Source organism: Niallia yueguangensis (genome assembly GCF_052663115.1).
This window is the reverse complement of the sequence record NZ_JBQTCX010000019.1, coordinates 1-57,671: the sequence shown is the minus strand read 5'-3', so window position 1 is coordinate 57,671 and position 57,671 is coordinate 1. Positions and strand designations below refer to the sequence as shown.

Annotated in this window: 62 protein-coding genes and 1 pseudogene (1 of these 63 running past the window's edge); 45 read left to right on the top strand and 18 right to left on the bottom strand. The window is 34.7% G+C overall.

Going from position 1 to position 57,671, the window contains the following annotated elements; translation table 11 throughout:
* The 19 genes and pseudogenes from ACTYA4_RS16335 to ACTYA4_RS16245 form a co-directional block, all read left to right on the top strand.
* Positions 1–247: the 3' portion of a hypothetical protein gene (locus tag ACTYA4_RS16335; protein WP_445505743.1), read on the top strand. It extends 65 nt beyond the left edge of the window; the window shows 247 of its 312 coding nt (coding positions 66–312); its start codon lies off the left edge, out of view; its stop codon occupies positions 245–247.
* Positions 248–309: 62 nt separating this feature from the next.
* A complete protein-coding gene (locus tag ACTYA4_RS16330; RefSeq protein ID WP_445505742.1) occupies positions 310–498 on the top strand; it encodes a hypothetical protein in 189 nt (62 codons plus the stop codon).
* A gap of 48 nt (positions 499–546) precedes the next feature.
* Entirely contained in the window at positions 547–816 is a 270-nt protein-coding gene (locus tag ACTYA4_RS16325; RefSeq protein WP_445505741.1) for a hypothetical protein, read from the top strand.
* 69 nt (positions 817–885) lie between these two features.
* Positions 886–3,207, top strand: coding sequence for a phage/plasmid primase, P4 family (locus tag ACTYA4_RS16320; protein ID WP_445505740.1), 2,322 nt, complete (start codon positions 886–888; stop codon positions 3,205–3,207).
* Complete coding sequence (locus ACTYA4_RS16315) at positions 3,207–3,524, top strand: hypothetical protein (protein ID WP_445505739.1); 318 nt, start codon at positions 3,207–3,209, stop codon at positions 3,522–3,524. The genes ACTYA4_RS16320 and ACTYA4_RS16315 overlap by 1 nt, the downstream gene beginning before the upstream one ends.
* A gap of 73 nt (positions 3,525–3,597) precedes the next feature.
* Positions 3,598–4,227 (top strand): zonular occludens toxin domain-containing protein, encoded by a 630-nt coding sequence (locus tag ACTYA4_RS16310; protein WP_445505738.1) that lies wholly within the window; start codon positions 3,598–3,600, stop codon positions 4,225–4,227.
* On the top strand, positions 4,224–4,586 hold the full coding sequence (locus ACTYA4_RS16305) for a hypothetical protein (protein WP_445505737.1): 363 nt from the start codon (positions 4,224–4,226) through the stop codon (positions 4,584–4,586). Before ACTYA4_RS16310 ends, ACTYA4_RS16305 begins: the two co-directional genes overlap by 4 nt.
* The gene (locus ACTYA4_RS16300) at positions 4,586–5,257 is read left to right on the top strand and encodes a lytic transglycosylase domain-containing protein (protein ID WP_445505736.1); all 672 of its coding nucleotides are present in this window, start codon (positions 4,586–4,588) and stop codon (positions 5,255–5,257) included. Before ACTYA4_RS16305 ends, ACTYA4_RS16300 begins: the two co-directional genes overlap by 1 nt.
* An 11-nt stretch (positions 5,258–5,268) precedes the next feature.
* A complete protein-coding gene (locus ACTYA4_RS16295) occupies positions 5,269–5,679 on the top strand; it encodes a hypothetical protein (RefSeq protein ID WP_445505735.1) in 411 nt (136 codons plus the stop codon).
* Positions 5,663–5,923, top strand: coding sequence for a hypothetical protein (locus ACTYA4_RS16290; RefSeq protein WP_445505734.1), 261 nt, complete (start codon positions 5,663–5,665; stop codon positions 5,921–5,923). The genes ACTYA4_RS16295 and ACTYA4_RS16290 overlap by 17 nt, the downstream gene beginning before the upstream one ends.
* 141 nt (positions 5,924–6,064) lie before the next feature.
* A complete protein-coding gene (locus tag ACTYA4_RS16285) occupies positions 6,065–6,616 on the top strand; it encodes a recombinase family protein (RefSeq protein WP_445505733.1) in 552 nt (183 codons plus the stop codon).
* A gap of 78 nt (positions 6,617–6,694) precedes the next feature.
* Positions 6,695–7,597 (top strand): hypothetical protein, encoded by a 903-nt coding sequence (locus tag ACTYA4_RS16280; RefSeq protein WP_445505732.1) that lies wholly within the window; start codon positions 6,695–6,697, stop codon positions 7,595–7,597.
* Positions 7,598–7,623: 26 nt separating this feature from the next.
* Positions 7,624–7,782: pseudogene (locus tag ACTYA4_RS16275) on the top strand (sporulation protein YhbH); the annotation flags it as partial.
* Positions 7,783–8,167: 385 nt separating this feature from the next.
* Positions 8,168–8,545: a hypothetical protein gene (locus ACTYA4_RS16270; RefSeq protein ID WP_443483520.1), complete on the top strand. Its 378-nt coding sequence runs from the start codon at positions 8,168–8,170 to the stop codon at positions 8,543–8,545.
* A 274-nt stretch (positions 8,546–8,819) separates the two neighbouring features.
* Positions 8,820–8,972, top strand: a complete 153-nt coding sequence (locus ACTYA4_RS16265; protein WP_445505731.1) for a hypothetical protein — start codon at positions 8,820–8,822, stop codon at positions 8,970–8,972.
* An 8-nt stretch (positions 8,973–8,980) separates the two neighbouring features.
* A complete protein-coding gene (locus tag ACTYA4_RS16260) occupies positions 8,981–10,090 on the top strand; it encodes an RNA-guided endonuclease InsQ/TnpB family protein (protein WP_445505730.1) in 1,110 nt (369 codons plus the stop codon).
* Positions 10,091–10,443: 353 nt separating this feature from the next.
* The gene (locus ACTYA4_RS16255; RefSeq protein ID WP_443483684.1) at positions 10,444–10,839 is read left to right on the top strand and encodes a YbaN family protein; all 396 of its coding nucleotides are present in this window, start codon (positions 10,444–10,446) and stop codon (positions 10,837–10,839) included.
* A 73-nt stretch (positions 10,840–10,912) separates the two neighbouring features.
* Complete coding sequence (locus ACTYA4_RS16250) at positions 10,913–11,806, top strand: phosphotransferase (RefSeq protein WP_443483683.1); 894 nt, start codon at positions 10,913–10,915, stop codon at positions 11,804–11,806.
* A 356-nt stretch (positions 11,807–12,162) separates the two neighbouring features.
* Complete coding sequence (locus ACTYA4_RS16245) at positions 12,163–12,606, top strand: DUF6376 family protein (protein WP_443483682.1); 444 nt, start codon at positions 12,163–12,165, stop codon at positions 12,604–12,606.
* Between the two features lie 299 nt (positions 12,607–12,905).
* Here ACTYA4_RS16245 and ACTYA4_RS16240 read toward each other — a convergent pair whose 3' ends face one another.
* Together ACTYA4_RS16240 and ACTYA4_RS16235 are read right to left on the bottom strand one after the other, a co-directional pair.
* Positions 12,906–13,331: a DUF4395 domain-containing protein gene (locus tag ACTYA4_RS16240; RefSeq protein ID WP_443483681.1), complete on the bottom strand. Its 426-nt coding sequence runs from the start codon at positions 13,329–13,331 to the stop codon at positions 12,906–12,908.
* A gap of 149 nt (positions 13,332–13,480) precedes the next feature.
* A complete protein-coding gene (locus tag ACTYA4_RS16235) occupies positions 13,481–13,867 on the bottom strand; it encodes a helix-turn-helix domain-containing protein (protein WP_443483680.1) in 387 nt (128 codons plus the stop codon).
* Positions 13,868–14,117: 250 nt separating this feature from the next.
* Between ACTYA4_RS16235 and ACTYA4_RS16230 the strand changes: the two genes are divergently transcribed.
* The 4 genes from ACTYA4_RS16230 to ACTYA4_RS16215 all read left to right on the top strand — a co-directional run bounded on the left by ACTYA4_RS16230 (position 14,118) and on the right by ACTYA4_RS16215 (position 20,104).
* Complete coding sequence (locus tag ACTYA4_RS16230) at positions 14,118–14,330, top strand: helix-turn-helix transcriptional regulator (protein ID WP_443483679.1); 213 nt, start codon at positions 14,118–14,120, stop codon at positions 14,328–14,330.
* Between the two features lie 388 nt (positions 14,331–14,718).
* A complete protein-coding gene (locus ACTYA4_RS16225) occupies positions 14,719–16,338 on the top strand; it encodes a GGDEF domain-containing response regulator (protein ID WP_445505729.1) in 1,620 nt (539 codons plus the stop codon).
* 528 nt (positions 16,339–16,866) lie between these two features.
* On the top strand, positions 16,867–17,232 hold the full coding sequence (locus tag ACTYA4_RS16220) for a response regulator (protein WP_443482832.1): 366 nt from the start codon (positions 16,867–16,869) through the stop codon (positions 17,230–17,232).
* Positions 17,225–20,104: an ATP-binding protein gene (locus tag ACTYA4_RS16215; RefSeq protein ID WP_445505728.1), complete on the top strand. Its 2,880-nt coding sequence runs from the start codon at positions 17,225–17,227 to the stop codon at positions 20,102–20,104. Before ACTYA4_RS16220 ends, ACTYA4_RS16215 begins: the two co-directional genes overlap by 8 nt.
* 638 nt (positions 20,105–20,742) lie before the next feature.
* Here ACTYA4_RS16215 and ACTYA4_RS16210 read toward each other — a convergent pair.
* Positions 20,743–21,306: a YitT family protein gene (locus ACTYA4_RS16210; RefSeq protein ID WP_445505727.1), complete on the bottom strand. Its 564-nt coding sequence runs from the start codon at positions 21,304–21,306 to the stop codon at positions 20,743–20,745.
* 346 nt (positions 21,307–21,652) lie between these two features.
* Between ACTYA4_RS16210 and ACTYA4_RS16205 the strand changes: the two genes are divergently transcribed.
* Positions 21,653–23,311, top strand: coding sequence for a M20/M25/M40 family metallo-hydrolase (locus ACTYA4_RS16205; protein WP_445505726.1), 1,659 nt, complete (start codon positions 21,653–21,655; stop codon positions 23,309–23,311).
* A 259-nt stretch (positions 23,312–23,570) separates the two neighbouring features.
* Here the strand turns inward: ACTYA4_RS16205 and ACTYA4_RS16200 are convergent, their stop codons facing one another.
* Together ACTYA4_RS16200 and ACTYA4_RS16195 are read right to left on the bottom strand one after the other, a co-directional pair.
* Positions 23,571–24,569, bottom strand: coding sequence for an inorganic phosphate transporter (locus ACTYA4_RS16200; protein ID WP_445505725.1), 999 nt, complete (start codon positions 24,567–24,569; stop codon positions 23,571–23,573).
* Positions 24,570–24,580: 11 nt separating this feature from the next.
* Entirely contained in the window at positions 24,581–25,198 is a 618-nt protein-coding gene (locus tag ACTYA4_RS16195; protein WP_443482837.1) for a DUF47 domain-containing protein, read from the bottom strand.
* Between the two features lie 566 nt (positions 25,199–25,764).
* Between ACTYA4_RS16195 and ACTYA4_RS16190 the strand changes: the two genes are divergently transcribed.
* The 5 genes from ACTYA4_RS16190 to ACTYA4_RS16170 all read left to right on the top strand — a co-directional run bounded on the left by ACTYA4_RS16190 (position 25,765) and on the right by ACTYA4_RS16170 (position 29,300).
* Entirely contained in the window at positions 25,765–26,268 is a 504-nt protein-coding gene (locus ACTYA4_RS16190; RefSeq protein ID WP_445505724.1) for a GNAT family N-acetyltransferase, read from the top strand.
* A gap of 14 nt (positions 26,269–26,282) precedes the next feature.
* Positions 26,283–27,131, top strand: a complete 849-nt coding sequence (locus ACTYA4_RS16185; RefSeq protein ID WP_445505755.1) for an SDR family oxidoreductase — start codon at positions 26,283–26,285, stop codon at positions 27,129–27,131.
* Between the two features lie 347 nt (positions 27,132–27,478).
* Entirely contained in the window at positions 27,479–28,309 is an 831-nt protein-coding gene (locus ACTYA4_RS16180; RefSeq protein ID WP_445505723.1) for an aldo/keto reductase, read from the top strand.
* A gap of 130 nt (positions 28,310–28,439) precedes the next feature.
* Entirely contained in the window at positions 28,440–28,844 is a 405-nt protein-coding gene (locus ACTYA4_RS16175) for a DoxX family protein (protein WP_443482899.1), read from the top strand.
* Positions 28,845–29,054: 210 nt separating this feature from the next.
* Entirely contained in the window at positions 29,055–29,300 is a 246-nt protein-coding gene (locus ACTYA4_RS16170) for a GlsB/YeaQ/YmgE family stress response membrane protein (RefSeq protein ID WP_443482839.1), read from the top strand.
* A gap of 232 nt (positions 29,301–29,532) precedes the next feature.
* Here ACTYA4_RS16170 and ACTYA4_RS16165 read toward each other — a convergent pair whose 3' ends face one another.
* Positions 29,533–30,453 (bottom strand): RluA family pseudouridine synthase, encoded by a 921-nt coding sequence (locus tag ACTYA4_RS16165; RefSeq protein WP_445505722.1) that lies wholly within the window; start codon positions 30,451–30,453, stop codon positions 29,533–29,535.
* A 149-nt stretch (positions 30,454–30,602) separates the two neighbouring features.
* On the opposite strand from ACTYA4_RS16165, the gene ACTYA4_RS16160 reads away from it, so the two are divergent.
* The gene (locus tag ACTYA4_RS16160) at positions 30,603–31,001 is read left to right on the top strand and encodes a DUF5365 family protein (RefSeq protein ID WP_443482841.1); all 399 of its coding nucleotides are present in this window, start codon (positions 30,603–30,605) and stop codon (positions 30,999–31,001) included.
* A 275-nt stretch (positions 31,002–31,276) separates the two neighbouring features.
* Here ACTYA4_RS16160 and ACTYA4_RS16155 read toward each other — a convergent pair whose 3' ends face one another.
* Together ACTYA4_RS16155 and ACTYA4_RS16150 are read right to left on the bottom strand one after the other, a co-directional pair.
* The gene (locus ACTYA4_RS16155) at positions 31,277–31,747 is read right to left on the bottom strand and encodes a thioredoxin family protein (RefSeq protein ID WP_445505721.1); all 471 of its coding nucleotides are present in this window, start codon (positions 31,745–31,747) and stop codon (positions 31,277–31,279) included.
* Positions 31,744–32,193 carry a disulfide oxidoreductase gene (locus tag ACTYA4_RS16150; RefSeq protein WP_443482843.1) on the bottom strand — a complete coding sequence of 150 codons (450 nt, stop codon included), beginning with the start codon at positions 32,191–32,193 and terminating at the stop codon, positions 31,744–31,746. The genes ACTYA4_RS16155 and ACTYA4_RS16150 overlap by 4 nt, the downstream gene beginning before the upstream one ends.
* A gap of 383 nt (positions 32,194–32,576) precedes the next feature.
* On the opposite strand from ACTYA4_RS16150, the gene ACTYA4_RS16145 reads away from it, so the two are divergent.
* Complete coding sequence (locus ACTYA4_RS16145; protein WP_443482844.1) at positions 32,577–34,115, top strand: GNAT family N-acetyltransferase; 1,539 nt, start codon at positions 32,577–32,579, stop codon at positions 34,113–34,115.
* Between the two features lie 273 nt (positions 34,116–34,388).
* On the opposite strand, the gene ACTYA4_RS16140 is transcribed toward ACTYA4_RS16145, so the two are convergent.
* Positions 34,389–34,634 (bottom strand): YhdB family protein, encoded by a 246-nt coding sequence (locus tag ACTYA4_RS16140; RefSeq protein ID WP_443482845.1) that lies wholly within the window; start codon positions 34,632–34,634, stop codon positions 34,389–34,391.
* 173 nt (positions 34,635–34,807) lie between these two features.
* Between ACTYA4_RS16140 and ACTYA4_RS16135 the strand changes: the two genes are divergently transcribed.
* Positions 34,808–35,830, top strand: a complete 1,023-nt coding sequence (locus ACTYA4_RS16135; protein ID WP_445505720.1) for a M14 family zinc carboxypeptidase — start codon at positions 34,808–34,810, stop codon at positions 35,828–35,830.
* 2 nt (positions 35,831–35,832) lie between these two features.
* Entirely contained in the window at positions 35,833–36,159 is a 327-nt protein-coding gene (locus ACTYA4_RS16130; protein ID WP_443482847.1) for a DUF3889 domain-containing protein, read from the top strand.
* 456 nt (positions 36,160–36,615) lie between these two features.
* On the opposite strand, the gene ACTYA4_RS16125 is transcribed toward ACTYA4_RS16130, so the two are convergent.
* From ACTYA4_RS16125 to ACTYA4_RS16110, 4 genes are all read right to left on the bottom strand, one after another.
* Positions 36,616–37,596: an ABC transporter permease gene (locus tag ACTYA4_RS16125; protein WP_443482848.1), complete on the bottom strand. Its 981-nt coding sequence runs from the start codon at positions 37,594–37,596 to the stop codon at positions 36,616–36,618.
* Positions 37,589–38,500: an ABC transporter ATP-binding protein gene (locus tag ACTYA4_RS16120; protein WP_443482849.1), complete on the bottom strand. Its 912-nt coding sequence runs from the start codon at positions 38,498–38,500 to the stop codon at positions 37,589–37,591. Before ACTYA4_RS16120 ends, ACTYA4_RS16125 begins: the two co-directional genes overlap by 8 nt.
* On the bottom strand, positions 38,497–39,288 hold the full coding sequence (locus ACTYA4_RS16115; RefSeq protein ID WP_443482850.1) for an SGNH/GDSL hydrolase family protein: 792 nt from the start codon (positions 39,286–39,288) through the stop codon (positions 38,497–38,499). The genes ACTYA4_RS16120 and ACTYA4_RS16115 overlap by 4 nt, the downstream gene beginning before the upstream one ends.
* Before the next feature lie 248 nt (positions 39,289–39,536).
* The gene (locus ACTYA4_RS16110) at positions 39,537–40,439 is read right to left on the bottom strand and encodes a YitT family protein (protein ID WP_443482851.1); all 903 of its coding nucleotides are present in this window, start codon (positions 40,437–40,439) and stop codon (positions 39,537–39,539) included.
* A 309-nt stretch (positions 40,440–40,748) separates the two neighbouring features.
* Between ACTYA4_RS16110 and ACTYA4_RS16105 the strand changes: the two genes are divergently transcribed.
* On the top strand, positions 40,749–41,036 hold the full coding sequence (locus tag ACTYA4_RS16105) for a hypothetical protein (protein WP_445505719.1): 288 nt from the start codon (positions 40,749–40,751) through the stop codon (positions 41,034–41,036).
* 82 nt (positions 41,037–41,118) lie between these two features.
* Here the strand turns inward: ACTYA4_RS16105 and corA are convergent, their stop codons facing one another.
* A complete protein-coding gene (gene corA / locus ACTYA4_RS16100; RefSeq protein ID WP_443482853.1) occupies positions 41,119–42,072 on the bottom strand; it encodes a magnesium/cobalt transporter CorA in 954 nt (317 codons plus the stop codon).
* A gap of 529 nt (positions 42,073–42,601) precedes the next feature.
* On the opposite strand from corA, the gene ACTYA4_RS16095 reads away from it, so the two are divergent.
* Both ACTYA4_RS16095 and ACTYA4_RS16090 read left to right on the top strand, forming a co-directional pair.
* Positions 42,602–43,228: a nitroreductase family protein gene (locus tag ACTYA4_RS16095; protein WP_443482854.1), complete on the top strand. Its 627-nt coding sequence runs from the start codon at positions 42,602–42,604 to the stop codon at positions 43,226–43,228.
* A gap of 245 nt (positions 43,229–43,473) precedes the next feature.
* Positions 43,474–44,175 (top strand): winged helix-turn-helix domain-containing protein, encoded by a 702-nt coding sequence (locus ACTYA4_RS16090; protein WP_443482855.1) that lies wholly within the window; start codon positions 43,474–43,476, stop codon positions 44,173–44,175.
* Positions 44,176–44,266: 91 nt separating this feature from the next.
* Here ACTYA4_RS16090 and ACTYA4_RS16085 read toward each other — a convergent pair whose 3' ends face one another.
* A complete protein-coding gene (locus tag ACTYA4_RS16085) occupies positions 44,267–45,649 on the bottom strand; it encodes a hemolysin family protein (RefSeq protein WP_443482856.1) in 1,383 nt (460 codons plus the stop codon).
* A 757-nt stretch (positions 45,650–46,406) separates the two neighbouring features.
* Entirely contained in the window at positions 46,407–46,967 is a 561-nt protein-coding gene (locus ACTYA4_RS16080; RefSeq protein ID WP_445505718.1) for a GNAT family N-acetyltransferase, read from the bottom strand.
* Positions 46,968–47,092: 125 nt separating this feature from the next.
* Between ACTYA4_RS16080 and ACTYA4_RS16075 the strand changes: the two genes are divergently transcribed.
* The 7 genes from ACTYA4_RS16075 (at position 47,093) to ACTYA4_RS16045 (ending at position 55,265) form a co-directional block, all read left to right on the top strand.
* Entirely contained in the window at positions 47,093–47,494 is a 402-nt protein-coding gene (locus tag ACTYA4_RS16075; protein WP_443482858.1) for a FeoA family protein, read from the top strand.
* Positions 47,495–49,492 (top strand): ferrous iron transport protein B, encoded by a 1,998-nt coding sequence (gene feoB / locus ACTYA4_RS16070; protein WP_443482859.1) that lies wholly within the window; start codon positions 47,495–47,497, stop codon positions 49,490–49,492.
* Between the two features lie 15 nt (positions 49,493–49,507).
* Positions 49,508–49,672 (top strand): FeoB-associated Cys-rich membrane protein, encoded by a 165-nt coding sequence (locus ACTYA4_RS16065; RefSeq protein WP_445505717.1) that lies wholly within the window; start codon positions 49,508–49,510, stop codon positions 49,670–49,672.
* A 152-nt stretch (positions 49,673–49,824) separates the two neighbouring features.
* Positions 49,825–50,286 (top strand): helix-turn-helix transcriptional regulator, encoded by a 462-nt coding sequence (locus ACTYA4_RS16060; protein WP_443482861.1) that lies wholly within the window; start codon positions 49,825–49,827, stop codon positions 50,284–50,286.
* A 1,040-nt stretch (positions 50,287–51,326) separates the two neighbouring features.
* Positions 51,327–51,455 (top strand): hypothetical protein, encoded by a 129-nt coding sequence (locus ACTYA4_RS16055; RefSeq protein WP_443482862.1) that lies wholly within the window; start codon positions 51,327–51,329, stop codon positions 51,453–51,455.
* A gap of 37 nt (positions 51,456–51,492) precedes the next feature.
* Positions 51,493–53,256: an ABC transporter ATP-binding protein gene (locus tag ACTYA4_RS16050; RefSeq protein ID WP_443482863.1), complete on the top strand. Its 1,764-nt coding sequence runs from the start codon at positions 51,493–51,495 to the stop codon at positions 53,254–53,256.
* Positions 53,253–55,265, top strand: coding sequence for an ABC transporter ATP-binding protein (locus tag ACTYA4_RS16045; RefSeq protein WP_443482864.1), 2,013 nt, complete (start codon positions 53,253–53,255; stop codon positions 55,263–55,265). The genes ACTYA4_RS16050 and ACTYA4_RS16045 overlap by 4 nt, the downstream gene beginning before the upstream one ends.
* Positions 55,266–55,347: 82 nt before the next feature.
* Here ACTYA4_RS16045 and ACTYA4_RS16040 read toward each other — a convergent pair whose 3' ends face one another.
* Positions 55,348–55,557: an alpha/beta-type small acid-soluble spore protein gene (locus ACTYA4_RS16040; RefSeq protein WP_443482865.1), complete on the bottom strand. Its 210-nt coding sequence runs from the start codon at positions 55,555–55,557 to the stop codon at positions 55,348–55,350.
* Positions 55,558–55,820: 263 nt separating this feature from the next.
* Here ACTYA4_RS16040 and ACTYA4_RS16035 point away from each other — a divergent pair, with 263 nt between their 5' ends.
* Positions 55,821–56,063 (top strand): hypothetical protein, encoded by a 243-nt coding sequence (locus ACTYA4_RS16035; protein WP_443482866.1) that lies wholly within the window; start codon positions 55,821–55,823, stop codon positions 56,061–56,063.
* A 58-nt stretch (positions 56,064–56,121) separates the two neighbouring features.
* Here ACTYA4_RS16035 and msmX read toward each other — a convergent pair whose 3' ends face one another.
* Positions 56,122–57,219, bottom strand: coding sequence for an oligosaccharide ABC transporter ATP-binding protein MsmX (gene msmX, locus ACTYA4_RS16030; RefSeq protein ID WP_443482867.1), 1,098 nt, complete (start codon positions 57,217–57,219; stop codon positions 56,122–56,124).
* 271 nt (positions 57,220–57,490) lie between these two features.
* Here msmX and ACTYA4_RS16025 point away from each other — a divergent pair, with 271 nt between their 5' ends.
* Positions 57,491–57,637: a hypothetical protein gene (locus tag ACTYA4_RS16025; RefSeq protein WP_445505716.1), complete on the top strand. Its 147-nt coding sequence runs from the start codon at positions 57,491–57,493 to the stop codon at positions 57,635–57,637.
* Positions 57,638–57,671 lie beyond the last annotated feature (34 nt).

Below are 57,671 nucleotides of genomic sequence, written 5' to 3'. Positions count from 1 at the left end.
TAAAAATCATCCAAAATTAAAGCAATTTTTTACAACAAAGTATTTTGATATGAATGACGAATCAGTAAGAATGCAAGCTTTGAAACGTAATAGTGCTGCTTGGTCTCATTCCGAAAAAATTATGCTGAATTTAGCGCTGCATCTGTTTAATGAGCGTAACAAGTTCAATCTTACAGATATTGATTATCTGGACAGCAACAACAAGAAATTAGCGTTTGAAGCAATTCGTATTCGATTTTATGGATAAATAATAGGGTTGTCCTTTCTGGTTTGTTGCATATGTATAACTAATCAAAGGGAGGGACTTACATGAAAAAAGAATATGTTTTTGGTAATGCCAAAGTCATTGTTTATTCTCCATTAACACAAATGACAAAAGAAGAACAAAGGTCATTTTTTGAAAGTGAATGGAAGAAAGGGAATCCTATTTTAAAAGATATTGCTCAAGCTGCTTATGATTGCTTATTAGATAAATCATTAGAAGAAAAGCAAGCATAACTTTCCTACTATTAACCATACCATTTATAAGGAGTTGTATTTGTCGAAATGTGCCAACAAAATCCATTTTCTGTCGATGAAGATTATGAAGCTATCGCTTTGGAACTTGAAGAGTTAAATGTGGTAATTGGTAGATTACTAGCGATACAGAAGAAAAAAGAGAAGCAGCATAAGCTTGAGGATCTTGTGAAAGAAATGCAGCAAAAAGGTATAAAGATTGATTTTGCTGAACGAGCTTCCTTTTTTAATACAATAGCGAAAAATGCTGTTGAATGTAGTCGAGAATTAGATAAAAAAAGGCAGCAAGCTTATGGGTAGAAGCTTACTGCCAAACCAAATTATATGTAATGCTATTTTAGCAAATTTTACGATGAAAGGAAAGAGTCGATGCTTGCAGCACAATCGAAAATTAGAGAAACGGTCGAACTCAATCGGCTGTTTCCTTCTTCTTCTATAAAAGTTATTAAGCTATTAGGCTATTCATCTAGTAATAGAGAGCAAGATCAAGCCAAACGTTACAACAAGGCAAAACGTCCATTTACAAATGGATGGCAGCAAATGGACAAGCCTGGTTTATCTAAAAAAGAAGAAAATGCCTGGATTAAGCAAGGAGGTTGGATAGGCTTAGTTATTCCAAGGGGCTATATCGTGGTTGATATAGACGATACACAAGAAGGAGAAATTCTTTTTAAAGCATTGTTAAAGGACCAATTAAGTTTTCATGCGATTAAAACCGTTCGAGGGTATCAGTTCTTCTTTAAAGATAACAAAAGGGTACGAAGGCAAAATGCAACGGTGCTCATGGCATGTGGCTGTGTGGGCGATTACCGTTTAGCAGAAAAAGGGCAGGTTGTTCTTCCATCCAGTAATACAAAAGGAAGAGAGTGGGTCCATTCAGTCGATGGGCCACTTTCAGAAATGCCAATTTACTTTGACCAGTTGAAAAATCTCAATAAAACGGTACGTCCATTTCCAGTTCCTTTAATGGAGGGTGGACGAAACGATAGTTTATACAAACATACTTGCCGATTAGTCGAGTTTGGATATGGCCCAGACGAGATACACGAGATTACGAGTTTTACGAATAAATACTTATTTCAGCAACCTTTAGAACATCGAGAGTATATCACTACATATAAAAGTGCGTTAAATAAGAAACCAAGTGGTAAGACGTATGGGGCCCCACCCAGTCCTCCAGTCCCTCCGGTTGAAGAAGAAAAGCAGCCGTTAAAGCAAGAGCCTAAATTTAACCTAACAGAGATGGGAAATGCAGAAAGATTAGTCCATCGAAATGGGATGAACTTACGGTATTGCATGGAGTTTGAGTCCTGGATGATATGGAATGGACGAACATGGAAAGAAGATTATAAAAGGCAAATAGAGAGAATTGCCATAAAGACCTTCCGTGAAATGTACGGGGAGGCAGCGAAAGAAGAAGACGATAGACGAAGAAATGATCTCGTCAAATGGGCAAAAACAAGCGAAAGAAGCTCTGTTTTTCTAAACAGTATTAATCGAACAGAAGCGATGCTGCCAATATCACAGGATGATTTAAATAAGCATAAATACCTGTTGAATTGTGCCAATGGCTATATTGATTTAAAAACAGGTCAACTTCATAGTCATGACAGAAAGCTATTTATGACGAAAAATACGAATATACCTTATGATCCGAACGCAGAATGTCCAACGTGGATGAAGTTCTTGGAAAGTGTTTTTACGGATAAGGAAGAAGTGCAGCAAGAAGTTATCGACTTTTTGCAAAAATCTATCGGATATGCTCTTACTGGTGATACAAGTGAACAAGTTGTTTTCTTCTTGTGGGGGACAGGCCGTAATGGGAAATCCACCTTTATTAATACAGTGAAGACACTGTTTGGGGATTATGCGAAACAGACGAATAGTGAAACATTTACAACAAAATATAATGATTCGGGCATTAATAATGATGTGGCCCGGTTAGTTGGCAGCCGATTCGTTTCCGCGGTGGAAAGTGAAGATGGCCAACGTTTAAGTGAGTCGCTGATAAAACAATTAACAGGAGGGGAGCCTGTCACAGCGAGGTTTTTACGTAAAGAATTTTTCGAATTTCTCCCCCAATTTAAGATATTTTTCACAACGAATTATAAACCAGTCATCAAGGGTGACGACGAGGGGATCTGGAGACGTATTCGGCTAGTGCCATTTAATGTGACGATTCCAAAAGAAAACATTGATAAACATCTTCCAGAGAAGTTGCAGGCTGAATTACCTGGAATATTGCGTTGGGCAGTGGAAGGCTGCTTAAAATGGCAGAAAGAAGGCCTTGGAGAGCCATCGACCATTAAAGATGCCACAGATGCCTATAAGGATGAAATGGACTTGTTAAGCAATTTCATTAATGATGCTTGTGTCGTTCATCCAGAGGCGAAAATCAAATTGAATGATCTTTATAAAGAGTATCTGGCTTATTGTGAAGAAAATAGCGAAACGCCATTAAAAAAAGTGAAGTTTTCCAATCGACTTGTGATGCGTGGCATTGAAAAAAGAAAAAGTACGGGGAATCAGACCTTCTTATTCGGAATCGGACTTATTTCTAACCATAGTTACTTAGTTACCTCCAGTTACTCAAATTCCCGTAACTCTCCTATAAGGGAGAGTAGAGAGGAAAACAGGAAAACAAGTAACTTAAAAGTAACTAGTAACTATGTTATTGAGGAGGATATTTAATGATAAATAACTTACTTAATATCATGTATGACTTAAATATAGAAATAAAAGAAAAAAACAACAAAATAAAGCTTATTTATCAAAATTGCATCGATGAAAAATTAAAAACACAAATAAAAGAATACAAGATAGAGATTTTACAACAGTTAAAGGACAATGCTGTAGCAAAAGAAATAGGATTTCTTATATATCAACATGGATTGTTTTACGAATATCGCTACGGAAGGGGAGCCTATCTCTTTATAGAACGGCTTCCTAACGGCCGAGCAACCACCTGGAGGGAAAAGTCCATGTGGCATCACCAGACTACTATTTAGATGCTATAGAAGCGCTGATACCGAAGCCACCGAAACCGATTATCATGGCAGAAAAAGGGGCGGTGAAAAAGTAATGGCGCATCATTTCGTGATACAAGGATCGTTGGGGGTCGGTAAGACTTTCTTAGCTTCCACGCTAGCGCACTGGTGGAAAATCAAAGTTGAAAGGAAAGGCGGAAAAATAGAACTGTTCTCCAATTATGAACTAGAGGATAGTTACCCGATGAATCATTATACGGACTGGTATACGGTAGCTGAAGCACAGGGTAGTATTTGTGTTTGGGATGAAGCTTATCTTGCTTTTTCGAATCGTAAATGGAGTAAATACGGACAAGGTATATTAACAGATGTGCTTATGATGACAAGAAAAATGAAATCTGTTCAGTTCTATTGCACACCTTCCATTAACTTTGTCGATTCTAGGGTTAGGCAAATATGCGAGGTGCTTGTAACAGCAAGAAAAGTAGGCGACAAAGGGTTTGCTTATCATTTTCAAGACTTCCAAACAGGGGAATTTATGATGAAACAATTCCTGCCAATGTGGAAGGCGAAAAAGATCATGGAGTGTAAATTATATGACGCCGAGAACATGGTCCAATATTTTCCCGTTCCACAGACTGAACGAGAAGGAGATAAATTTTTTGCAGAGCTGGAAAGAATCCATAATGAAGCAAGGGGAAAAGAAAGGAAGTTGGTTATATGAGTATTTGCTTAAATAATTTTTCATTAATACCTAAGGATTATAAAAAAGCAGATCCACGAGGCTTGCTTTATTTATATCCTAATTCCATAAATATTGTAGCTTATGCACGTAAAATGCAGCTCTTTTCCTATTATCAATCATTAGAAGTGGCAGAATCTCTTGCGAAAAGACAAGGATTTATATTGCTGCCATGGTCTTGCATTCACTGGAAGCGAGCAAAAAAACTGGGTCATGATCGAAAAATAAAAATTGGGAGGAATTCATTTTTTCTAATTAAGGTAGATGAACTGACAAAAAAAGAAGAAATGAAACTTCAATATTATTTAGAAGAAATGAATCATGATGCGAGAATAGGCTAATGGTTAATAAGCTTTTAGTATGGATTCTTACGATTATTCTATTGTTTTTAGGCCAAGGAAAAATCAATGCTGCCACTTTATCAGAATTAGAACAGCAGAAAAAACAAATAGAAGAAGAACGATTTAAAATAAAAACCGAACTGAAAAGAGAAAACAGGGCAGAATTAGTTATAAAAAATAGCAAATTAGTAGTAAAAGAGAATGCTTATAAAAACGCTATAAAGTATTTAACAGGAGATATAAAGGAGATTAATTCGGAATATTCTGCATATAAAATGATGAACATTAATCCTGGAGAGATACCAGAACCGTTTATCCCAATATATCAGGCAGCAGCAGAAAGATATAGAGTGGATTGGACAGTGTTAGCAGCTATTCATTCAATTGAAACACGATTTTCAACCATTAATAGAATGATAAGCAGTGTTGGAGCAATTGGCCATATGCAGTTTATGCCAGCAACATTTGTAGCATATGGAATCGATGGCAACGGCGATGGAAAAATCAGCCCTTGGAGCTTGGAGGATGCTATTTATTCAGCTGCTAATTATCTTGCAGCAAATAATTACTCACAAGATAAAAGAAAAGCCATTTGGCATTATAACCATGCTGATTGGTATGTAAATGATGTTTTAGCAACAGCAGCAGCCTTTTCAATAAAAAATAATTGAGGTGAATATGAATGGAATTAGCTTTAACTGAAGCACATGCGGAAGTTTTGCTTGTACACTTGCACATTATGAGAAATAGTATAAAAAAAGTTTTGAAACGTAATTATGGCGTTTTAAAGAGTCATAGGCTATTAAAGTTGTACGACAAGATGAAAGACGACTTAAAAGACATAATAGAAGGCATGAAGGCGGAAGAAACTTTCCCTTTTTATTTAGAAAAAGAAGAATTGAACATGCTGCACTCTTTTCTTTTGATGTACTTAAAAAAAGTCGAAGAAGAGATAAAGACAAAAGTTATTTACCAAATAGATCAAGTAAAAGTAAAAGAGAATATGAATTTTGCTTTGCTTAAAGAAGTGCAATTAAAAGTGAACAACTTGTACGAAAATTTATTGAGTAAAGAAGGTGGGGAGATTGTATAGCAATAAAGATATTTTAGCTGGCAGGCTCATTGATGATACAACATCATTGCGTTGTTACAATGGACAAATTTTACAAAAAGTACAAGCTTTATATGCTAAGAGAAAAATAAATCACTACGAATACATTCATTTCGTGAATGTCATTACTTGTATGGATTTAAAGTTAGATGATGTAAAAAACAAATTAAATAGTTTGATTGATAATCAAATAATGAATAATAATTCATTTGATTTTAAAATTTAATTTATCAAAAACGAACGTTTATGAAAAGAATTAAGGAAAGTCAAAAATCGGTCTAAAAAGCCGATTTTCTTTTATCAAAACTATTCTCAAAATCAAATTATCAAAATTATAACAAATAACCGTTTTTGAAAGGAGAAAACCATGATTATAGGGTATGCGAGGGTATCTACAACTGATCAAAACCTTAATATGCAAATTGACGCTTTAGAAAAGTATGGGTGTGAACGAGTTTACCAGGAGAAGATGACTGGAACGAAAAAAGAGCGACCGCAGCTGGCAGAGTTAATGACTATTTTAAGACCAGGCGATAAAGTGGTCATTTATAAATTGGATCGGATAAGCAGAAGTACAAAACATCTGATTGAGCTTAGTGAGTTTTTTGAAAAGAAAGGGGTGGAGTTTGTTTCCATTCTGGATTCAATTGATACATCTACACCTATGGGGAGATTTTTTTTTAGGATATTGGCAAGTATAGCTGAGCTTGAGCGTGACATAATTAGTGAAAGAACAAAGGCAGGATTAGCTAGTGCAAGAGCAAGGGGAAGGAATGGAGGGAGACCATCTAAAAAAAGAAGTGAAGTTGATTTAGCCTTAAAAATGTATAATGATAAAAAATATTCAATAAATCAAATTGTAAAGGCTTCTGGGTTAAGTCAATCGACTTTATATAGGTATTTAAAAATAAAAAAGTAATGAAAAAATCTCAACATTAATAAAAACATACCGACAATTAAAATAAGAGAAAAAATTTCCATAGAAGGAGGAACAATATTGAAAAATGTTAATCAAGGAAGAGCTATGCATAAAGCAGTATATTTAGAAAATGGAAGGTATAAAGATATAGAAGCAGTAGATGTAAATCCAAATCAAAAGAAGAAGGTTATATATTATTGTGAAGACTGTAAAATTAGAGTTGTTCATAATAAAGGTAATATAAAAGAAGAATCGAAACCTTTTTTCAGAAGATCTCCAGGTAAATTTCATTTAGACTTTTGTCAATATAAACGTAAAGTAACATTGGCAGAAATAGAAAAAGAAATAGGAACCTTAGATAATCTATATTTTGGAATTAAGCCACCTTTAGTTTTACAACAAAAAGAAGCAAATGAACAAGAAATACTAGAAGTTATTTCAAACAATAATGAAAGTGCTCCTAAAGAAAAATCTCCAATTAAAACTAAAGTTAATCAATTAAAAAAACATCAAAAGAATTTATTAACTGTTGATGATTTATTTCATGAGATTAATGATATACTACAACAAGAATTTCCAGTTAGACAGAAATTAATGAATAGAATAATAGGTAAGATTTATTATCCTTATAAAGGATATAATTTGCTATTAGAAAATTATAAAAATAGTAGTTTAAGAAAGTACTTTTATGTTGCAGGTTTTATACATATAAATCAGTTTATTAATTTAAAAGACGCGAATAAAAACTATGCAATTTTTTCTAAGAATAAAGATCAAAATATTCAAGTGCGAATTTACCCTTATGATAATGAACTTTCTAAGAACCTCCAAAATTTAACATGGGATACAAAAACAAAAGGTAAAACAAGTGAGTTCATTGGAGTAAAAGCAGATGTTAAAGAAGTTATCTATGAAGAAGATTTAACAATTATAAAACTAAATATTTATGAATTTGATTTGAATCATTACAGAAAAACATAAGTGTAATGACTTGGATATATGATAAAGAAGTCAACCAGTACAACCGCCACAGCACACTAATGTCCGCCTATAAAAATATCCAAGATGACAAATTCCGCTACTATTTATTAAGACAAAAATCCGATGTTTTTAACGCGATGACGAGCTTCTTTAGAAAAGATGAAGAAAATCAAATGTATGCATAAACCTTAAATCCCTCAAATAATATGTTTGGGGGATTTCGGGTTTATTTTTTGTAAAGGCTGTTTTCTCAAAGTTTGTTGTTTTTTACGTAAAAAATGAGAGAAGCAGTACTCAGCAGACTGAATACACGTAGACTCCTGTGGGAATGCGAGGAAAGATGAGACCCCACAGGAGCGTATGCGACGAGGAGGCTCGACGCTCGCCCACGGAAAGCGAAGTGTATTCGGGCTGCGAGTTTAAAAGCAACAATATATATGAAAACAACCTTTGTAAATAACCCCTAATAATTCACAAAATTTTCGAAAAATTTTAATGTTTTGATGTTATATAGCTTGTTTATTACAGTTTATAATAAGAGCATAAAATAAATCGAAGGGGGAAATTAGGGTGAACGTCGTGGAAATGAATGAGTTATGTAAAAAAATCTACAATGAAAACATCCAATCGATGGATAATTGGGCAGGTTACGAGTATATTGGATTGCGCTTTGATGATAAAGAGAGAGAAGTCGGAGAAATTTGCGAATATAGCAGATATAATAATGATAGAGAAGTACTTGATGGAACTACTGCTTTGGACTTATCAGAAAAAGAGATATATCAAATGTCTTTAATTGAAAATAGAGAAGCTGATTGTTCTCATCTATTTAACACAAAACATTGCTACATTGTGGCAGGAAACACACTTGGCAGCACATCTGATGGACAATTGGACGAAAACGAATTTGTCATCAAAGGAGCACTTGTTATTGCTCAAATCTTTTAATAAAGGCTCTGTTAAACAATCATGTTGATTTTGGAAGGAAATTTGCAAGACTCCTGCGGGAAAGCGAGACAGACGAGACCCTGCAGGAGCGTAGCGACGAAGCGGCTTGGCGCTCGCTAAGCAAGAAGCGTAGTGTATTCACGCTGCGGAACTTCTTTTCAGGGTAGCCTTAATAAAAAAACTTGAAGACATATCAATAAAACATGATACGGTCTTTAAGTTTTTTATCATAGTTGAGCGAGAAGACTCCTTCCTCAAGGAACGAAGAGAGTAGGTGGGAGATGAATCGCCTTCTTTTTTTAGTTTAAAAGAAGATATAACTGGAACACTAGTTCTTGTATTGGCAAAATATTCTTATCAAAAGAAGGAGGTGAAACAAATGCCAACCATTACGATTAAACTGCCCTTGTTTCACCAACAAAAGTGAAAGAAAAGATGTATGAAACGATGCAACAAAACTTTTCGGAAGCTTGTAATATAGCTATTCAATACAAAAAAGAACATCCTACAGTAACAAAGTCGGAATTAGATAAAAGATTAGCTCCTATTGAACTTCCTTCTACCCTCATTCAGGAAGCTAGAAAACTGGCACTTAGTCGATACGAGGACTGGAAAAAGAACGAGAAAAAGAAAGGCTTTCCTTCTTTTCGCAGAAGAATATCCATTCTATTTAATAACCAGAATTGGAGGTTAAGACAGGATAATGGTTATCTTAAGTTGGGAATTCCTACAATGGAGAAGGGAAATCTTACAATAGATAAATACGTTCCTTTAAAGAGCAATGCGTATAATCTTTTTTGGATTGGTTTTCTTTTGACGGGAAAAATGGACAAAAACTCTTCATTCTTTCAAACATCCTATGATAATATCTTTAAATTAAAAAAGGGAAACGGACAATTGTTCAATAAGAAAGGAAAATGGTATTTTTCTTTTGCACTTTCGTTTGAATTAGAGAAAAAGTCTACAGGTACAAAATCTATTGGGGTTGATAGAGGACTAAAATATATTGCGGTAGCCGGAGAAAGAGAAACAGGCCAGTATATTCATTTTAATGGAAAACAGATTGGTCATATTCGTAGGAAGTTTTTTAAACTTCGCAGAAAATTACAAAAAGCGAAAAATACGAAAGCGTTGAAACGATTAGAAAATAAAGAACAACGTATTATTCAATACTGGAATCATGTCATCTCAAAGAAAATGGTTCAGTTTGCTAAAGATTGTGGTGCTTCTATCATTAAAATCGAAGACCTCTCTTCTATTCGTTCTATGAAAAAATATTGGAAAAAAAGCGACAGAAATATTCATTCTTGGGCTTTCTTTGACTTAGAAACAAAACTTATATACAAAGCACAATTAGCCGAGCTGGAAGTGCAAAAAGTAGACCCGTATAAAACGAGTCAAGAATGCTCCAAATGTGGACATAAACAAAAAAAGAACCGTCGAGGCTCTTTGTATACATGCTCATGTGGACATAAACAAAATGCAGATGTCAATGCAAGTTTTGTTATATCTACACGACCATCAAAAGATATAACTGCGGCTTAAAACCGCTGTAAAGGATTCAATGTCCTTCACAAGGCTCCTGACTGAGCTGTACACCTAACTGATGATTCCCTACCGTTCTTTGTTGTTGGAAACAACGTGCGGAATGGGAGGAAGTAACGGTAACACCAAAGGCACTGACGGTTTGTAACGCAGTGAAATCCCTTTGGAATCCCCTTCCTCAAAAAACGTTAAGATTTTAGGTGGGAGAGGATGTCAATGTTTGTTAATACTATAAAATATAAAAAGGCAACCATAGTTTGAAACTGTTAAATAATCTCCACATTTACATACTTTGCAGCGTTGGTCTTTATATAATAAGATATATTTATCGTACGTAAGAAAGGAGTTTTTCCTTGAAGCCTTTATATAGATGGATAAATATCACATTAGGAACTGTTTTTTTAGGAATTGGCATTGCCGGAATATTTTTGCCTTTGCTGCCAACGACGCCGTTTCTGTTGTTAACCTCTTATTTTTATACAAGAGGATCTGATAGAGTTAATAATTGGTTTAGGTCCACTAGATTTTATCAACAGTATGTAAAAGATTTTAAAAGAGGCGGGTTAACTAAAAAGCAAAAAATAAAAATTCTAATTACGGGCTATATATGTTTAGCAATAAGTGCTTATCTTGTTGATCATTTATATGCACGAATTTTCTTAGGATGTATTGCGATTGGTCAGCTTGTCTCCATGTTTATTATTAAAACAAGAGCAGCAGAACCAACAGAAATGATGACGAAAAAATAATGGATTTCCACTGCCCATACTAAAATCGAAATAAAAAAGATATGGAAGTGATGATAAGATGGGGAACAGCTGGATGCCAGAACGGGTAGTTTCAAGAGAGCTTGCAGGTAAATTATTGCATAATCAATTTCCGAATTTAGTCGTTGAATCAATAGAGGAATTTGGGGAGGGCTTTGATAATACTATCTTTCTTGTAAATAAAAAATTTGTTTTTCGCTTTCCAAGACGGGAAATTGCCATGAAATTATTGCAAACAGAAGCGAAACTATTGCCGTTATTAGCAGGTCAATTGCCTTTGACAGTTCCTGAACCTGTATATTTTGGCAGAGAAAGCAAGGAGTATCCATGGAGTTTTATTGGATACAATCTAGTAGAAGGAGTTGTACCAAAACGGATTACTGCTGCTCAACGAATAGGGATGGCAAAACCGCTGGCTCTTTTTTTGAAGGACTTGCATCAAACTTCTTTAAGCAAGATAAAGCAAATACCTGTCCCATATGATGAATTTTTCCGTTTGGATATCGGAAAAAGAAAAGTGAAATTATTGGAAAATATTTTGATTCTGCAATCTAATGATAATATAGAATTGTATAAGCGGGCAGAAAAGTATGCACTTTCTCTACAGCCAATACAGCTAGAAAAAATAGAAGTATTAACACATGGAGATTTACATATACGTAATATGATAGTAGATGAAAAGGGGCAGTTAGCTGGAGTTATCGATTGGGGTGATTCGCACATCGGCCATCCTGCAGTAGATTTATCGATTATTTTCAGTATGCTTCCATCAGCTTCCAGACCGGAATTTTTTCAAATATATGGAGAGGTGAATGAAGCGACAATACAACTTGCTCAGTTTAAAGCTGTTTATACAACAGTTGTTCTTTTAAGTTATGCACTGGATAAGGAGGATGCAGATTTATACTTAGATGCAAAAAATAGCTTGAAGTTTGCATTGAACGGGTAAAATAAGAGGATTATCGGTTGCAATTAAAGTAACATCTAGTTAAAATTCATCCAACTACAATTATTAGCGAAGCATAATTAATTGACTGAAAACGCTTTATATCTTATAATTACAGTAACAGCTTATGTTAGAACTTTTATAACAATAATATAATACAACCTTTGTATAAAGGGGAGTAACAGTACAATAAAGTCGTCAATACAGGCATCGAGGCCTCGGCTTTATTGGCAACTTATGTTGTTTGTGAGACCTTTACCATTTATTGGTGAGGTCTTTTTTTTTTGCTATTAAAAAGGAGATGAATGTATTATTAAAAAAGAGTTAGGAAAAGGCAAAAAATAATGGAGGTACTTATTATGAAAAAATGGTTATTAGCTATTCCAATGATTATGTTATTATTAGCTGCATGTTCGCCACTTGAAGATACGAAAAATACATTAACGTATATCGATGAAGCAACCAAATATGTAAATGAAGCCAATCAGTTTGCAAATGATCTTCCAGCGCTAACTGAAAAAGCAGTAACGGATGAGCAGGCTGCACAAGAGCTAGAAGCAAAATTAAAGGATTTTCAAGAAAACATTCAAAACTTTAATAAGTTAGAACCACCTAGTATGATGCAAGATTTACATGAACAAATAGTTGAACAAAATAATAAGCTCGAAAAGGGTATTACAGTATATCTGGATAATATAGAGAATGGGAAATTAAAAAAAGAAGTACTGGAAAACAATGAGCTAGTACAGTCTATCCAAGAAATTCAAAGCATTTATAAGCAAATAAAAGAATTAGGAGAATAGCATTGCTTCAGGCTGTCGCTTCTGTAAATAAAAAAGGCTGTTTTCTCAAAGTTTGTTTTTTTTTACGTAAAAAAATGGGAGAAGAAGTACTCAGCAGACTGAATACACGTAGACTCCTGTGGGAATGCGAGAAAGACGAGACCCCACAGGAGCGTATGCGACGAGGAGGCTCGCCGCTCGCCCACGGAAAGCGAAGTGAATTCGGGCTGCGAGTTTAAAAGCAACAAGCTATACGAAAACAGCCAAATAAAAAAACGAACTTTTGTCGACAGCCTAAAAGGAGATTTCGCGCTCTGCTTTTATTTAGCAGAGCGGCGAAATTGATATTGTTTCCATTGAAAGCGAATAAAGCAGCCGATACAGAAACCTAAAATAGCGACAATCGATGCAAGACCAACCATTATGGTGAAAATATAACCTAAAATAGTCCAGCCTATTGAAAAGGAAAGAAGTCCCCCACCTAAACAGATTACGGCTATCAATTGATTGAATTGCTGTTGATCAACATCTTCCTGTACATAAGTTTGCGGATTTTTTTTAAGAAAAAGTTTGGCTATTCTCATAATAGGATTCCAATGAAAAAGAAGACCAAATAAACCAGCGATTAAAGGAATAACTAAAATCCAATATTGTTCTGTTAGCAAACTAATCAGTGTAACGGAAAAAATAACCCATTGATTTGTGCGAACAAGTGGACGTGGAATCGTATTTAAAACGGCTGTCATTTAAACCAACCTTTCTGATAGGATTTATTATATATTTTACTCCTGATTACCACGATTGTTAAGTATATTGCTAAAAATTTTTTAGGAAAATAACAAGTTAATAAAAATAACCAAAAGCTTGTAAAAAAAATGATGATACAAGCTTTTGGTTATTTTTTTCCTTCCTCCTGAAGAAAACTCCACATTTTATTTAATTTTTTAATATTCTTTTGTGGATCTTTCCTTATTTCACTGTATAAGTAGGGGTATTTTTTTAATTCCGATAATAAAATATAATCATCTTCTATTAGCTGTTCTTTTCTTATTCCTATTGAGTAGGCTGCTGCGCTTTCTGTTACTGCTGATCTGCCGAGTAAATAATCAGTAGAAACATGAAAAAAATCTGCCAATCTTTGCAAGGTTTCTGTATCCGGCCTGCGATTGCCCGTTTCATATCCAGAAATCGAAACTTTTGTCACATTCATTTTTTCCCCAAGCTTTGATTGTGTAAGATTCGCATCTTTTCGAAGCTTTCTTAATCTTTCAGGAAAACACATTCTTTATTCACTTCTCCCATCACTTTAAGAGGTTGTTCAAAAAGTCCGGTTCTTTAAGCTTCACTTTCTTGAACTTCTCGGCGCTTGTTGTTCTCCTTTTTGAACATGCACTTTAAAACTATTATAAGTTAACTTATAGCTAACAGTAAATTTATACAAGAAAGTTAACTAAATAGTAATTATTGCGTTGAAGTTAACCGTGTGTTTACGTATAATTTTAACTATATAAAGGCAGAGGGAGCTGGGAGAGATGTATCGAAAAAAGCTGCGGGAAGTACGTAAGAAAAATGGTTATACTTATCAAAAAATGGCTGATAAACTAGGAATTACAAAGTCTTATTATTGGCAAATAGAAAATGGAAAAAGAGGACTCTCTTATGATCAAGCAGTAAAAATAGCAAGCATCTTTCAGAAAACCCCAGATGAAATTTTTCTTCCCGAAAAAGAAGTAAACAATCCTTAACTATATTCAACGTCATAAGAACGAATTTTATATTACTTGATTCCCGAAAGTTTCGGTTCACTTAATTTTCTTTTTCAGCTATGTAACAGTAAAGGAAATGGCTTTAAAAAATTGGAAAAAAATGATGAAAAGTGTTGCATTTTGTTAAAGAAAAAAGTATTGTAAAATGAGGTAGAAAAGTAAAAGTAATTTCCTGCAAATTTCTTAGCTTTCATCCTTGGATAAAGAGTAAAATGGACAATAATTAGTTTACTTGTAAAGTTAATTCCAAAAGATCGGTGCAACCGGCCATAAGTTTTTAGGCTGGTTTTTTTGTATGAGAAATTTATAGGTTCAGCTTGAAATACGACTTATCTGTGAAAGTATTAACATAAAGAGGTGCTATTAAATGTCTTTGGGGAAATATAGAAGCTTGCTGGTGAAAAAAATGAAAGATCAAATGCTGAATTGGTTTGAAAATAAGGGAATTCAACCAATTGAAAGTATAAAGGTTTACGAATTTCTTCACTCGATAAAAGGAACATCTGGAACACTCGAATTAGACGTCATCTATACATTATCATCAAAATTACTTCATAAAGTAGAAAATCGAACGGAACCTTGGCCAATTGAAGAGTTAAGAGAGTTTCTTTATGAATTAATGGAACTTAGTTATGATTATGAACAGTTTACGCTAAACGTATCAAAAGCAGCAAGAGAACGAGTAGTAAATGTACCGTTAATTCAAATTATTGATGATGATATTTCCATCCTAATTTATTTAAAGGATAAATTGGAAAGTAAAGGCTGGATGGTCGTTGCGAGTACAGAGGCAGATAAAGCGATCGATCAATATTATAATATGCACCCTGATTGTATTATTATTGATGTAAACTTACCGCAAAAATCTGGATTTGAAGTTCTTTATGATATACAACAACATTCGAATCGATTTTTCGTTCCAAAAATTATGTGCAGCATCAAAAAAGATAGAGCTACACGCTTGAGCGCTTATAAAATGGGAGCAGATGATTTTATCAGCAAGCCAATTGATATAGAGGAATTTTTAATTCGAATTGAACGTCATTTAGAAAGGAAAAGAATATTTGATCAGTCCGTCATCATTGATGAACTTACACAAGTATATAACCGCAAATTTTTACAAGACTCTTATAACCGCTTTATAAGTGAGATGGCAAGAACAAATACTGTTGGTACAGTTGCTATTATCGACTTAGATTACTTTAAAAAAATTAATGATACATATGGTCATGTTATGGGTGATAAAGTATTAGCTGAATTTGCTCAATATATGAAAAAAAGCATTAGAAATACTGATACCCTTTTTCGATATGGGGGAGAAGAGTTTGTTATTCTTTTTCAACGGGCAACAGAAGCAGAAGTTAAAGAAGTGTTAAACAGAATGCTGGAGGGCTTTTCTAACATCGTATTTAATGAGGGGGAAAAGTCATTTTCCTTAACGTTTTCTGCGGGAATCTATAGTATTGAACATCAAAATATCGATTTGCAAACTGCCATCAAAACAGCAGATGAAGCGTTGTATTTAGCAAAAAATAACGGAAGAGCTCGGATTGAAAGTGCAAACAAAATGCAAATTGCCCCAACTAAAAAAATTCTAAACGTATCCATAGTGGATGATGATGCATTAATACGCTCGATATTAATCACGACAATTAGTGAAATGTCATTTGATAATTTAGCAGTTAATGTGCAAGCATATGAAGATGGCTTGCAATTTCTATCATCTGATCGGTTAACACATCCAGGTTTGCACTTTTTAATATTAGATGGCGTGATGCCAGTTATAGATGGATTGGAAATTTTACAACAGGTAAAACAATTATCCAGTAAGCAGGAAGTACATGTGTTGATGCTGACAGGGAGAAAAAGCAAGTCGGATATTGCACAAGCTTTAAAATTTGGTGCAGATGATTATTTAACAAAACCTTTTAATATAACAGAATTAGAAGCACGAATCATGCGTTTAATTAAGAGAATGATTCAATAACCTTCTTTTAGAAAAGAGGATGGAGTTTCGCTTATTTGAAATGTTATGAAACAAATAGGCTGCTTCGTCCTTTGGTTTTTATTAAGGATGTTTTCTCAAAGTTTGTTGTTTTTTACTTAAAAAAAATGGGAGAAGAAGTACTCAGCAGACTGAATACACGTAGACTCCTGTGGGAATGCGAGAAAGACGAGACCCCACAGGAGCAAAGCGACGAGGAGGCTCGGCGCTCGCCCCGCGGAAAGCGTGTGGTAAGCCTCGGAAAACCGAACGAAACCCTCTAAATGCTTGATTTTCACTATCTATATTTCATAGCATCCACTTTTTCAGTGACCTCAGCAATGTGACGAGGAGGCTCGACGCTCGCTAAACGGACGAAGTGTATTAAGGCTGCGAGTTAAAAGTAATAATCTATAAACATTCTTTTTCTTTCTTTGAGTAAAAAATATAGTAGTCTAACCGATATAAGTAATAGTACTAACAACATAAAAACTGTTTAAACTATTAAATAAACGACTCTTGGGAGAAAAAATGAAAAGAATATTATTAGCAGACGATGAAGATATTTTAAGAATGTTAATTATGGATACCCTTGAAGAGGAAGAATTTATTGTTGATGAAGCACAAGATGGCGAAGAGGCACTTCGGTTAATTAGCCAAAATAAGTACGATCTCCTCATTTTAGATTATATGATGCCCATTTTAACAGGGTTGGAAGTCATTGAACAAGTACGCAAAGATACAGCTCATCAACACTTGAAAATTTTAATGCTTACCGCTAAAAGTCAAGCTTTTGAACAAGAACATATATTACATGCTGGAGCAGATTATTTTATGGCAAAACCTTTCAGTCCATTAGAATTGTTAAAAAAAGTTGAGGAAATTGTACATGATTAATTCCTATATTAAACAAAGCATATCAAGGCAATTTGTAGCCTTAATATGCTTTTTCATTCTATTATTTGTTGTAGGAGCTAGCATACTGGTTTATTTTCAAAAATCTGTAAACGAAAATTATGTGGAAAATCGCGAAAAACTAATTGAAAAACGCAAATTAGTTCAGGACATAGAAGCTCATTTTCTAAAAGCGATGTCTAATGCACGAGGTTATTATGCTTTTAATAATAAAAAGTTAAAGGAAAGTGCTCAAAATGAACAACAAGAGATCAAAGTATTGATTCAACAGTTTAATCAATTAGCAAAAACAGATGATGATCACTTGGCATTAAAAGAGATGAAAGAATTTTATACTTTTTATTTTGAAGAAATACTGCCAAAAGCACTAGCCTATTATGAACAAGGCAAGGATAAAGAATTAATGAAACTTGCCAATGATGGGGGAACGGCAAAGGTTGAAGCCTATCAAAAAGAATTAAACTCGTATTTAGTCGAGATAAATAAAACCCTGAATCAGGAAGTAACAAAACTTTCCAATTCTATTGCGAATTTACAGTTATCGTTTCTTGTTTATACGATTGTATTATTAACAATTGTCATTATTATTGGAAGAATAATGGTGAAAAGAATTGGAAAGCCACTGTCTGATTTTGCAGTTGCTGCAAATGAAATAGCAAAAGGCAATGAGGCGGAAATAAAAGTCGAAACAAAAAGGAATGACGAGTTGGCAATATTATCTGTTGCTTTTTCTCGTATGTATCAAAGTATTCAAGAAAAAGAACAGGATTTGTTGACACAAAATGAAGAGCTAATTGCTCAACAAGATGAATTATATGCACAGCAAACACAGTTAGAAGAGGTATTAAAAACAGTAAAAAACAATGAAGAAACATTATTTCGCAGAAATCGCTTAATAAATAATCTATCCAATTCACTTAATAAGCAAAAAGTTTTAAATAGCATCATTGAAAATATGTGTGATCTGATTAAGGCAGATAGAGGGATTATTGTGATGGTGGAAGAAGATTCATATGCAGCATTCGGCATATCGGTGAAAGGTGCTAAACAGTTTAAAGATTATTTATATACTGGTATGTATTTCCGCTTAGAAGAACAGCGCAAACCATTTATTATTAAACGAAAACTCGTCATACCGGAGAAAGGCTATCATGAAGAAACAGGCTATGTATATGACTTATATATTCCTGTATTTTCAGCAAATGAAGATATAGTTGCTATCATGATGTATAGCCGTTTTAGCGACCGTTTTACTGAATTTAAAATGGATGAATTTGTTACATTAGCTAAACAAATAGGGATTTCCTTAGACAAAATTCATTTATTTGAACAAACGGAAAAAGATAAAGTATTAAATCAAGATATATTAAACAATGTGCAAGAAGGGATTCAGCTAGTTGGCACAAGTGGAGAAATCATTCAAGTCAATAGTAAATTTTGTGAAATGATGGGATATTATCAAAAGTTAGAGTTATTAGTTGGACAATGCTGGCGTGACTGGACAACGTATTTAGCACAATTTCTAGATGGGGACGATGCCTTAATTACTTTTATAGAAAATTCTCTGCAAACTTCATCGAATAGCTCTTTTACTTTTCCTATCAAGAAGGAAAATAAAGTAATTAACGTGTATGCAGAAGGTTTATTTCGTGGGGAAGAAAAGTTTGGAACGGTTTTTGTTTATCGAGATATAACAAAAGAATTTGAAGTAGATAAAATGAAATCAGAATTTGTCAGTACAGTAAGCCATGAACTTCGAACCCCTTTGGCGAGTATATTAGGATTTACAGAGTTAATGATCAACCGTGAATTAAAAGAGGAAAGACAGAAAAAATATTTATCGACCATATATGGAGAAGCGAAAAGATTAACTGCGCTCATAAATGATTTTTTAGATGTTCAAAGAATGGAAGCTGGAAAGCAGACATATGAAAAGAAATATATTGAGATTTTACCGATTGTTGAAGGAATAGTAGAGAAGCAACAAATAAATGCGCCAAAACATGATATAACTATACTTTCTTCATTAGAAAATACGTATATTCTTGGAGATAAATTGAAAATAGAGCAAGCATTTACGAATATTATCAGCAATGCCATTAAATATTCTCCAGAAGGTGGTCTAATTGAAATAGCCATATTTGAAGAACATGGAAAAATAAATGTTTCGGTAAAGGATAGAGGATTAGGAATACCAGCAGAAGAAATAAGTAAGCTTTTTACTAAATTTTATCGTGTCGATAATACAGATAGACGGAAGATAGGTGGAACAGGACTAGGTTTAGCGATTGTCCAAGAAATTATGAACGCTCATGATGGGGACGTTACCGTAACATCACAATTAGGTCAAGGCAGTACCTTTACCCTATCATTTCCATGCGTTGCTGTTCACTTAAAGGATTTCAATAATGATGTTGATTCAAATAAAATAATCGCTTATAAAATTATGGTAATTGAAGATGATTATAGTTTAGCTGAACTGATGATTCATGAGCTAAGAGATTATGGATTTCAGGTGCAATACTTTAAGAATGGTCAAGAAGCATTACAAGCAATTGAACAAAATACACCAGATGCCATCGTTTTAGATATTATGCTAGAGAATGATAATCTGAACGGATGGGATATGATGCAGAAGTTGAAAAAGAAAGACATAATAAAAGATATACCGATTGTGATTTCAACTGCATTAGATGAAAAAGAAAAGGGCTATTCATTAGGAGCAATGGACTATTTAGTGAAGCCGTATCGACCAAGTGAGTTATCAAGAACGATTATGCAAACCTTATTAAAAATGGGGAAAATCGGGCAAGTGCTCATTCCAGAAAAAGATTCAAATTCAGGAGATCATTAAAATTTCTGATAAACCAAGAGGGAATAGACCCAATGTCATCAACTTAAGGTTCCATAAAATGTTATTAGATTAAACCGTCATAAAATTGTTATATTAAACCAACAAATCACTTGACTTTTTAAGAACACCACAATAATCGATTTGGATACCTTTTTTTGGTTATATCAACGATGTGTGGTGATTTTTTTATGGAGAAAAGTGTTTTAACCGTGTAAAAGGATTACGAGCTAATAGAAATGAATTGATTCAAAAGTCCGCTTTTTAAAGTTTTGATTCATGAAAATAGGATGCCAAGGGAGGGTGAAAAAAATTACATTTCATCCGCCTGGGCATCCTATTGCCTTTTTTATGGATCCTATTTATGGGATACCCTTTATTTAAAAGAAATACCTCATTTGTTTGGAGAGGTGTCCGCTCGACTCCTACGGGATTAGCGAGAAAGACGAGACCCCACAGGAGCAAAGCGACGAGGAGGCTCGGCGCTCGCCCCGTGGAAAGCGAGCGGTAAGCCTCGGAGAACAGAACGGAAACCCTTACTTCCTATTTAGTTGCTTATTTTCCTTTTATTTGAATCCTAGCTTGATGACATTGGGAATAGACCTTCTTGTTTTTTTTCTAATTTTATTATCAGCAACTTTTTATATTTTTCCAGTCATTAATGTCGTAAATATTGCAACAAATACAATCGTAACAAATGATGCAGCGAGTTTATCCAATCCGACAATAGGGATGCCGCTTAATAAGATGAATCCGTCAATAATAAAAATAATGATTCCTACATGGAGGGTAGAGTAGTTGGCAATAATTTGTGCCAGTAAATCGGTGCCTCCTGTGCTTGTTTCAAATCGCAGCATTATGCCTATTCCGATCCCAATAATCATCCCTCCAATAAAGGAGCTGAAAAGCATTGACAAAGAAAAAGAGTCTCGTAAAAAGGAAAGAAGATCAATCATCAAAGAGGAAATAACAAAGCCAAATATGCCGTAGAAAAAATATTGTTTATTATAAAACCATACAAATAGATATAACGGAACACTAATAATAATCATTGTCATGCCAGTTGGAATATCATAATGATAATGCAGTATTAAACCAATTCCGATTAATCCGCCGTCTAAAAGGTGATGTGGAACTAAAAAACCGTTAACTCCGATTCCGACAAGCATGCTCCCGATGAAAACAACTGCTATTTTTTCTGCCATTATCGTATCATCCTACCTTGTCCATTCTAGTACATACTATGTCAGTAATAAAAAATTAGAATCAAGAAAATCCAGGCTGTCGACAAACGCTCGCTTTCTTCGTTGTTCGCCTTACTCGGATGCTCATTACCCAACCACGGTAACTCCGCTCCTCCCAAGGCTTCACGCCTCGAAAGACAAACGTTTTCGATCAGCCTGAAGTTTCTGCTAAAATCACTTTTGTCTCACTCTGAAATCATTAGTTTTTTTTTCAATATTAATTTTCAATTTTTTAAAATGTATTGTAAGACTTGCTATATAACCGCTAAACTTAATATATTAGCAATAGGGTAGGGGATGAAGAACAATGTATGATCAATTAAAAGATTTACCACTACATAATCAAATTGAATATTTAACAAAAATACTAGTACAAATGAAAAGTCATAATGGAACAGAAGGTGAAAAGGAAAAAGGAGACTTTCTTTATAAAGCAATTCAATCGTTTCCATATTTTAAAGAAAATCCAATAAATATTTGGAAACAAACATTGGAAGAAGGAAAGCGAGTAAATGTATTTGCTTTTGTAGAAAGCATAAAAAAATCAAATAAAACCATTATTTTTCATGCTCATATTGATACGGTAGGAATTGATGATTATGGAAGCATCAAAGAAATAGCGCATAGTCCAGATAAGCTGCAAACGTATTTTTCTACTTATAAAGCGGATGCTGAAGCGCAGCAGGATGCTTTATCTGGAGAGTGGATGTTTGGCAGAGGAGCTCTTGATATGCAAAGCGGCATCAGCATTCATTTAGCAAATCTTTTATATTATTCTAGCAATAGAGAACAATTGGAAGGTAATATATTAGTTCTTTTTAATGTGGATGAGGAAAATCAGCATATCGGAATAAGAGGGGCATTATATGAATTATCGAGATTAAAAGCAGAAAAGAATTTACAATTTATTGCTGCGATTAATAATGATTTTATTTCCCCGCTATATGAAGGAGATTCAAATAAGTATATTTATTGTGGAGGTGCTGGGAAGCTTCTTCCGTGTTTTTCTATATTTGGAAGAGAAGCGCATGTAGGAGAAAGCCTTGTAGGACTGGATCCTACATTAATTGGTTCAGAAATAAACCGTGTGATGAATCAAAATTTTTCTCTTGCTGAAGCATTGGAAGGTGAACTTGTGTTGCCGCCTAGCTGTTTGTATTTTAAAGAGAATAAAAGCAGCTATGATGTGCAAACACCTGTAAGTTTAAGAATGTATTTTAACTATTTTATTTATAAAGCAACTCCGGCTGAAGTGTTGGAGAAATTGAAAGAAATTGCAGTAAAAGCTTCTGAAAAAATTGAAAAAGAGCTTGCTGATCATTATCAAGCATACAGGTTGGCAAATAATCTTCCAGAACGTGTATTAGATTGGAAAACAGAAGTTCTAACATTGCAAGAATATATAGACCAGCTAAAAGAAAAGCAGGTAGATCCGGAAAAAAGGATAATAGAAGTACTTGCTAAAGCGAGAAAAGAAATAACGGATGATCGTATGATTGCCTTTGAAATGGTGGAAGCATTGCAGAATTTAGATCCAGAAAAGAAACCAAGGGTTATTATCTTTTTTGCACCACCTTTTTTGCCATCTAATACGCTGCAAAACGATGAACGATCTATTGAATTAAAACAGATCATTGCAAATGTATTGGAAAGCAGTGGGGAAAAATACAAAGAAAGTTTTTCTTTGAGAAACTATTTCCCTTATTTATGTGATGGCAGTTTTTTAGCTTTTTATGGCAATGCTGCAGAAATAGAAACAATAAAAGCTAATTTTCCAGGCATGGACCAATTATTTCCGTTAGCATTAGAAGAAATGAAGGAATTAAATATTCCAGCATTAAATATTGGGGTGTACGGGAAAGGCGGACATAAATGGACTGAAAGAGTATACAAACCATACTCTTTTCATACATTGCCTCTTATTATAAGAGAAGTGACGGAAAAGTTATTAACAGTTGACAGGTAATAAAACAAGGCTGTATTCGTATAGATTATTGCTTTTAAACTCGCAGCCCGAATACACTTCGTCCGTTTAGCGAGCGTCGAGCCTCCTCGTCGCATACGCTCCTGTGGGGTCTCGTCTTTCTCGCATTCCCACAGGAGTCTACGTGTATTCATTCTGCTGAGTACTTATTCTCCTATTTTTTTACATGGAAAAACAACTAACTTTGAGAAAACAGCCTAAACAAAAAAGACCTTCTGATTGAAAGAAGGCCTTCTTTGTTTTAGAAAATAAAATTTAAAATATAATAGCAGATCGCTGCACAAGCTGCAGAAATAGGCAATGTAATCACCCAAGTAATTAACATTCTTTGTGCCGTTCCCCATTTTACGCCTTTTAGGCGGTGGGAAGCACCTACTCCTAAAATGGATGAAGAAATAACATGTGTCGTACTAACTGGCAGGTGAATAAATGTTGCTCCGAATATAATCATAGCTCCAGTAATATCGGCTGCTACGCCATTAACAGGACGAATCTTCATAATATTACCGCCAACGGTTTTGATAATTTTCCAGCCACCAACAGAAGTACCAAGTCCCATTGCCAGCGCACAGGAAAGCTGAACCCAAAAAGGAACATCATCTGTAGTAAGATAATTATTGGCGATTAATGCCATTGTAATGATACCCATTGCTTTTTGTGCATCGTTTGTACCGTGTGTGTATGCTTGCAAAGCAGCAGTGAAAATTTGGAATATACGGAATCTGCGGTTTGTTTTTGTTAAATTTAAATCTCTAAAAATTAATTTAAAAATTGAATAAACCAAAAATCCAATACCAAATGCAATAATTGGTGATAAAATAAGTGCCTCAATGATTTTAGTAAATCCACTATAATTTAAAGAATCGAATCCAGAAGCAGCAATCGCAGCACCTGCAATCGAACCGATAATGGCATGGGAGGAACTGCTTGGTATGCCATAATACCATGTTAATAGATTCCAGAAAATAGCTGCAATAAGTGCTGCTAAAATAACAAGAGAACCATTATTTAAAGTAAATGGGTTTACAATATCTTTAGTAATGGTTTTAGCAACACCAGTAAAAGTCATTGCCCCAATAAAATTCATAACGGCTGCCAAAATGATGGCATGTCTAGGTTTTAACGCTTTTGTAGAGACTGCAGTTGCAATAGCATTGGCCGTATCATGAAATCCATTGATAAAATCAAATGCTAAGGCGCAAACCACAATTAAAATGGTAATGATTAAAATTGTATCCATAGGTAAACTCCTTAAGCATTCTTCATTATGATACTTTCAAGTGTGTTTGCAACACTTTGGCAGTTATCAGCAACTTCTTCTAGATTTTCATACACTTCTTTATATTGAATAATACGGATTGGATCTTTTTCAACAGAAAATAAATGCTTGATAGATTGGCGAAGAATACCGTCGCACTTTGATTCTAAATCTTTGATGCGAATTGCATATTCTCTGATTTTTGGCAATTTCTTTGTTGATAAAAGCTCTACGGATTTTTGAATTTCAAGGCCACATTTTTTAATTGCTTCAACAAAACGAAGCATATACTCATCTGCACTAATGATGTTGTACATTTCAAGCAATGCAGAGCAGTGCTCTAAGCTATCCAATACATCATCCATGCTCATTGTTAATGCAAGAATATCTTCGCGTTCAATCGGTGTAATAAAAGCTTTGTTCAATTCAGTAATCACGTCATGAACATACGTATCGCCTTTCGTTTCAATTTCTTTGACTGTTTCAGAAAATGTTTTTAAATCACTGACATTTTTAATTTTAAAATCTGCAAAATAATCAGCGCCTTCTTTTAAATTAGAAGCAATATTATTTAAAAGTACTGCAAATTTATCCTGTCTTTTGAAAACCATTATTGTTACCCCCATTTTATAAGCTAAGCCTTCCATATTGTAACGAAAGTTTGTCGAAGTGGGTAGCTTTTTATCGAAATCTTTACAAAAAATTAATATTTAGTTTACGTAATTTTTAAATTACCTACTTGTATTTTTTATAAAGTTTAAAAATTCTTAATATTTAGCTTGTGTATTAAAGGATAGGCTACCCTGAAAAGAAGTTCCGCAGCGTGAATACACTACGCTTTCTGCGGGCGAGCGCCGAGCCGCTTCGTCGCTACGCTCCTGCAGGGTCTCGTCTTTCTCGCTTTCCCGCAGGAGTCTTCGTGTATTCACGCTGCTCTGTGCTATAAATATGGAGACTGCTTCTTTCCATGTACCATGATGCAAATTTTGTTGCATAGGTGTCTACCCTGAAAATAAGCTCTGTTAAAAGGGGGTTTCCGAAGCTTATCGCTCGCTGCAATCAACAGGCAAGTTTAACAGAGCCTTCTTGAAAAGTAATTAGTAATTAATCATTGTTGTGTCTAATTTTCTATAATAGAATAAATTAATAATAAAAGCTAAATGCAGAGGTGAAAGTAATGATAGAAAACAGCACTATTTTAATTAGAAAGACGATTGAAAGTGATCTTTCTTATATCATTACCACAGAATCGCATAAAGACAACCTGCCATATATCATGCAGTGGTCAAGGGATGAACATTTGCATGCAATCCAACAAGATACTAATTTAATGCATTTAATTGTCATCGAAAAAAAAGAAAATAAACCCGTAGGATATTTATTAATTAACGGATTAAACGACAGCAATGAAAGCATTGAATTAAAAAGAACAGCTTTTTCGGATAAAGGAAAAGGATACGGTCGTCAAATGCTGCAATTAATGAAAAAATGGGTTTTTACAGAAAAAAAGGCAAATCGTTTTTGGTTAGATGTAGTGGATCATAATCAAAAAGCAAAAGCATTGTATGAGTCAGAAGGATTTATCGAAGAAGGATTGCAAAGAGAAGCCGTAAAAATTAATAATCAATTTGAATCCATCTACTTAATGTCGATGTTGAAAAAAGAGTATTTTAATCAATAGTATAAAGGAGAAAACTGGTGAAAAAAGTAGCTGTAATAACGGGAGCGAATAGCGGGTTTGGTTTATTAATGGCATTAGAATTTGCAGTAGAAGGTTATCATGTCATTGCAGCAATGAGAGATGTAAATAAGGGTTCATTGCTGCTGGAAAAAGCAAAAATAAAAGGAGTAGATTCCCTTATAACCCCATTTCCTCTTGATGTTACTTGCAAAGAAAGTATAAAAAATTTCAAGGATTATATAGACGAAATTGGCAGTGTTGAGGTTCTTATTAATAATGCAGGATATGCTGTGGCAGGGTTTGTGGAAGATGTTCCGCTGGAAGAGTATAAAAACCAGTTGGAAACAAATTATTTTGGAACGATAGCTGTTACCCAAATGGTTTTACCATTAATGAGACGACAAGGGTTTGGAAAAATTATTATGATGAGCAGCATCAGTGGAAAGGTTGGATTTCCAGGCCTTTCTCCGTACGTTTCATCTAAGTTTGCATTGGAAGGATGGAGTGAGTCATTAAGGTTGGAATTACGACCATTTTCTATTGATGTTTCGATAGTAGAGCCAGGTTCATATCAAACAAATATATGGAGCACTGGAAAAAAAGTAACTAAAAAATCTCAATCAGAAACATCCCCTTATTATTTATATATGAAGAGACTCGAAGCGTATCTACATATGAGCAGTAAAAGTTATAGAGATCCATTAGAGGTAGCAAAAAAAGTGGTGGCAATCGCAAATAAAAAAAATCCTTCCTTTCGTTATGCTATTGGAAAAGGAGTAAAACAAACCATGTTGATAAAAGCGCTTCTGCCATGGAGATGGTGGGAAAAAATGATGCTGTTGCTGTTAAAAAACGATTTATAATTTTGGCTGTTTTCGTATAGATTGTTGCTTTTAAATACGCAGCCTGAATACACTTCGTCCGTTTAGCGAGCGTTGAGCCTCCTCGTCGCATACTCTCCTGTGGGGTCTCGTCTTTCTCGCATTCCCACAGGAGTCTACGTGTATTCAGTCTGCTGAGTACTTCTTCTCCCATTTTTTTACGTAAAAAAACAACAAATACTGAGAAAACAGCCGAAATTTTACATTGATTAACAAATATAGTCAACTCGAAGTGTTCTGCATAGTAGGTTGCAGAGCGTTTTTTATTGGATTATCTTCTGAGGAAAATGTTAAAATATAGATAATTCAAAATTTGGAGGTGTCTTTTTGTGATTAAAAGCATCGAACATAAAGTGAAGCTACATAATGGCGTACAAATTCCTCAGCTTGGATTAGGGGTTTACTTAGTAGAAGAAGGAAAAACAATAGTGGATACGGTAAAAACAGCTATTCAATTAGGCTATCGTTCCATTGATACGGCAGCTTTTTACGCCAACGAAGAAGGTGTAGGGCAAGCTATTAAAGAAAGCGCGATCGTAAGAGAAGAGCTGTTTATAACAACGAAGCTTTGGAATGACGACCATGGTTATGATGCAACCCTTAACGCGTTTGAAACGAGTTTAAAAAAACTAGATTTAGAGTATATAGATTTATATTTAATACATTGGCCTGGAAAAGACAAGTATATTGAATCATGGAAAGCACTTGAAAGATTGTATGAAGAAGGACTTGTTAAGGCGATTGGCGTAAGTAATTTTCATGAACACCATTTAGAGCGATTAATGGCAAATGCAAATGAAAAGCCAACCGTCAATCAAGTAGAGCTGCATCCTAGATTAGCACAAGAAGAATTAAGACAATACTGTAAAGAGAAAGATATTAAGGTGGAAGCATGGTCTCCTCTTGCTAGAGGGCAGCTGCTAAACGAACCAACGATTAAATATATTGCCAATAAACATGGAAAATCACCTGCACAAATTATTTTAAGATGGCATTTGCAAAATGACATCATTGTCATCCCAAAATCAGTTTCTCCAACTAGATTAAAGGAAAATGCAGATATATTTGATTTTCAATTAAGTATGGATGAAATGAACCAGATAGATCAATTAAATATGAACGAAAGAACAGGAAAAAATCCTGATGAATTACTATTTTAGATACTAAAAAGATAAATCATAAAATCTAACCATGTTTTTTATTTAAAAAAGCATGGTTAGATTTTTTTTGCATACATTTTTAAAGTTATATGTCTTGAGATCGAAATAAAATAAAAGGAGTGAAATGATGATGGAAATTTTAGCGAGTTTCGGAATTTTACTTATTCGTCTTATGATAGGATTATCGTTTATAGGGCATGGTGCACAAAAATTATTTGGTTGGTTTGGCGGTTATGGCTTAGAAGGGACTGCAGATTTTTTTGAATCAATCGGAATAAAACCTGGAAAAATCATGGCGTTAGTTGCAGGCTTAGGCGAATTTATCGGCGGATTGTTGTTTTTATTCGGTTTATTAACACCGATTGGCTCCATCCTTATTAGTATTACAATGATTATGGCAATTATAAAAGTTCATGGATCCAATGGGTTTTGGGCTTCGTCAAATGGTTATGAGTTAAATTTATTATATTTAATTGTTGTAATAAGTATAGCATTTACAGGAGCGGGTATATTCAGTCTGGATACATTGTTTTAAAAACAATAATAGACGAAATAGAGTAGAAAGAGTACTTCTTAATTTATTATACTTTCAACACTTTTTTCTCTTTGGAAAATAATATCTTCAGTCATTAATGATCAGCCTGCACGATTCGTTTAAAAAATACATAGTGATAAATAAATGATGATTGGTATGTTGCAGCGATAAATGAGTTACACCTTATTCTAAAACGAAGGAGTGCTATATATGGGACTTTTATGGTCATTAATCATTGGAGGCATTATCGGTTGGATTGCTGGATTAATTGTAGGGAAAGATATTCCTGGTGGAGTAATTGGCAATATTATTGCTGGTTTTGTTGGAGCTTGGCTAGGATCACGGTTATTTGGAACTTGGGGGCCTTTTATCGCTGATTTTGCGATTATTCCAAGCATCATCGGTTCCATAATTGTTGTATTTGTAATAAGCTTCATAAGGAAAGGTATTAGGTAATCATAAAAAATGGGAGATGAAGTACTCAGCAGACTGAATACACGTAGACTTCTGTGGGAATGCGAGAAAGACTCGGGCGCACAGGAGCGTATGCGACGAGGAGGCTTGACGCTCGCTAAACGGACGAAGTGTATTCAGGCTGCGAGTTTAAAAGCAACAATCTATATGAAAACAGGCTAAAAAATATAAGAAGAGGGACATTAATGCTTCGTCCCTCAGGATGTTGAAACTTTTAAATTGAGTATATATCAACTCCAGGAAAAATCGCTGGCTCATCTAAAAAGGGAGCGAAACATTCCACTTTTTCTTCTGTTATAGGATGTGTAAACTCAATTTTTACTGCGTGCAGCGCTTGTCTTGGAAAAATTGGTTTCCCCCCGTATAATGTATCACCTGCAAGAGGATGGTTTATAGAACTTAAATGTACACGAATTTGATGTGTTCTTCCGGTATCAAGTGTACATGTCAGCAAAGATAAATTTTCTTTTTTTGAATGTTTAAGTACTTTATAATGTGTTATTGCCGTCTGGCCATTTGGAGAGACTCTTCTTCTAGTCGCATGATGGCGATCGCGCCCAATCGGCTTATTAATCGTTCCGGATTTGACTGGCAAGAAGCCTTGTGCAATAGCAATATAAGTTCGTTTTATGTTTCTTTCTCTTAACATTTGATCGAGCATACTTCCTATTAATTCATGTTTGGCGAATAAAATGCAGCCTGAAGTATTTTTATCAAGGCGATGAATATGTTTAATTTGTCTTTCCTCCCCATTCATTAACACATGAAACGCTACTCCATTTAGCAAGGTAAAAGAGTCATCGGGAGTGTTTGGATGGGTATCAATATTGGCTGGTTTATTAACGATCAACAAATAGTCATCTTCATAAAGAACTGACAAATCCATATAAGTAGGTTGAATGGCCGCTTGTGTATTGGTAAATAATTTAATCTTTAGTAGATCATTTTTTTGCAGAGCAGTTTTCCAGTCTGCATAGTAATCATTTACCATTACTTTTTTCTCCATTTTATATAAATGGATCTGTTTTTTTGAAGCGAAAAAAACCTCTCGAAAGATTTCTTCTATTGTCAGGCCACTCCATTTATGAGGAATATGAATAAAAAGCCATTCTCCTTTTCGTTCTGTTTTTAGCATGTTTTTCTCCTTTACATTAGATGAAAAATTAAAATTAGAATTATCCACATATCATGGTTTTAATTACCACGGAAAACAGTTTCTCTGTATGTTATCCTATTGATATTAAAAAAAACAAGCAACAAATAAGTAGAGGGTGGTCTGTTTACATGAAGGTAGTTTATGCATCAACGCCTACCCAGGCAGAAAAAATTGACGAACTAATACAAACGTTTTATTCCGCGGTTTTTCCTTATTATTTCTCTGATGATGAAGTACAACATTTTTCAAGCTTAAAGGTTTTGCATCCAACACCGGAGCAAATGGATAGAATAGGTACATTAAAGACATCTTATCAAGTCATTACGAGCTTGCAAACAATCATTTCTATTTTGGAAGTTCCCCAAAATAAAAACAAATACAAACAAATTTTCGAAAAAAATGTAAATATATTAGAGGAATTTGAATTGTTTTTTCCTTTCCAATTGGAAAATTTTAAAGAAGAAGCATATTTAATTGGAAAAAACGTTGATATTTTTCCTGAATCCAATAATTCCCTATTAAATTAATGAAGTGGTTTCTAAAAAGAACAGAGCCCCGACAATATTTTTGTCAAAGCCCTGTTCTTTTATTTAGGCTGTTTTCTCAAAGTTTGTTGTTTTTTACGTAAAAAAATGGGAGAAGAAGTACTCAGCAGACTGAATTCACGTAGACTCCTGTGGGAATGCGAGAAAGACGAGACCCCACAGGAGCGAATGCGACGAGGAGGCTCGACGCTCGCTAAACGGACGAAGTTGTATTCTGGCTGCGAGTTTAAAAGCGCAATCTATACGAAATCTAGCCTTTATTTAAGGGTATTATCTTCAAACCATTGTTTAAATGCTTCTCCCTTTTGGTAGCCGACTATTCTGTTTGTTTCTTTTCCATCTTTAAATTGAATAATAGTTGGAGTGGATTCGATACGGTAATCATCCCAGCCTTGTTCATACTCCAGTAAATTATATTGCACAAGATCAATTCCTAAATCTTTTGCAACTGGGTTAACAATAGGAGTAGTTTTTTGACAGTATCCACATGTAGGACTATAAAAATAAACGGTTACATCTTTTTTTGCCTCTATATTATCCTTTAAGTCCTTCGGTTGGATAATATTTTGATAATTTGGATCATCTAGTTGATCAACGGTAGCTGCATTTAAAGCACTTTTGCCGTAGGGATTGTCATCTGCTGCTTTTTCTTTTTTTAGATGAGATAAATAAGCGACACCTGCAAATAATAAAATAATGAATAGAAGAAAGAAAAGTACTTTTTTCATTCGTTATGATTCTCCTTCGTTTTTTTCCAAACAATTAAACTGCATATAAAAATAATCGTAAAACCTATTAGTGCTAGAAATGGAATGGTAATAAATCCAAACCAATTGATATATTCTCCTGTGCAAGGGATTCGTCCACATGCAGGAGCAGCATCGGATAAAAAACTAAATTTTTGGAGCGAGTAATGATACAAAGAGGTGCATGCTCCGATTGCTGCCAAAATCATGGAATAAAAAGTAATCCGATAATCTTTGCGAATAACAGCGAGTCCTAAAATAATCGCAAAAGGATACATAAGAATTCGTTGATACCAGCAAAGGGTACATGGTTCAAATTCTTGTATTTCGGAAAAATATAAACTCCCGAACATACTGATAACAGCTGCTATCCATGCAAGAAAAAGTAGATTCTCACGAGGATCTGTTTGCTTTTTTTTCTTATCCATTGTGTTCTCCTTCGTCTTTTCTCTTGGCTGTTTTCTAAAAGTTTGTTGTTTTTGAAATAAGATGAGAAATATTTTGGAAGTACTGAGCAGCCTGAATACACGTAGACTCCTGCGGGAAAAGTGAGCAATGTGAGACCCCACAGCGAGGTACGAGCGAGGAGGCCCACAAGTCACCCCGCGGAAAGTGAAGTGTATTCAGGCTGCGGGTTAAATAACAACAATCTAAACGAAAAGAGCCTTTCTCTTACAAAAAGTATAAAGAAATTTTTAGATGCTGTAAATAATATAGGTTGTTTGATGTGGAATGCTAAAAGAGTTACTATAAAAATGGAGGAAAAAGGGAATTGTAATGAAAATATTTAGAATAAGGGGAGTAAAAGGATATGTCCAAGTTAGATTTATCTAGATTTGAAAAAAAATTAATGATTCGCAACATGGAATATCGTGATATTGACAATATTTTAACGTTACAAGCTATCTGTTTTCCCGGAATGGACCCATGGAAAAAACAGCAGTTGGAAAGCCATATCCATTTATTCCAAGAAGGACAAATTGTAGCAGAATATGATGGGGAAGTAATCGGCTCCTGCTCTAGTTTAATTATCAATTTTGATGAATATGATGATAGGCATACATGGGATGATGTGACGGACAGTGGGTATATTACGAATCATAATCCTGACGGTTATAATTTGTATGGAATTGAAGTGATGGTTCATCCAAAGTTCAGAAGAATGAAAATTGGTCATCGTTTATATGAAGCCCGAAAAGAATTAGTTCGTAGATTAAATTTAAAAAGTATTATTATTGGAGGAAGAATTCCTAACTATTGTAAATATGAAAATAAAATGAGTGCAAAAGAATATGTACAGGAAGTATCTCACCATAAAATATATGATCCTGTCCTTTCTTTTCAGTTAATCAATGGTTTTACGCTAATGCGGATTAATCCAGATTATTTACCGGATGATGTGCAATCAAAAAAATATGCGACTTTGATGGAATGGAATAATGTTGATTATTTGCCAAAATCAAAACGTATCTTCAAAAGCAGTTATCCAGTTAGAATATGTGTCGTGCAATACATGATGAGACAAATCGAAAGCTTTGATGATTTTGCTAATCAAGTGGAGTATTACACAGATGTTGCGTCAGATGCGGAATCGGATTTTGTTGTGTTTCCCGAAATTTTTACAACACAGCTTATGTCATTTTTAGATGAAAAAATCCCGAGCAACGCGATTAGAAAGGTAACAGAATATACAGAGCAATATATTTCACAATTTACGAATTTGGCAATTAGGTACAATATAAATATTATCGGTGGTTCTCATTTTGTGAAAGAAGACGATGAGGAGATTTATAATATTTCGTATCTTTTTAGAAGGGATGGAACCATTGAAAAGCAATATAAATTGCATATCACACCGAATGAACAAAAATGGTGGGGGATTAGCCAAGGAGATCAAATAAAAGTATTTGATACAGATTGTGGAAAAATTGCTATTCTTATTTGTTATGATATTGAGTTTCCCGAACTAGCAAGAATTGCAACAGATATGGGTGCGAAAATTATTTTTACGCCGTTTTGTACAGAAGATCGGCAAGGTTATTTACGAGTGCGTTACTGTGCACAAGCACGAGCAGTAGAAAATCAAATCTATACCGTTATTGCAGGGACCGTTGGAAACCTTCCACAAACGGAAAATATGGATATACAATATGCTCAATCGGCGATCTTTTCACCTTCAGATTTTGAATTTGCACGAGACGGCATTGTAGGAGAAACGAATCCAAATATCGAAATGGTGATGATTGGCGATGTTGATTTAGAAATTTTAAGAAGGCAGCGTCAGGATGGAACTGTTAGGCAGCTAAAAGATAGGAGGACGGATATATATAAAGTCCAATATAAAAAATAGGCTGTTATCTAAAAGTTTGTTGTTTTTGAATAAAAAAAAACATTGCTGAAGCACTGAGCAGCCTGAATACACGTAGACTCCTGCGGGAAAAGCGAGAAAGACGAGACTTGTGCAGGAGCATAGCGACGAGGAGGCTCGGCAACTCGTCCGCGGAAAGCGAAGTGTATTCAGGCTGCGGGGGAAATAAATACAAAAAGAGCGACAAAATAACTAAATATCCAATTAAAAAAGGGTGCCCATAATAGGCCCCTTTTTTTGGTGGAATTCTGCTTTTTAATGTAAGGCTGTGTGAATAAATTCATCCATTGCTGATTCGTTGGCGTGTTCGATATAGCGCAATAATGAATACAAATGTTCTTCGATAACAGCGTAATCATGTTCGAAGTTATAGGCATGCAGGAAAAGCTCTATTTTTTTGGATAAAAAATTGTCATTTGTGCGTACCATCAATATTAGTAAATTGTCCCATTCGGAACGATGAGTATAGTACAGGGCGCGATCATAATCCACTTTATTCAACTTATTGCCTCCTTTATTTGAAGGAGATGATTATAGTATATGAAAGAAATATAAAACGTTGCACCCTAAAACTTGGCTATGTTGATACAAGTGGATTATCATCTTTTACCTGTATATTTCATATGTATAAGATTTTTTCTTTTTCACAAGATAAGGAAAAAAAGGTGTGTATAATGAAAAAATTAATGGTAATTCTAGGGTTATTTTCTTTCATGATTTTTATTCCAACTGTAGCTTATACACAAGCAAGCATTATTAATACAGGAGAACCGTATTCGTTTGATGCATTTCAGAATGATGTTTGGCAATTAAAAAACAAATATAAATACAATATCCAAGTTCAAACAATCGGAACTTCAGAATATGGACGAAAACTTTATGCGATAAAGGTGGGCAATGGAAGAAAGAATGTGTTAATGACAGGGGCACATCATGGCAGAGAGTGGATTACTACATTAATGTTGATGAAAATGATTGAAAAGTATGCGAGTGCTTCCACTCCAAATGAACAGTTAAAGGAAGTATCGGTTTGGTTTGTGCCAATGCTAAATCCTGATGGTGTAACGATTCAACAAGGTGATTTATATAAATTTCCTTTTTTTGCAAAAAAGAAAATAAAAAGCATGAATCATCAATCCTCCGATTTTTCCCGTTGGAAAAGTAATGCAATGGGGATTGATTTAAACAGGCAATACCCGAGTGGATGGAATGAATTGAAGGAAACAAGCAACACTCCATCTTATAAAAACTACAAAGGTACTCAACCGTTAGAATCAAAAGAGGTGAAGGCACTTGTTCAGTTTACTGAGGAAATTAAGCCAACGATTGCTGTTTCTTATCATTCTTCAGGACAAGAGATTTTTTGGCAATATAAAAATGGTGGAAATAGGATAAGAGATAAGCAAATAGCTGAAAAAGTTGCAGAGGCAACAGGCTATAAGCTTGGTATGCCAAAAAAAGAGGCAATTGGCGGAGGGTATACAGACTGGTTTATTGACACGCATCATTTGCCAGCATTAACAATCGAAATTTGCCCTCTTATTGAAGACGCTAATCCTCCTTTGTCCACTTTTGCGGAAGAATGGGAAAGGAATAAAATGGTTGTGGGAATATTAGTAAATGAAGCAAAAAAAGTGAATCAAGCACATAAAAACGAAACAAACACAAATAATAGGAAAAAAGCAGGTGGGAGGTAATTATGAAAAATCGCAGTTTTCCTATATTAGTTGCAACTATTTTATTAATGGCAATTATGTTTCCATCCCATAATATTGCCGTAGAAAAGTTAGATTACGAAAAGTATGGAAATATTGCTATTGCAGTGGTGAAAGCAGATTATCCACAAGTAAATGTAACAGATTATGAATACTTAGGAAGAAAACAAATATCCGCAATGGAAGTCCAAGATTCCTTTAAGTTTCAAGTAAAAGAAAATGGTCAAGAAAAAGTAGTAATTGTGACGATTAACCATAATATTAAAAAAGATAAGTTCTTATCTTTAATAGTGGAAGAACAAGATAATTAGAAATAATAAAGGGCACGTTTATCATTCAAGTTCCTGTCGATATGGACAGGAACTTGAATGACTAGGAACGAGCCTTTTTTATCGTCTACCAGGAAATTATAAACGAAATGGGATTGTGGATAACTCGGCGGTTGTGTCCGCATCTAGCTCCAGCGCCTAGCTCTTGTGAAAAATAACCCCATGCCTCTAAAAGTAAAAAGCACTTTTTGAGTCATGTGAACATTTTTCTTCAGAGTTGTTCAAGGCGCTTGCGCTTTTGTTCTTAAGCTACCCTGAAAAGAAGTTCCGCAGCGTGAATACACTACACTTCTTGCTTAGCGACCGCCGAGCCGCTTCGTCGCTACGCTCCTGCAGGGTCTCGTCTGTCTCGCTTTCCCGCAGGAGTCTTCGTGTATTCACGCTGCTCAGTGCGTCAACCATGTTTATTATTTTATTCTAAAAACAACAAACTTTTATTTAGTAAACATCTCTCTTTGTAAAGGCTAGAAAAGACACAAGTAAGCCAGCAGCTCCCCAAATAGATAAAACTGTTAAAGAAAAAGGAAGTGACATTCCGTCAATGGGCGGTATATTTCCTTGTAAATAATCGGTTAAACGCAAGTTCACCATAAATAAGTATTTAGCTGATTCCCATGAAGAAGCAATGGCGCTAATGATGGTGCCAGCTATTAAAAATGCAAGCATAACCCCCATTCCTGCAGCGGTACCTCTTATAAGGACAGATAACATAAACGATAATGTACCAACAATTAAGGAGACAAACCATGCAAGTCCAAATGCCATTAAAATATACTGCCATTGAGGAATAAGATGGACGCCTTCCGTGTTTAATTCTCCTGCGTGTACTGTAAAGCCTGTTAATACAGGTACGGTCCAGCCTGCATAACCAAAAAATAATCCGGAAATAATGTAAGAAAACAATCCAAATAGAAATAAAATCAACGAGACAGATAAAACAAGCGTCATATATTTGCTTAATAAAATTTTCCACCGTTTAACAGGCCTTGTCAGCAACAGCTTGATTGTTCCGATGCTTCTTTCTGATGAAACAAGATCGGATGCAACAATCATCACCATAAGCGGGAGAAGCAATTGCATGGAATTATCAAGAAATATACGTAAAAAAGTAGGTGCACCAGGATATTGTGGGTTAATATTATGATCTAAATAATATTGTGATTGACTGATGCGGACTTTTATTTGATTTCTCCATTCGTCAGAAATTCCACTTGATCCGATTCGATTTTGCATATCGATAATCGTCTGCTGCAAAGTAGTACGCCAATCTGTATCACCCATTCGTTTTTTTACATTTTCTATTTCTCGGAACTGAGCATATGTAAACATAGAAATCATCACGACGATAATAAGCGTAATCACCATTAATCTTTTGCTTTTCACCAATTTTAGCATTTCATTATAAATTAGTTTACTCAATCGATTCACCTCCTGTTAACTCTAAGAAAAGATTCTCTAACGAAGGAATTTGCCTGTTCATTTCTTTTATGTCTACACCTGCTTCAAAAAGCAGTTTGCTCCAACTGCTGACCTCCTCTTCTATGTAAGGGGTTATGACGTTTTCTCCATTTACTTTAACAGCAGGGATTACTTCTTTAAGGACTTTTAAGCCGAGATCTAATGGAGTAAAACGCCAAATAAGTTTTTCTTGTTCTGCCAATAAAGTATGCACATACTCTGTATGAATGATCTTTCCATTTAAAATAATCGATACACGATCACATAAGAGCTGAATTTCACTTAATAGATGACTGGACACTAATACACTTAATCCTTCTTCTTTTGCCAAATAACGAATAAATTGTCTCATTTCTCTTATGCCAGATGGATCTAATCCGTTAGTAGGTTCGTCTAAAATCAATACCTTTGGTCTGCTTAGAAGTGCTTGTCCAATTCCTAGTCTCTGCCGCATACCTAAAGAGTAAGTTTTCACTTTATCATGAATGCGTTCTTGTAAACCGATTAATTCGACAATTTCTTTTATTCTGGCATCATCCACATTTGCTAACATGCGGGCAAAAAACTTTAAGTTTTCCCAGCCTGTTAAATAAGGGTAAAGCTCTGGATTTTCAACGATGCATCCTAAGCGCTCCATTGCTTTTGAAAAATGGCTTTTCACATTATATCCACAAATATGAATCGTGCCGGAGCTCGGTTTAATAAGGCCAACTAACATGCGAATCGTAGTCGTTTTCCCAGCTCCATTAGGTCCAAGAAAACCAAATACTTCTCCGCTTTTTAATTCAAAGCTTATATTTTTGATAATTTCTTTTTTGCCAATCTTTTTTATTAAATGTTGAACCGATAAAGTAATTTCGCTCATTTCTCCTCTACCTCCCATGTAATCAAGGATGCCACCCTTTCTGCCATTAATTGATATCCTTTCGTATTTGGGTGAAAATGGTCCGAATATAAAATGGATTGAACGTTCTGCTGAAAAATATCGTATGTAGGAACAAAGATAACGGCGGAATAAGAAGCACAGATTTCTGCTGTTTCAGTATTCCAGTCCCGCACAACTTTAGAAGTAGTATCATGATTGTCTAAATCACTAAAAGGATTATAAAGGCCTACTATATAAATAGGAGCTTCTTTATTTACAGAACGAAGTGTCGTAAGCGTAGTCTGCAAATTATTTATATATGTTTTCCTAAATGATGCAATAGAGTCTTCATTCGTATTGTTTAACGTTTGGCCTCCTTGAAATAAATCATTCCCGCCAATAGTAAGGAATAAGATATTTGCATTACTTGCTTGTCGTTGGATTTCTTTTTGCTTTACCTGGTCTGCGAGTTGTGTGGAAGTAAGTCCTTTTATGCCGTAATTAGAAAGGGTAATTGTTTCTTTTGTTTTTGCTTGAAGCTGTTCTTTTAAATAGCCAATATACCCTTTTCCTGCATCATCACCAGTTCCTCGTGTTAATGAATCACCAAGGGCAAGCAGTTGTACTCCATTTTTTTCTTTGTTATCAATCGTTGATTTTGCAGGAACAGGCTCTTTATTTGTGCTTCCAGTAAAATAGTCTATTACAGTCCATCCTAATCCAAACATCCAAGTAAAACAAAAAAGGATAGAACATAACAGTGTGATAATTGTCCAGTTTTTTTTCAATGTACACCCTCCTGACAAAAGAATCATTTACTATTAAAAATAGAATTAAACCTAACCTAGAAGAAAAAAGAAATTTTTTTAAGAGATGATTTAATATAGATAGTAAACCTTTTTATAAATATAAACAAAAAAGATGTCCTATTAAGACATCATTTCAGCACTTAATTTTTATAATAGATAAGAAAGAAAGATAAGATTTTTCAACTTAGATAGCTGTCTAGCTCCGGCGCCTGCGCTTTTCTTTTTTGTTAATGAATATCTTTTTTCTTAAACCTTCCACCACGAACTTCTGCTATATTGGCAACAGCAAGGAATGCAGTTGGGTCTAATTCTTCAATTATTGTTTTCATTTTTGCTTCTTCCAATCTATTGATGACACAAAAAATGACTTTTTTATGATCACCGGTGTAAGCTCCTTCTCCTTTCAAGTAGGTTACCCCTCGGCCAAGTCTTGCTAAAATGGTTTCCCCAATCACTTCAGCACGCTCGCTAATAATCCAAATCGACTTTGACTCATCTAGTCCGGCAATTACAATATCAATTACTTTAAAAGCAATAAAATAGGCAATAAGAGAATACATGGCGCGGTTCCATGAAAAAACAAAACCAGCGGAAATAAAAATAAACACATTAAAAAACATAATAATTTCTCCGACAGAGAAGGGACATTTTTTACTAAACAGCAGGGCAAGAATCTCTGTCCCATCTAATGAGCCGCCAAAACGAAGCACAACACCTACACCTATACCAAGAATAATGCCGCCAAAAACGGTGGCAAGAAGTAAATCATTTGTGAAAACAGGAAAATCATGAAGCAATATGGTCGTAGCGGAAAGAACAGAAATACCTAATAAAGTAGAAAATGCAAAAGTTTTTCCAATTTGTTTATAACCGATGTAAAAAAAAGGAATGTTTAAAAGGAAGATAAAATAGCCTAATTTTAAATCTAAAAGGTGGGATAAAATAATCGAAATGCCGACAATGCCTCCATCTAAAATTTGATTAGGAACAAGAAATTCTTCAATACCTATGCCCATTAACATACTGCCGATAATAATAAAAAAAATACGTCTTGCTAGAACTTTTTTCGGTAACACTTTATGCTGGGGCTGCTGCAAAGGAAAACTCGAATCAAAACTTGTTGATTCCATCTAAATACCTCCTGTTTATTATGAATATTTTGAACTTTTAAACTATTGTAAAACATCATGAATGAGGAGATGATAAAATAAAGCTTAATAAAGGGTAGTAAATTGAAGGCTTTGAAGAAGGAAGCCTGAAAGTATAATACTTAATGGAGAAACACTAATTACATTTTATCATAAGTGGAAGATGACTACCTAGAAATACGTTCTGAAAAAAGTTCAAGAATGCTATTTTTATAAAACGAATCGGAGTTATACCAATGCTATTTGTAAAATGTTTTTTTAAAGGACAAAATCAAGGGAAAAAGCGAAAAAATGTCCTTGAGCCGGCTTATCAAGGACAAAACCAAGGAAAAAAGCGAAAAAATGTCTTTGAGCAAGCTTATCAAGGACAAAACCAAGGAAAAAAGTGAAAAAATGTCCTTGAGCCGGCTTATCAAGGACAAAACCAAAGAAAAAAGCGAAAAAATGTCCTTGTACCGGCTTATCAAGGACAAAACCAAGGAAAAAAGCGAAAAAATGTCCTTGAGCCAGCTTATCAAGGATAAAACTAAGCGGAAAAGCAAAGAAATGTCTTTGAGACTACTTATGAAAGACAGATAAAGGAAAATTGCTAGAAAAATGAGACTATATTCGACGTGGGCTTGTTCATGTTATCGACATGATTGTTTACTAGCATCTAGAATTAAAACCAACCCTTTTTCTTAAACCAAAGATACATCGATAATCCAATGATTCCCATTAATCCAAGTGAATAGTAATAACCATATTTCCAATTTAATTCGGGCATATTTTCAAAGTTCATCCCAAAAATCCCAGCAATGAGGGTTAAAGGGGCAAATATAGAAGTTATAATGGTAAGAACTTTCATCACATTATTTGTTTGGTGTGAATTTAACGAAAGATAATTATCTCTTATGTCAGCAGTTACCTCTCTATTAGACATCACATTTTCCGATAGTTTTAAAAGGTGGTCGTAAATGTCAGAAAAATATTCTTTTCTTTCTTTAATGCCGTTCAAACGGTGAGAGTTTAACATACGGTAAAGTAAATCACGCATTGGATGAACTGTATGCATTAGATTCAATAACATATTTCTTGTATCAAACAATTCGTTCATTAAATGGCTCATTGCCTTATTCTGTGTGTTATCTTCAATTTCATCTAATTTATCTTCAATTTTGTAAATAATCGGGAAGTAATTATCTACGATTTCGTCTAAAATTTGATAAAATACATAGAAGGTATCTGATTTCTCTATGTTTTTTTGAGAAAGTAATCTATCCCATACTCGAGAAACTTCCTTTGTTGGCATAAGGTGGAAAGTTACAATGAAATTTTCTCCTACAAAAAAATTTAACTCTTCTTTCAAGATTTCTTTTTCTTCTTCTCTAACGATATGTGTAACATAAAAAGTATGGTCATCGTAATAATCTAATTTTGGTCTTTGAAGTTTATGTATACAATCTTCAATAGCAAGAGGATGAAATTGAAAAGTATCCGCTAAATGTTTGATCTCTTCATCAGTAGGTTCATTAAAATCAACCCAAAACCATTCATAAGAATGACGATGCAAGTCTTCTATAGGAATGTCTGTTAAGATTTTTTTTTCATTTGTAATCAGCATTATATTGATCATAGAAAACTCCTTTTTCATACAAAACTCACATGGAGGCTCGTTCCCAATGTCATCAAGTTAAATTTCAAAAAAACAGGAAAATAAGCAACTAAATAGGAAGTAAGGGTTTCCGTTCTGTTCTCCGAGGCTTACCGCTCGCTTTCCACGGGGCGAGCGCCGAGCCTCCTCGTCGCTTTGCTCCTGTGGGGTCTCGTCTTTCTCGCTAATCCCGTAGGAGTCGAGCGGACGCCTCTCCAAACAAATTGGGTATTTCTTTTACATAAAGGGTATCTAATTCCATGATATTTCACAGTTTGAAATTTATGGAATCTTAAGTTAATGACATTGGCTCCGATCCCTTTTCCATACTTCAATAACCGCTTCTTTATGACTAATTTACCGTGATTAGTTATTATTATGCAAGGTGAGGGGGAATTTGTAAATATTTTAACTCTCAGCACCTCGAAGCGTCTCGCTTGACTATTTTTTGGATTGAAATTATCATTCTAGTGTAAGTTACCAAAAGTAAGTATTATCAGGAGGGAAAAAAATGACTGCAAATTTATCGAATGCTAGCTTTTTAGATGTTCTTACAGAGCGTAGAGCAGTAAAAGTTTATGATGAATCATACACATTATCAAAAGAAGAGGTTGAAGAACTTCTAACGCTTGCAGGAAGAGCACCTTCCGCATGGAATTTACAACAGTGGCATTTTGTTGTATTTCAAGGAGAAGAAGCACAACAACGTTTGCTGCCTATTGCTTATAATCAAGCACAAATAACACAATCATCTGCTGTTATTGCTATTTTAGGTGATTTAGAAGCAAATAAAAATGCAGAAGAAATTTTTGCAAATGACGTAGAAAAAGCAAGGATGACTCCTGAAATTGCAGAAACAATAAAAGGGCAAATTAATGGCGCCTACCAAAATGATCAATATAAAAAAGAAGCAGCAATCAGCAATGCGTCATTGGCAGCTATGCAATTAATGCTTGCAGCAAAAGGAAAAGGATTGGACACTTGTGCTATTGGTGGATATAATCGGGATGCTTTTATTAAAGAGTTTCAGATTTCTGAAAGATATTTGCCAGTAATGCTGATTACAGTAGGAAAAGCAGCAGCACCAGGACGCGAAACAGATCGTCTTTCATTAGATAAAACAACAACTTGGATATAAAAATAGAGGAAGCACACGATATTGCGCTGTAACCGAAGGAAGTTAGCTTCAAAATGATATGATTTCTTTTAAAAAACAAGCAAACCGGAAATCTCACCCGATTTGCTTGTTTTTTAATGCACTCATTTCGAAATCTGTTGGACTTAATACTGATGAAATGCTCAGTTTTACATTATATTTGCTATAATAAAAATATATAGAAGCTGCGAGATTGATGGTTTTTAGAATTAGTGAGGATGAATAAGATGAAAATACTTGTTATAGAAGATAATGAAAGTGTCTGTTCCATGTTGGAAATGTTTTTTCTCAAGGAACATTATGAGGGGAAGTTTATCCATAATGGAAAAGAAGCTTTAGATTTTTTTATGGAGAACCAGCAATGGGATATAGTGATCGTAGATTGGATGCTTCCAGGCATGGAAGGGGTAATGATTTGCAGAAAAATAAGAGAAGTAAGCTCTGTTCCAATAATTATGTTAACAGCCAAAGACAGTGAATCTGATCAAGTTCTAGGACTTGAAATGGGTGCAGATGATTACGTAACAAAGCCATTTAGTCCGTTAACATTAATGGCTAGAATAAAAGCGGTAACCCGTCGATACAATAAAGATGTCCAAACGAAATCAGACCAAAACTCTTTAACAAGCGAGTATTTTAAAATTAGCAAAGAAACAAGAGAAGTGCGTTATAACGGCCATCTTCTTTCCAACTTAACTCCAAAAGAATTTGATCTGCTATATTTTTTAATTAGTAATCCTAGACAAGTTTTTACAAGAGAGCAATTGCTTGATCGAGTGTGGGGATATCAATTTTATGGGGATGAAAGAACAGTAGATGTTCATATTAAAAGATTACGCAATAAAATTGGAACAAAAGAGCAGCCGTTTATTCACACTGTTTGGGGTGTAGGGTATAAGTTTGATGAGACGAAAGATAATGAAGAATAAAACATAAAGGTGTCTCTCTAACCGATCCGATAGACTTTCGGAATTCATTGGTTTAGAAAGACACCTTATTTATTTGATGAAAAAATAAAGGTTAGGAGACGATTTCAGCCTTTGATGCAGCAGAAACAGTTGAATTTTGCAGCGCTAGTTCTTTTGATTTATTATGTTCTAAATTTAAAGCTGGGATTTTTGTCACTTCGACATAATGAATATGATGTTCTTCCATTTCGATAATTTTAAATGAATAAGAATCAAAAGTTAGCGTATCTCCTTCCGCAACTTCAAAGTTAGAGGTTAAAATCCATCCTCCTAGCGTATCAATGCTTTCATCGTTTATTTCAATATTTAATAATTTGTTTACTTGGGTAATTAAAACTTTTGCGTCAATAATATAATGATCTTCTTTGACTTGTTGGATACTTGGGATTTCATCACTGTCAAATTCATCGCGAATTTCGCCGACAATTTCTTCTATAATATCTTCAACCGTTACAAGTCCTGAAGTTCCGCCATACTCATCCATTAATATAGCCATATGAATTCTTTCCTTTTGCATTTTAACAAGTAGATCTTGAATAGGAAATGTCTCAATAACTCGAATGACAGGCCTTATATACGGCTCAAGTTTTTGAGAAGTTAAATCCTTTGTACGAAGTAATTCTACCATAATTTCTTTGACATTAATCATGCCGATAATATGGTCTTTATCTCCATCGGTAATGGGATATCTTGTGAATTTTTCTTCATGAATAATTTCTAATAAGTCTTCCAACGTGCTTGTTTGTTCCAAGGAGATAATTTCCGTACGTGGAACCATTATTTCTTTGGCAATCCGGTTGTCAAATTCAAAGATTTTATTTACATACTTAAACTCTGATTGATTAATTTCACCGCTTTTGTAACTCTCAGAAAAGATGATTCGAAGTTCTTCTTCAGAATGAGCCAGTTCATGTTCTGAAACAGGTTTTAATCCAAATATGCCTGCAATAACTCTTGCTGAACCATTTAGCAGCCAAATAAACGGATAGAGTATTTTATAGAAGCCAATTAAAGGCCGAGCGGTTAAAAGTGCAATCGTTTCTGCTTTTTGAATAGCCAATGTTTTTGGCGCTAGTTCGCCGACAACCACATGTAAGAAAGTGATAATCGCAAACGCTAAAGAGAATGATAGGATTTTAATAGCTGTTTCTGGTACATAAACCAATTCAAGAAAGGGTCTAATGATATGCTGAATCGTTTCTTCACCAATCCAGCCAATACCAAGTGCTGTAATAGTAATACCTAATTGACAAGCAGATAAGTATTCATCTAAATTACTAATGACTCTTTTAGCAGCAACCGCACTTTTACTTCCTTCCTCTATAAGCTGATCAATTTTCGAGCTGCGAACTCTAATAATCGCAAACTCTGAAGCTACAAAAAAAGCAGTGCAAGCAATCAAAATGGCTATTAAAACCAAGTTAAATATGTCCAATAAGTTTCCTTATCCCGTTAATACGAGTAAGGAGTCACCTCCTGATAAATACATCTATTAAGTTTTTTCATTCAGTTAAACATGATGCAGTTTAGCTAGGTACATGAGTAAAAATTCATGTTCCTTTTTCTCAACAAAACTGATTAATAATAGACAAATTATACTTTATTTACACACAGGTGGTTGCTATTTTTGAGTTTAGTATAATAATTAATCGTTTTATTGAAAGATAATAAGTTTATTCTTTCATTTATTACATACGCAACCCCATTGAACCACCTCGAACTTTCATAATGATTACCAATAATTATACGTTAAGCCAAACTATGCCGTCAAACCTTGGATTTTTGCAATTTTCAGTAATTATTTAAGGTTTTTTGCAGCTTAACTCGTATCTATTCTCTTTATTACCTTTTCTTTTTCATATTGTATGTTAAAAGCATCTAAATATGAAGAAGTAAGGTTAATTTTAGAGCCTTTTTTAAAAGATAAGAAACGTATTAGAGGTTATTCTAACAATTTATCCAATTGAAAACGAATATTTAACTTTGGCTAGCCTGAAAATAGTTAAAATGGGTTTTCCGAAGCTTATCGCTCGCTTTCCGCGGGGCGAGCGCCGAGCCTCCTCGTCACTTTGCTCCTGCGGGGTCTCGCCTTTCTCACTAATCCCGCAGGAGTCGAGCGAACGCTTCTCCAAACCAACATCATTCTTAGCTCTAACTCCTTCTATCTTCACGCTGAATGAACACTACTTATTTTAATAGGAAAGATTTTTTATTTCCTTCCACTCTTTCCGCAGCATACTATACAAAATCAAATCATGAAAATGATCATAAAGAAATTCACCGTCTCGAAGAATTCCTTCTTTTTTAAAAAGCAATCGTTCAGGAATGGCGATGCTTTTTGTATTTTTTAAACCACAACGTATCTCTATTCGATTTAATTTCAAATAATAAAAAGCATAATTTAAAACAGCGATAACTGTTTTTAGCATGATTCCTTTTCCTTGTGAGGCCTCTTCTAAAAAATAGCCGATGCTTGCTTGGCGGTTTATCCAATCAACTTGTTGAAGGGAAATCATACCTACTAATTTTTTATTAAAAAAAATCCCTGCTTCGAATCCATTATTGTCAAAAAATTTCTTATGCCATTGGGGGATAATGGAATGATATTGGTATGGATCAATGATTTGATCCACCCATGGAAGCCACTCTTTTAAGAACATTCTATTCTCATCTACAAGTTGAAATGCAGCAGAGGCATCTTGTATTTCAAGTAAACGAAGGTTAATGTTGTTATCTACATTTAAATGAAACATAATAAACGTCCTTTCTCTAGACGGATAATTACTAGGGGAAAAATAAGAAGCTGCGTTTTGATGTAGTTTATGCGAAATGTTTAAATCTGGATTATGGAGAATAAGAAAAAAGGAGGCTTAATGAGATGTATTTAAGGAAAATGCTTTTTCTTTCCAATGGAAAGGTTTTTAATCATTATTTTTTGATTAGTCATTTAAAAGTTCGGAAAATTGTCAAATATTCACCAGATTTTCAATTGTTGTCCTTTTCTGTTCATGATATAACTATATTAATAAATAAAGATAATCATTCTCATTTAAAGGGGGAAGGGAAAATGCAGATCGGAGAAAAAATAAAAATTAAAAGTTTGTCACAAGTGAATTCACTTGTAAAAAGAAGATTGCTTGATTTCGGCATCACGGAAGGTACGATTGTATCTATTCAAAATATTATGCCGTTTAGTGGTCCTTATATACTAGAGTATGAAGGTTCTAAAGTTGGGATTAGAAGAAAGGAAGTACAAAATATAGAAGTGGAGATCATATAAATGGAGGTAGCATTATTAGGAAATCCAAATACGGGGAAAACCTCATTATTTAATCATTTAACCGGATCGTATGAATATGTTGGCAACTGGAGTGGCGTTACCATTGAGAAAAAGGTTGGACTATTTAAGAATAAAAAAGCAAATTTAGTCGATTTGCCGGGAATTTATTCCTTAAACCCATTATCTGCAGATGAAGCAGTTGTGACAGAATACTTTCTGCAAGGGCATGCCGAAAAAATTGTCAATATTATTGATGCTTCCCAATTAAGCCGAAACCTCCATTTAACACTTCAACTCATTGATTACGGAAAACCGATGATTATTGGGTTAAATATGCTTGATGTTGCAAAAGATTATGGCAAAAAAATTAAAGCCGAAGAGTTAGCGAAGATAATAGGCTTTCCTACTATTCCTATTAGTGCAAGAAATGGTCATGGTTGTACGGATCTTGCAGATGCAGCGACACAACAAAATAAAAATGATTCTCTGATGAGAGTAGAATATGGCGATTCGATTGAAGAAGGCATTAGTGTAATGGAATCATTAATAGAAAATAAAACGACTATTTCTGTTAGATGGCTAACATTACAGCTTTTAGAAGGGAATTCTACAGTCTATCAAAATGTATGTTCTTTAATAGGGGAAGAGCAGGTTCAACAGTTTTTAAATGAGTTGGAATCAGAGGTAAAAGGTTCAGGAAAAAGCTTAGAGCAAATAGTATTTGAGGCTAGAAAAGCGGTAGTAGATCAAATACTTCAACAAGTGGAAGTGATTGAAGAGCATAATCGTACTACATTTACTAGTAAGGTGGATCGGATTGTCACCAATAAATACTTAGGAATGCCTATTTTTATTCTGCTGATGTATTGTATGTTTATGCTGACATTTGATTGGCTTGGCGTACCACTTTCTGATCTAGTAGATGGTTTTATCTCTGGATTTTTGGCAGATACGATCTCCAATCTTTTAACTTCATTACATGCTTCTGTTTTTATTAAGGCCTTGGTAATAGAAGGGGTTATTGCTGGAGTAGGAGGCGTATTAGTCTTTGTACCACAAATTTTTATTCTATTCTTTTGTTTATCGTTTTTAGAGGATTCCGGTTATATGTCAAGAGTCGCCTTAGTTATGGATAAGATTATGGAACGAGCAGGTTTAAACGGCAAAGCATTTATCCCAATGATTATCGGTTTTGGCTGCAACGTACCTGGAATAATGGCCGCAAGAACAATTGAAACTAAAAAAGAACGGTTATTAACAATATTATTATTGCCATTTATGTCATGTTCTGCTCGCTTTCCAGTTTATGCATTATTTATTGGCGCTTTTTTTGCTAAACACGGTGCGTTAATTGTTTTATCGATTTATGTACTAAGTATTGTGTTGGTTCTTATACTAGCAAAAATACTTTCCGCAACCGTTTTAAAAGGGGAAAATTCCTTATTTTTTATTGAACTTCCTCCATATAGAATGCCTAGTGTAAAAATTTTATGGAAAAGTACATGGGATAAAGGAAAAGGATTTTTGAAAAAAGCAGGAACGTTTATTTTTGCTGGATCGGTCGTTATTTGGACTCTATCCTATCTTGGTCCTACTGGTGTTAATGTAGATATGAATGAGAGTTATTTAGCTGTCATTGGTAAAGTTTTAGCCCCAATTCTTATGCCAATAGGCTTTGGAACTTGGCAGGCAGGAGCATCCTTGCTTACAGGATTTTTGGCAAAAGAAGCGGTTGTCTCGGCTATGAATATTATTTATGCTGTTCCAGATACAGAATCTTTGCAGCATTTAATGAGCACGGTATTTACACCTTTAGCTTCTTATAGTTTTATGGTATTTATTTTACTTTATATTCCTTGTTTAGCAACATTGGCAACTATATATAAAGAAACCGGTTCTAAAAAATGGTCTGCTTTTTCAGTAGGTTATTCCTTATTAATTGCCTATGTCATATCTTTGTTAATTTATCAAGGTGGAAAATTATTAGGACTATCTTAATGGGGAGATGTAAGTATGTTTATTAATATACTAATTGGTGGATTAATCTTTCTGTACGCAGGTTTTTCCCTTTACCGGTTTATAAAAAAATCTAAAGAAGGAAAATGTGCAAGCTGCTCTATTAGTAAATCTTGTGGGACAAAAAGCTGCTGCAGTAATTTAACGGAAACAAGTAAATAACAGCAAAAAAGGCTGAGAAGAAAGGAAGAAGTATCCCTTTTCTTAGCCTTTTTTGTTATAATAGCAGAAAAAATTGAAATTTCTAATGGAGAAGCTTATAATATGTATAATGGTGTAAAATTACACATAACTAATAAGGGAATGAATGCATTTTGACTAGAGAAGAGATCATTTTTAATGTTTCAGAAAAAATGAGGTTGATTCGTACAGAAGCAGGCTACACTCAAGATAAAATGGCCGAGGTAATTGGGTTATCAAAGAAAACGCTTGTGCAAATTGAAAAAGGAAGATTGTATGCTGGATGGTCAACCGTTGTAGCAGTATGTGCCCTTTTTAGAGAAACAGAAACAGTCCGTTTCTTATTTGGTAATGAACCTTTAGAAGTATTAGAAACAGTTGCCCGTGATGGCATGGATTATCGAAAAGAAAAAACCCTTGGCGGAAAAGTATGGTGGCGTGAAGTAGAAAGAATAAATGGCTTTATTCTTCAACAAAACATAATCAGTCAACATTATAGAATTATAGACGAAGATCATTTTCGTATTTTCAGCAGCTTTGATGAACAAGAATCAAAAGAAAGGTTTCGAGAATTAACAAAAGACTTAGCGAGGTAACGTTCTTTAATAAATGCTGTTTTCTCAAAGTTTGTTGTTTTTTACATAATACATTTGGAAAAGCGTTTCTTAGCAGCCTGAATACACGTAGACTCCTGTGGGAATGCGAGAAAGACGAGACCCCACAGGAGCGTATGCGACGAGGAGGCTCGGCGCTCGCCCACGGAAAGCGAAGTGTATGCAGGATGCGCGTTTAAAAGCAACAATCTATAAGAAAACAGCCTTAATAATACTGCATTTATACATAGAAAGTTCATTTGAACAGATAGTTTGTCAGAATATTTACAATTGACTTTATTATTCTAATATGGTAATCTTCAGTTAGATTGGAAAATTAATCAAAAAAGAATGGAGGGTTTACGATGAATACAGTAATGATAATGAATGGGATTATAACTGAATATTCATGTAGCCTATCCATACCATTCACTGATAGCATAGTTAGGTATGTATTGGCTGCATATAAAATGTAGCATATGCACCTATTAGAAAGGGGATAGATCGCATGGTTGCGGTCTGTCCCCTTTTTATTTTGCTGCAATAATTTTCTGTGGGTTAAACAGGGGTCATTCCCTTTTTAATAAAAGGCTGTGTTAAAGCTAATTGTTGATTTTGATACTTTGTTGATTTGGAGCGGAAGGAGTGAGACTCCTGCGGGAAAAGCGAGTCAAAAGGAGACACCACAGGCGTACAGCGACGGAACTGAAAAAGTGTTTTATTAGATAAATTATAGGTGAAACACTTAAATTTATTAGGGTAAAAATGGTATAGAGAGTTTGAAAACGATCATCATGTTGGTTAGGAGAGGCGTCCGCACGACTCCTGCGGGATTAGCGAGACAGGCGAGACCCTGCAGGAGCATAGCGACGAAGCGGCTCGGCGCTCGCCCCGCGGAAAGCGTGTGGTAAGCCTCGGAAAACCGAACGAAAACCTCTGCGTTGCTTGGATTGTCACTACCTATATTTTATAGCATTCACTTTTTTAGTGACCTCCGCACAGCGCCGAGGAGGCTCCCGAACCGCCCGCGGAAAGCGAACTTCTTGAGCGGAAATCAACAGGCAAGTTTAACAGAGCCTAATAAAAAATTCTGGAGAAGGAAGATGAAGATGAAGATGATTGTAAGCAATAAACAAAACGGAATGAAATTAAAGGATTTAGAAAGTGGCTAGTTTAAAAGAATAGTTCGATAAAGAAAGGACAGATGAAATGTTTTCGATATTATTTAAGTTAAAGTGGTTTTTTAAAGAGCATTGGAAAAGATATACGATTGCGATTGTTTTGCTTATCCTTATCGGTTTTGTTGAGATCATTCCACCGCAGCTAATAGGCAGGTTTATTGATGAAATTGCGCTTGGAACGCTGACAGCACAAAAGTCGGTTTATTATATCCTAGTTGTTGCAGGTATTACATTGGGTACCTATTTGATTACTTATATTTGGATGTATAAACTTTTTGGCGGTGCATTTCTTTTAGAAAGAAAACTACGAAGTAATTTTATGGGTCATTTATTAAAAATGACACCGACTTTTTTCGAAAAAAATCGCACAGGAGATTTAATGGCAAGAGCAACGAATGATTTAAAGGCAATCTCCACTACCGCAGGATTCGGAATACTTACTTTAATTGATTCCAGTATTTTTATGGTTACCATTTTAGCTACGATGTGTGTATTAGTTAGTTGGAAGCTAACGCTAGCAGCGATTTTGCCGCTGCCGATAATGGCTTTCATCATGCAAGTATACGGTGATCGTATTCATAAGCGGTTTACAGAAGCGCAAGATGCTTTTGGCGAATTAAATGATCGTGTTTTGCAGTCTGTTTCAGGGGTGCGTGTAATCCGAGCATTTGTTTTGGAGAAAGCGGATGAACAGCAGTTTCACGAGTTAACAGAAGAGGTTTATGATAAAAATATTGCTGTTGCAAAAATTGATTCCTTATTTGAACCTACTATACGAATTCTAGTCGGATTAAGTTATTTAATTGGGTTGGGCTACGGTGCTTATTTAGTTTTTCAGCAGGAGATTTCGATTGGCCAGCTTGTCACGTTTAATGTGTATTTAGGAATGATTGTTTGGCCGATGTTTGCTGTTGGTGAGCTGATGAATATTATGCAAAGAGGCAATGCTTCTTTAGATAGAGTACAAGAAACGTTAAATTACAAAGCGGATGTCACCGATCCAATCTCTCCAAAAGACGTTCATACACCAAAAAATATTGTATTTAATTCCGTTGCGTTTCAATATCCCTCTTCTAAAATAAACAATTTAAAGAATATTCATTTTACAATTAAACAAGGAGAAACAATTGGGGTAGTTGGGAAAACGGGAAGTGGAAAAACGACATTAATCAAGCAATTGCTTAGAGAGTATCCAACAGGAGAAGGAGAACTTAGCATTAATGGGGTAGAAATCGACAAGCAGCGGCTAGAGAAGGTGCGCAGCTGGATCGGTTATGTTCCTCAGGATCACGTATTGTTTTCCAAAACGGTAAAAGAAAATATTATGTTTGGACATGAAAATTCAACAGATGAACAGCTGGAGGAAGCAATTAAACTGGCTTCATTTCAACAAGACCTTGATATGCTTCCAGAAGGGCTCGATACGCTTGTAGGAGAAAAAGGAGTAGCACTTTCAGGGGGACAAAAACAGCGAATCTCTATTGCAAGGGCACTGATAAGAAAGCCAGAAATATTGATGTTAGATGATTCTTTATCTGCAGTCGATGCAAAAACAGAACAACGTATTATTCAAAATATAAAAACAGAGCGACAAGGAAAAACAACGATTATTACAACCCACCGATTAACGGCCATTCAACATGCTGATCAAATTATTGTGTTAGAAGATGGACAAATAGTAGAGCATGGAACACATGAGCAGTTAATGAAAAATAACGGATGGTATAAAGAACAGTATTTCATTCAGCAAACAAAAGCAAAATCTGAACAACAGCAGGAGGTGCAAACTTGAGTACAGGAAAACGACTTTTAAAGTATGCATTTGCATTCAAAAGTATTATTTTTGCAGCACTAATGATGTTAACGATTGCCGTTGCTGCAGATTTGGCCGGACCATTTATTGCGAAAAAAGTAATTGATGAGCATATCATGGGAATTGAGGCAAATTGGTATGAAACAACATCTTCGAGTCAAGCAGTTCCCTATAATGGGAGATGGTATAAAAAAGAAAGTTATTTTTCAAATAAAGAACAGAAAATGAATCCTGCAAGAATATTGCAAGTTGGCAGACAATTTGTTTTTGTAGAAGGTTCTATTTCTTTTGATGGAGAAAGAACCTTTCAAAACGGTGAACTAACGATAAGCAAGGACGGGAATGCTGCTAAATATAAAGGAGAACGGTTGTCAAGAACAGAGGTATTTGCCTTTTATAAGCCGGAAATCCCCTTTATTATCAAGAAGCTGCTATTCTATTTTGCTTTAGTAATTATTGCAGCAGTCTTTCAATTTGGGCAACATTTCTTTCTGAAAAAATCATCCAATCGTATTATTCAAAAAATGCGGAAAGATGTATTTGCACAAATTCAGCGACTTCCCGTAAAATATTTTGATAATCTCCCAGCCGGAAAGGTAGTGGCAAGGGTAACGAATGACACGGAAGCAATTAGAGAATTATATGTAACGGTCCTTTCTAATTTTTTTTCAAGCGGTATTTATATCATAGGGATATATGTAGCCTTGTTCATTTTAAATGCTAAGCTTGCAGCGATTTGTTTATTTTTAATTCCTGTACTATTTATATGGATGATAGGATATAGGAAATTTGCTGCCCGATATAATCATGTTATTAGGGCGCGAAATAGTGATATCAATGGAATGGTCAATGAATCGATTCAAGGTATGAATATTATTCAAGCATTCGGAAAAGAGAAACAAACACAAGAAGAGTTTGAGATATTAAATGAAGAACATTTTCGTTATCAAAATAAGCTGTTACATTTAAATAGCTTAACTTCTCATAACCTTGTCAATGTGTTAAGAAATATTATCTTTGTTGTATTTATTTGGTATGTAGCTGGGCAATCATTGTCTATTGCAACAGCGATCTCATTAGGTGTTCTATATGCATTTGTCGACTATATTAACCGTATGTTTCATCCGATAGTCGGAATTGTTAACCAGTTAGCAAATTTAGAGCAGGCACTTGTTGCAGCTGAGCGAGTATTTGAACTGTTGGATGAAGACGGAATAGATGTTGAAACGGCTACAATGGAACGTTATAAAGGAAATGTCGTGTTTGAACATGTGAACTTCGCCTATAAAGACAAGGAGTATGTATTAAAAGACATTACGTTTGAAGCGAAACATGGAGAAACGATTGCACTAGTAGGACATACAGGTTCAGGAAAAAGTTCGATTATGAATGTATTATTCCGTTTTTATGATATTCAATCAGGGAAAATAATGATTGATGGAAAAAACATTAAAGATATGTCCAGACAGGATTTACGAAAGCATATGGGCATTGTGTTGCAAGACCCATTTCTCTTTAAAGGGACGATAGCCACCAATGTGACCCTTCATGATCCATCAATAACAAAAGAAAAGATGGAAAATGCGTTAAAAGACGTAGGAGCAGACCGTGTTCTGAAACATCTAGAACAAGGCTATGATGAACCTGTTATTGAAAAAGGAAGTACATTATCAAGCGGTCAAAGACAGCTCATATCTTTTGCAAGAGCATTAGCCTCTGATCCCGCGATTTTAATTTTGGATGAAGCAACGAGCAGCATTGATACAGAAACAGAACAAATTATCCAAAAAGCGATGGAAGTCCTTAAAAAAGGAAGAACAACATTTATCATTGCCCACCGATTATCAACGATTCGAAATGCAGATCAAATAATCGTCTTAGACCATGGAGAAATTGTAGAAAAAGGAAATCATGAGGAATTGATGAAGAAAAAAGGAAGATACTATCAGATGTACCAGCTTCAGCAAGGGTCGTCATTAGTCGGATAAAAAATAATTAATTAAGCAAAGTTGACCAAGTAAGCCCCCAAAAAATTTTGGGGGCTTTAGCCAATTATATGAAATTGTTTAATTAAGCTTGTGTTCCGCCAAGTTGGCTCTCAGCCATTTGTACAAGACGTTTTGTAATTTCTCCACCAACTGATCCGTTAGCGCGAGAAGTTGTTTCTGCACCTAAACTTACACCAAATTCGGTTGCAATTTCGTATTTCATTTGGTCCAAAGCTTGAGATACTCCTGGTACTAAAAGTTGATTTGAGGAATTGCTTTTACTTGTTGTCATAATGTTTTATCTCCTCATAAAATATTGTTTTGGTTGGGTTAGCTGGAATTACACCAGCAAATAAGAATATCTTACTGCCGCTTGGCATCACCCAATAATATGCTGCTTGTACTAATAGTATGGGTGGAATGTTTATTTCTATTCCTTTTTATTAATAGGGAATTCATTCCTAATAAGTAAGTATCTTTCCTTCTTATAAGGGGAATAGATTCTTATGTTTTAAAAAAAATAAGGTAAGGAAATGAAAGAAGCAGAGGTGGATTATGGCGACTATTTGCCCAGTTTGCAACGGATGGAAACAATTAGTTCAATCTTGTCCAAATTGTCATCAAACAGTGGAGGACAAAGGAAGAATTATGGACTACTATGATGACTATAGTGCTTATATGCCAATCGATCAAATGAAACTGGAAGATGGGTTTAGTGATTTAGCGGAACATCTTTGTCCACATTTAGTATTTTGCAAAGAGTGTGGATATGAAGGGATAGAATTTGTACGTGAATAATAGAAAAAGACATCACTGCTTATTTGTTTACTAAATAGGCAGCGATGTCAGATACTTATTAACGAATTCTGCTTTCTGTTTCTTTATTAAAGAAATGGGCTTTATTCATATCAAATGCTAATTGTATTTTAGCTCCAGCAAATACATCTGCTCTTGAGTCTAGACGTGCGACAAATTCTTTGCCAGCAAGGGTTGAATAGACTAAACTTTCTGCACCAGTTAATTCAAATACATCCACTTTTGCATTAAAGACTGTATTTTCTGAACTTGATATAAACAACAATTCATCATGAATATCTTCTGGTCTAATGCCAAAGATCACTTCTTTGCCAATATAGCCTTGCTTTCTTAATATTTTTAATTTTCCTTCAGGAATAGCGAAAGAAGTTTCTCCAATCAACAGGTTATCCCCTACTATTTTTCCATCAAAGAAGTTCATCGCGGGGGATCCAATAAACCCACCTACAAAAACGTTTTCTGGTTTTTCGTATACATCTTTTGGGGATCCTACTTGCTGAATGATTCCATCTTTCATTACAACAAGTCTAGAAGCCATTGTCATTGCTTCTGTTTGGTCATGTGTTACATATATCGTTGTAGTTTGCAGTCTTTGATGAAGCTTTGATATTTCCGCTCGCATTTGAACACGTAATTTTGCATCTAAGTTAGATAATGGTTCATCCATTAAAAACACTTTGGCGTCGCGGACAATTGCACGACCTAATGCAACCCTTTGGCGCTGTCCTCCAGATAGCGCTTTTGGTTTTCTTTTTAAATACTCTTCCAGTCCTAGAATTTTAGCAGCATTTCGAACTCTTTCATCAATTTCTGCTTTAGGAAACTTGCGAAGCTTTAAGCCAAATGCCATATTATCATATACTGTCATATGAGGGTATAGGGCATAGTTTTGGAAAACCATTGCAATATCGCGGTCCTTTGGCGCAACATCATTAACGCGCACGTCATCAATATAAAAATCACCTTTTGAAATATCTTCTAAACCCGCAATCATTCTTAGTGTAGTCGATTTTCCGCACCCAGAAGGACCGACAAAAACAATAAATTCTTTATCTTGAATGTGTAAATTAAAATCTTCAACCGCTGTTACTTTTTCATCATAAATTTTATATATGTTCTCTAATTTTAATTCTGCCATTTTTTTGTTCCTCCTTTTCTTTATATATATAATGTATCATTTTTGAATACGCTATCATATTGGCAGAATGCATAAAAGAAGCAATTATTTATTCAGCAAAATGACTAAAACGCTTACATTTTATAAAACTTTCATAGTACTCGTCCCTCGTGATCACCTTCTAGCCTTATGAAAGACAAAACCAAAGAAAAAGCACTAAGTTTTGTCCTTGAGACGGCTTATGAAAGACAAAACCAATGAAAAGCACTAAGTTTTGTCCTTGAGACAGCTTATGAAAGACAAAACCAAAGAAAAAGCACTAAGTTTTGTCTTTGAGACAGCTTATGAAAGACAAAACCAAAGAAAAGCACTAAGTTTTGTCCTTGAGACGGCTTATGAAAGACAAAACCAAAGAAAAAGCACTAAGTTTTGTCCTTGAGACTACTTATGAAGGACAAAACCAAAGAAAAAGC

Excerpts from the sequence above, each read along its gene's own strand:
- ACTYA4_RS16330 (WP_445505742.1), top strand. The coding sequence starts at position 310 with ATGAAAAAAGAATATGTTTTTGGTAATGCCAAAGTCATTGTTTATTCT.
- ACTYA4_RS16325 (WP_445505741.1), top strand. The coding sequence starts at position 547 with ATGTGCCAACAAAATCCATTTTCTGTCGATGAAGATTATGAAGCTATC.
- ACTYA4_RS16320 (WP_445505740.1), top strand. The coding sequence starts at position 886 with ATGCTTGCAGCACAATCGAAAATTAGAGAAACGGTCGAACTCAATCGG.
- ACTYA4_RS16315 (WP_445505739.1), top strand. The coding sequence starts at position 3,207 with ATGATAAATAACTTACTTAATATCATGTATGACTTAAATATAGAAATA.
- ACTYA4_RS16310 (WP_445505738.1), top strand. The coding sequence starts at position 3,598 with ATGGCGCATCATTTCGTGATACAAGGATCGTTGGGGGTCGGTAAGACT.
- ACTYA4_RS16305 (WP_445505737.1), top strand. The coding sequence starts at position 4,224 with ATGAGTATTTGCTTAAATAATTTTTCATTAATACCTAAGGATTATAAA.
- ACTYA4_RS16300 (WP_445505736.1), top strand. The coding sequence starts at position 4,586 with ATGGTTAATAAGCTTTTAGTATGGATTCTTACGATTATTCTATTGTTT.
- ACTYA4_RS16295 (WP_445505735.1), top strand. The coding sequence starts at position 5,269 with ATGGAATTAGCTTTAACTGAAGCACATGCGGAAGTTTTGCTTGTACAC.
- ACTYA4_RS16285 (WP_445505733.1), top strand. The coding sequence starts at position 6,065 with ATGATTATAGGGTATGCGAGGGTATCTACAACTGATCAAAACCTTAAT.
- ACTYA4_RS16260 (WP_445505730.1), top strand. The coding sequence starts at position 8,981 with ATGTATGAAACGATGCAACAAAACTTTTCGGAAGCTTGTAATATAGCT.
- ACTYA4_RS16250 (WP_443483683.1), top strand. The coding sequence starts at position 10,913 with ATGCCAGAACGGGTAGTTTCAAGAGAGCTTGCAGGTAAATTATTGCAT.
- ACTYA4_RS16245 (WP_443483682.1), top strand. The coding sequence starts at position 12,163 with ATGAAAAAATGGTTATTAGCTATTCCAATGATTATGTTATTATTAGCT.
- ACTYA4_RS16240 (WP_443483681.1), bottom strand. The coding sequence starts at position 13,331 with ATGACAGCCGTTTTAAATACGATTCCACGTCCACTTGTTCGCACAAAT.
- ACTYA4_RS16235 (WP_443483680.1), bottom strand. The coding sequence starts at position 13,867 with ATGTGTTTTCCTGAAAGATTAAGAAAGCTTCGAAAAGATGCGAATCTT.
- ACTYA4_RS16230 (WP_443483679.1), top strand. The coding sequence starts at position 14,118 with ATGTATCGAAAAAAGCTGCGGGAAGTACGTAAGAAAAATGGTTATACT.
- ACTYA4_RS16225 (WP_445505729.1), top strand. The coding sequence starts at position 14,719 with ATGTCTTTGGGGAAATATAGAAGCTTGCTGGTGAAAAAAATGAAAGAT.
- ACTYA4_RS16220 (WP_443482832.1), top strand. The coding sequence starts at position 16,867 with ATGAAAAGAATATTATTAGCAGACGATGAAGATATTTTAAGAATGTTA.
- ACTYA4_RS16215 (WP_445505728.1), top strand. The coding sequence starts at position 17,225 with ATGATTAATTCCTATATTAAACAAAGCATATCAAGGCAATTTGTAGCC.
- ACTYA4_RS16210 (WP_445505727.1), bottom strand. The coding sequence starts at position 21,306 with ATGGCAGAAAAAATAGCAGTTGTTTTCATCGGGAGCATGCTTGTCGGA.
- ACTYA4_RS16205 (WP_445505726.1), top strand. The coding sequence starts at position 21,653 with ATGTATGATCAATTAAAAGATTTACCACTACATAATCAAATTGAATAT.
- ACTYA4_RS16200 (WP_445505725.1), bottom strand. The coding sequence starts at position 24,569 with ATGGATACAATTTTAATCATTACCATTTTAATTGTGGTTTGCGCCTTA.
- ACTYA4_RS16195 (WP_443482837.1), bottom strand. The coding sequence starts at position 25,198 with ATGGTTTTCAAAAGACAGGATAAATTTGCAGTACTTTTAAATAATATT.
- ACTYA4_RS16190 (WP_445505724.1), top strand. The coding sequence starts at position 25,765 with ATGATAGAAAACAGCACTATTTTAATTAGAAAGACGATTGAAAGTGAT.
- ACTYA4_RS16175 (WP_443482899.1), top strand. The coding sequence starts at position 28,440 with ATGGAAATTTTAGCGAGTTTCGGAATTTTACTTATTCGTCTTATGATA.
- ACTYA4_RS16170 (WP_443482839.1), top strand. The coding sequence starts at position 29,055 with ATGGGACTTTTATGGTCATTAATCATTGGAGGCATTATCGGTTGGATT.
- ACTYA4_RS16165 (WP_445505722.1), bottom strand. The coding sequence starts at position 30,453 with ATGCTAAAAACAGAACGAAAAGGAGAATGGCTTTTTATTCATATTCCT.
- ACTYA4_RS16160 (WP_443482841.1), top strand. The coding sequence starts at position 30,603 with ATGAAGGTAGTTTATGCATCAACGCCTACCCAGGCAGAAAAAATTGAC.
- ACTYA4_RS16155 (WP_445505721.1), bottom strand. The coding sequence starts at position 31,747 with ATGAAAAAAGTACTTTTCTTTCTTCTATTCATTATTTTATTATTTGCA.
- ACTYA4_RS16150 (WP_443482843.1), bottom strand. The coding sequence starts at position 32,193 with ATGGATAAGAAAAAAAAGCAAACAGATCCTCGTGAGAATCTACTTTTT.
- ACTYA4_RS16145 (WP_443482844.1), top strand. The coding sequence starts at position 32,577 with ATGTCCAAGTTAGATTTATCTAGATTTGAAAAAAAATTAATGATTCGC.
- ACTYA4_RS16135 (WP_445505720.1), top strand. The coding sequence starts at position 34,808 with ATGAAAAAATTAATGGTAATTCTAGGGTTATTTTCTTTCATGATTTTT.
- ACTYA4_RS16130 (WP_443482847.1), top strand. The coding sequence starts at position 35,833 with ATGAAAAATCGCAGTTTTCCTATATTAGTTGCAACTATTTTATTAATG.
- ACTYA4_RS16120 (WP_443482849.1), bottom strand. The coding sequence starts at position 38,500 with ATGAGCGAAATTACTTTATCGGTTCAACATTTAATAAAAAAGATTGGC.
- ACTYA4_RS16110 (WP_443482851.1), bottom strand. The coding sequence starts at position 40,439 with ATGGAATCAACAAGTTTTGATTCGAGTTTTCCTTTGCAGCAGCCCCAG.
- ACTYA4_RS16105 (WP_445505719.1), top strand. The coding sequence starts at position 40,749 with ATGTCCTTGAGCCGGCTTATCAAGGACAAAACCAAGGAAAAAAGCGAA.
- corA (WP_443482853.1), bottom strand. The coding sequence starts at position 42,072 with ATGATCAATATAATGCTGATTACAAATGAAAAAAAAATCTTAACAGAC.
- ACTYA4_RS16095 (WP_443482854.1), top strand. The coding sequence starts at position 42,602 with ATGACTGCAAATTTATCGAATGCTAGCTTTTTAGATGTTCTTACAGAG.
- ACTYA4_RS16090 (WP_443482855.1), top strand. The coding sequence starts at position 43,474 with ATGAAAATACTTGTTATAGAAGATAATGAAAGTGTCTGTTCCATGTTG.
- ACTYA4_RS16080 (WP_445505718.1), bottom strand. The coding sequence starts at position 46,967 with ATGTTTCATTTAAATGTAGATAACAACATTAACCTTCGTTTACTTGAA.
- ACTYA4_RS16075 (WP_443482858.1), top strand. The coding sequence starts at position 47,093 with ATGTATTTAAGGAAAATGCTTTTTCTTTCCAATGGAAAGGTTTTTAAT.
- feoB (WP_443482859.1), top strand. The coding sequence starts at position 47,495 with ATGGAGGTAGCATTATTAGGAAATCCAAATACGGGGAAAACCTCATTA.
- ACTYA4_RS16065 (WP_445505717.1), top strand. The coding sequence starts at position 49,508 with ATGTTTATTAATATACTAATTGGTGGATTAATCTTTCTGTACGCAGGT.
- ACTYA4_RS16050 (WP_443482863.1), top strand. The coding sequence starts at position 51,493 with ATGTTTTCGATATTATTTAAGTTAAAGTGGTTTTTTAAAGAGCATTGG.
- ACTYA4_RS16040 (WP_443482865.1), bottom strand. The coding sequence starts at position 55,557 with ATGACAACAAGTAAAAGCAATTCCTCAAATCAACTTTTAGTACCAGGA.
- ACTYA4_RS16035 (WP_443482866.1), top strand. The coding sequence starts at position 55,821 with ATGGCGACTATTTGCCCAGTTTGCAACGGATGGAAACAATTAGTTCAA.
- msmX (WP_443482867.1), bottom strand. The coding sequence starts at position 57,219 with ATGGCAGAATTAAAATTAGAGAACATATATAAAATTTATGATGAAAAA.
- ACTYA4_RS16025 (WP_445505716.1), top strand. The coding sequence starts at position 57,491 with ATGAAAGACAAAACCAAAGAAAAAGCACTAAGTTTTGTCTTTGAGACA.